Raw genomic sequence first — 56,931 nt, forward strand, 5'->3', positions numbered from 1 at the left:
TATTTTTCGTATGAAATTTCGGCGTTGCCAAGCTGCTCTGTTTGAGGTGCGCCCTCCTGATTTTTTTGTGCATAAGTTTTAGCTTGCCATGGCCAAGAGTGATATTTATCACCTCTCTGGCGGATGTGGGTATATCTGCGCGGAGAATTCCAGGTTCGGTGCCCTGAGATGCTGGCGACGTGTGGGATATTCCAGCTAAGCTCAAATAGGCGGCTTATTTCGTCGTATCGCAGGTCATGAAAATGCAGATCCTCGATGCCCAGCAGAGTGCAGGCGTCTGAAAAAAGCCGGCTGATCGTGCTGCTGTTGTAGGGGAAGATTCGGCCTGTTTGCTCGGGTGACTTGCGTCGATTCAAGACGATGGCCAGCGCCTCGGGCGTGAGGGCGCAGCGAACGTCGTTCCCGTCCTTCTCACCAGGATGCTTCATGTCACGAACCCACAGGTCAGGTTGCGCTTCGTCCAGATCCTCGAAGGTCTGTCTAGTGATCTCTTCTTGCCGGCGCGTGCTGAAGATCGCGTAGCAGATGATCTCCTGCATCGGTGTGGTGTGTTTGCGCTTGACGCGACCGAAGTAGGTCATCAGCTTGTCGAATTCCTCCAGGGTCGGACGCCTGTCGCGGCTTCTGGACCTCGACGTGAGGCCAAGAGATTTGCTGACCTTGCGAGCATCGGCAATAACCTGAGGGCCTAGCTGGTAGTTCCAAGCTGGCCGGGCCAGGCTATAGATCGAGGAGATGTGAGAGAAGTAGTTGCCTACCGTCTGAGGTTGGACGCCCAGGTCCTTGCCGAACTGCACCCAGTCGGCGCTAGTGATGGTCGATCCGCGGCGCTCGGCCAGGCTGCTTGCCGCCGCCTTCTTGAGCACCTGCGCCTTTGTCGTTCAGAGTTCCCTGCGTGATTCGTCGATGTACTTCTGAATGGTTTCCGCAAAGGTCGGGTCCGGCGCCCGGAGCTTTTCGAGCGTGCCGGGCTTGCCCAGTTCTGCCTCGCGGGTCTTCATCCAGCGCTTGGCCGTGGCCTCGCATCGAACGTCTCCGTTTCGCTATCGACGACCAGGCCGCCTTCCTTATTCGGATGCGGGCTATGTGCGCTACGCTTCCGTCTGCGCGCTTGCGTTTCATGATGGTACCCAAGGGTGCCTCTCCGGTGGCACATGAGTTTTTTGTGGCACGAAATGTGCCACCGAGAGCGAAAAATAGCGTTGAACGAGATCGAATGACACCAAACGAGAACCGCATAAACACTGGGCTGCAGCCCGATTCCCCTCTCAACGCCCGTGCCGTCGAGCCCATGCGCGTGTCCGTTGCCCCCATGATGGACTGGACTGACCGCCACTGCCGCTACTTCCACCGCCTGCTCACCCGCCACGCGCTGCTCTACACCGAGATGGTCACCACCGGCGCGTTGATCCACGGCGACGTGCCGCGGCACCTGCGTTTCAACGCCGAGGAGCATCCGGTGGCGCTGCAGCTGGGCGGCAGCGAGCCGGCCGACCTGGCGCATTGCGCGAAGCTGGGCCAGGACTGGGGCTACGACGAGATCAACATCAACTGCGGCTGCCCCAGCGAACGGGTGCAGCGCGGCGCCTTCGGGGCCTGCCTGATGAACGAGCCGCAGCTGGTGGCCGATTGCGTGAAGGCCATGGTCGACGTGGTCGACGTGCCGATCACGGTCAAGCACCGCATCGGCATCGACAAGATCGAAAGCTACGACTTCGTGCGCGATTTCGTGGGCAAGGTCAGCGAGGCGGGCTGCCAGACTTTCATCGTGCATGCGCGCAATGCCTGGCTCAAGGGGCTGTCGCCCAAGCAGAACCGCGAGATCCCGCCGCTGCGCTACGAGCTCGTGCACCGGCTCAAGCACGACTTCCCGGCACTGCGCTTCTCGATCAATGGCGGCATCTCGCAGACCGCGCAGGTGCACGAGCAGCTGCGCCTGCTCGACGGCGTGATGGTGGGTCGCGAGGCCTACCACAACCCCTGGTGGCTGGCCGAATGGGACGCGGCCTTCTTCGGCGCCGCGCCGCGCGAGATCGACCGTGAAGAGATCGAGCGGCAGATGTGCGACTACATGGTGCGCGAAGCGGCCGAGCACGGCACGCCGTGGTCGAACATCGCGCGCCACATGCTGGGCCTGCGCAACGGCCTGCCCGGTGCGCGGCGCTGGCGCCAGGTGTGGAGCGACCACAAGCAGAAGGGCCGGCCTCCGCACGCGGTGATGGCGCTGGCGCACGAGGCGGCCACACAAGCCGCGTAGGCGCCCGGGAGCCCGGGAGCCCGGGAGCCCGGGAGCCCGGGAGCCCGGGAGCCCGCACATTCGCTGCTGCAGTGCGCCAGGGCCGAGGCTCGGTGTACGGCGACCGGCCCGCCGCAGCAAGCGCAGGCCCTGGCGCCGGATCAGGCCGCTGTCTGCGGGTAGGTCTCCTTCGGTGAGAACGTGACGTCGAAGGACGGGTAGTTCTGTGAGAAGCTGAACCCGTCCACGAAGGTGCCGCCCGTGTTGTTGACGAGGTGGATTACTGCATCGAGCGCCGTGCGCAGGGCCGGTTCGGTCCAGCCTCCTTCGGTGCCATACGATTCGCCTGCGAAATACAAGCCCGACTGCTTCGAGTGCTGCTGGTTGTATGTCATCAGCTCGTAGCACTGCTGCCAGTTCCGTTGGCGGTACAGCTTGGCGCAGCCACGGTAGCTGAGCTGCTGGGTCCACTGGAAGACCACGCCCTCGCCACTCACATACTTGCTGACCTTGTCTCCGACCGTTTCTTCTGTGATCTGATCGAGCCTGTCCAGCACTTTTGCTGCGAGCGTTGTCGGATCGGTGGCCAGCAATTTCACGGCGTCATCCTCCCAGGTATAGCTGGCCAGCAGGGCCGGTGTGTTGGAGGTGCCCCAACGGACACCGTAAGCATCCTGGAGGAAGGTGTCCGTCACCAGGACCTGCGGGATCTTCGAGGAAGGGAGATCCCAGTAGGCGCTCTGGAGAGGGAAGAAGACCTTGCAGCTCGCGATCAGATGCTGCTCGGCCAACGCGGTCGGCACGGACCAAGGCAGTTGCGCTGTGCTGAAACCCGTGAAGCGGATCGACAGTTGTGCCGCCCAGATGGGGGCGGCGACGATCACGTGGTCCACGGCGAAAGGGTTGTCCTCCAGCTGATCCATGATCAAACTGAATCCCCCATTGTCGAGCTTCCGGATCTCAACGATCGGGGTCTTGAGGAACAACAACGAAGAATTGGAATCGGGATTGTTCGGGGCGCAAACCTCCTCATAGAGCGAGGTGGTGCGATCAGGTGGCGGCAGGTAGAACAGCAGTTCCGACAGCGACTGGATGCCACGATAGAGTGGCGGCGTCAACGGGCGGTTGTCCGAGTCGCGGAGATTCGGGTCGTTGTAGTACGGCAAGGTGCTGGCATTGCGCAAACCCGAAACGCTCTGAAGGTTCGAGTTGTAGCCGAACATCACGCAGCGCAGGAACCACATCGCCCCCACGCTGTAGAACGCGCCCCAGCTTCCGTCGCCCGAGCCGATGGTGTAGAACAGCTTGGACTCCTCTTCGTTCATGCCCAGGCCACCGAACCAGCCATCGTTGTTGTAGGTGGGAATGGCCGGCGTGAAGACCAGGTCGCTGAAGGACATCTTGTCGTAGTGGGTAGCGATCTTTCTCCAGAGGTCGGGCCATTTCTCCGTGACGTACAGGGTGCTCACCGCGTTGGTGAAGAGCGTGACGAAAGTGTTGACCATGTTGGAGATCTTCTGCAGATCGGTGTTCGCCGGCGCCTTGCCCGCCGGCCACATCGTCAGGGTCGGATTCTGATAGGCGCCATTGGGGCCATAGCCGCCGTCCATGTAGATGCCGGTATTGCCGGGCGCCACGCCGGGGTTCGGGAAGTCCGACATCTCAGCCTGTGTTGACATGAGGCCGCCTGTTCTTCGCTGGTCCCAGTTCAGGAAGTAGGACAGCAGGCAGTTCGTCGATTCCCTCGCGTCGCGTCCGTTGTTGAAGAAGGGCATGCGCATGGCTCCCATCTCGAACGAGGTCGTCGCGCCAGGCAGGGATTGGGTGTACAGGCGCCCACTGATGCGGTCGCTGGCCTCGAAGATCACCACCCGATAGCCGGCTCGCCACAGTTCGCGGGCGGCCGTAAGTCCCGCCACACCGGCGCCGACGATGCCCACCGTGACTTTTGCGTTTTTCGTCGTCGGCGCCTTGGCGATCGGCGTGCCGGCCTCGCGCGCGAGGTTCATGAGCCGGAAATAGTTGAACCGCAAGTCCGGCGGGTTGGGATAGTCGGGCATCCAGGGCTGTTGGGGTGAGCTGGCGACATGCGGGAGATCGTTTTGGTAGCCATTGCGCATGAGGACTCCTTTTTCTTGATGACAGTGAAACGGAATTGCCACGACGGCATGCCGCGGCGGCCAAGGCCTTCGGGGCTTGCGTGCCGCTAGGCGGTCCTTGCTTCGTGCAGGCGCAATTCCCTGGCCATTTCCTGGCGCATCGCGAACTTCTGCGCCTTGCCCGTGACGGTCATGGGCAAGGCCTCGACGAAACGGATGTACCTCGGAACCTTGTAGTGCGCGATCTGCCCGCGGCAGAAGCTGCGGATCGCCTCCTCGTCGGGGCGGGTGCCCTGGCGCGGCACGATCCATGCGCAGATCTCTTCGCCGTAACGAGGATCCGGCACGCCGAACACCTGGGCTTCGGCCACGGACGGATGGCGGTAGAGAAACTCCTCGATCTCGCGCGGATAGATGTTCTCGCCGCCGCGAATCAGCATGTCCTTGAGCCGGCCGACGATGTTGCAGTAGCCGTCGGCGTCGAGGGTGGCCAGGTCGCCCGTGCGCATCCAGCCGTCGACCACGGCTTCACGGGTCCGCGCCTCGTCTTCCCAGTAACCGCGCATGACCGAGTAGCCACGCACCCAGAGTTCGCCGGTCCGGCCCGGCGCCACGGCTTCCCCGTCTTCGTCGACCACCTTGGCCTCGAGGTGGGGCTGGATGCGGCCCACCGTCGCCACACGCTGTGCCAGCGAATCGGTGATGGCACTCTGGAACGAGACCGGCGAGGTCTCCGTCATGCCGTATGCGATCGTGACCTCATGCATGTGCATGTCCGAGATCACGCGCTTCATGGTCTCGATGGGGCAGGGCGCGCCGGCCATGATGCCGGTGCGCAGCCGCCGCAGGTCGAACTGGGCGAAGGTGGGAAGCGCGAGCATCGCGACGAACATCGTGGGCACCCCGTGCAGCGCGGTGCAGCGCTCGTTGGCGGCCGCGGCCAGCGTGGCGGCGGGGTCGAAGGATTCGCCGGGGAACACCAGGCAACTGCCGACCGAACAGCAGGCCAGCACGGCCAGGACCATGCCGAAGCAGTGGTAGAGCGGGACCGGTACGCACAGGCGGTCGTCCACGCCCAGCCGCATGGCTTCGGCGACGAAGCGGGCGTTGTTCACCACGTTGTGGTGCGTGAGCAGCGCACCCTTGGGCTGCCCCGTGGTGCCGCTGGTGAACTGGATGTTGATGGGGTCGTGCGCCGAGAGCGTCGTGCCGAGCTGGGCCACGAACCGGAACCGGGCGGGCCCACCCATCTCGAGGACCTCGTTGAAGCCGAACATGCCGGCGCGCGGGCGCGCGCCGAACTGGACGATGGATCGCAATGCCGGCAGGCGTGCCGCCTGCAGCCGCCCAGGGGCCGAGTGGGCGAGTTCCGGGGCCAGCGTTTCCAGCATGCCAAGGTAATCGCTCGACTTCAGGCCCGTCGCGGTGAAGAGGGCTTTCACACCGACCTTGTGGAGCGCGTACTCCAGCTCGGCGACGCGATAGGCAGGATTGATGTTGACCAGCACCGCGCCGATGTGCGCGGTGGCGAACTGGACCAGCACCCACTCGGGACGGTTGGGCGACCAGATGCCCACGCGGTCGCCGCGCCCGATGCCCAGGCTCGACAGGCCCGCTGCGAGGCGCTGCACCTCCTGCGCGAAGCGTCCCCAGCTCCAGCGCACGCCATGCTCGAGAAAGACGAAGGCGTCCCGTTCGGCATGCAGCGAAGCGGTGCGCTCGAGCAGTGCGCCGATGGTCCAGCCGACCAGGGGCGGCGAGGCCTGCCCGCGCACCTGCGACCTGCCGCCTTCCGGCCGCTGCGCACCGGCGAAGGCCGAGGCGCCGAAGCTGGAAAACGGATTCGGCCTCACATCGTCCTCCAGTCGCCGCTGCGCTCGAAGGCGGCCGCGGCGCGGTAGATCGTGCTTTCGTCCCAGTATTTGCCCACCAGCATCATCCCCACGGGCAAGCCGTCGACCAGGCCGCAGGGCACGCTCATCGCCGGATGCCCCGAGGCATCGAAGGGCGCGGTGTTGCCCACCATCTCGAAGGCGCGCGCGATGATCTCCGAGATCGGTGCGCCGGGTTGGGGAATGGGCTGCGCCGTCATCGGCACGGTCGGCATGAGCAGCAGGTCGCATTGCGCGAGGGCGTGGTCGTAGGCCTGGCGCAGCTGGCGGGCCAGGTTCTGCGCCTTGGCGTAGAAGCGGCCGCGGTGGTTGCGCAGCGCCCATTCGCCCACGAACATCGAGATCTTCAGCGAGGGCGAGAGTTCGTCCGCCCGCGCGCGCCAGCCCGCATGCTTCTCCATCAGGCTCGAGAGGTACATGCCGCGCCAATTGAAGCCCATGCCGTTGCCATGCATCATCTGCATCTGCAGTCCCTCGAGCGCGATCGGCGTCCAGATGGCGGTGCCGTCCAGGTGCATGGGCACGCTCAGTTCGGTCACATGGGCGCCCGCGGCGGTGAGCCGAGCGGCCGCGGCCCGCACCTTGGCATCGACCGCCGGATCGCTGCCGGCCGTTCCGAAGCCTTCGCGCAGGATGCCGATGCGCAGGCCTTCGATGCCCTGGCGCAGCGCATCGGTGTAGCGCGCGGTGCGGGTGCCGCATTGCCGGGGATCGAGTCCGTCCTCGCCGGCGATCACTTCGAGCAGCAGTGCGTTGCCGGCGACGGTGGAAGTGATCGGGCCCAGGTGGTCGATGGTCGCTTCGATCGGCATCGCACCGGTGTAGGGGACCAGCCCGAAGGTGGGCTTCATGCCGTAGCAGCCCGAGAAGGCCGAGGGAATCCGGATCGAGCCGCCCTGGTCGCCGCCGATGGCCAGATCGATTTCGCCGGCGCCGACCAGCGCGCCGCACCCAGACGACGAGCCGCCGGCGATGTAGCCCCTGCGCCAGGGGTTGTGCACCGGGCCGGTGGCGTTGGTATGGCTGCCGCCCGACAGGCAGAAGTACTCGCAGTGCGCTTTGCCCACGATCGTCGCGCCCGCGTCCAGGACGCGGGTCGCGACGGTCGCATCGGCCTCGGGCACATAGCCTTCGAGGGTCGAGGCACCGTTCATCATCTGCACGCCGGCCAGCGCGATGTTGTCCTTGAGCGCCACGCGTTGTCCCGCCAGCGGGCCCGAGGCCGCACCCCGGATGTCCGTCTGGACGTACCAGGCGTTCATCGCGTTGTCCTCGGCCGGCGGCCGATGGCCCGGGGTGCGCGGGTACTTCACGGGCGGCAGGAAGTCCGGCATCTGGTCGATGCGGTCGTAGGAGGCGAAGTTGGCTTCCATCAGGCCGAGGTACTCCGCGAGCTCCGCGTCGGAGGGCCGCATGTGCAGGGCGCCGGCAATGGCACGGAGTTGTTCGAGATCGGGGCGGCGCAGGGTCATGACGGGTCTTTCGGAAGGAAGGTGACGGGGCGGATGCCGGTCGGGATCCGCAGCGCGGCGCGCGGCGGGCTGTGGGTGTTCCTGTGAAGGGCGAGGGCGGGCCGGCGCCTGCGGTTCGCGCGCCGCACCGAAGCCGAGCAGCGCGGACAGCGCCCCCGGATCACGCAACTGCGGGCCGGAGAGCGCCTGCGTGATGGCACCTTTCTCGAGCAGCAGCACGCGGTCGGAGCAGTCGAGGATGAAGTCGAGGTTCTGCTCGGCCACCAGCATGGAGAGGCCCTCGCGCTCGCGCAGCGCCTTCAGCGTGGCGGCGATCTCGTCGATGATGTTGGGCTGGATGCCCTCGGTCGGTTCGTCGAGCAGCAGCAGCCAAGGCGAGGGCACCAGGGCGCGCGCGAGCGCGAGCAGCTGCTGCTCGCCGCCCGAGAGCGCGCCGCCGGGTCGCTCCAGCAGGCGTTCCAGCCGCGGAAACAGCGCCAGCACGCGCGCGACGGCGTCCGCCTCGGGCTCGGCCTGGCGCTGCCAGGCGATGCGCAGGTTCTCCCGCACGCTCAGGGCCAGCAGGATGCCCCGGCCCTGCGGCACGTAGCCGATGCCCGAGCGCGCGCGTTGGTGCGTGGCCAGGCGCGCCAGGTCCTGGCCATGGGCCTCGAGCGCGCCGGCGCGCACGGGGAGCAGGCCGGCGAGGGTCTTCATCAGCGTCGTCTTGCCCATGCCGTTGGCGCCGAGCACGCCGACGATCTCGCCCGCATGCACGCTCAGGCTCAGGTCGCGCAGCACGGTCATGGCGCCGTAGCCGGCCTCCAGGTGCCGGGCCTCGAGCACCGGCGGCTCGGGGGATGTCGGGATGTCCGGGATCGGGTGGCTCATCTGCGTTTGCCCAGGTAGACGTCGCGTACTCTGTCGTCGGCCAGCACCTGCGCCGCGGGCCCCTCGGTCAGGATGCGTCCCTGGTGAAAGACCGTCACGGCGTGGGCGATGCGCCGCACGAAGTTCATGTCGTGCTCGACCACCACCACGGTCGCGCGGGCCGCGAGCGCGGTCACCAGCTCGGCCATCCGCTCGACCTCGCTGCGCGTCAGCCCTCCCGCGGGTTCGTCGAGCAGCACCAGCCAGGGGTCCGGCGCGAGCACCACGCCGAGTTCGACGACCTGGCGCTGCCCATGCGCGAGCAGGCCGGTCGGCCGGTGCACGATCGGGCCCAGGTCCAGCGCGTCGATCAGCTCGCCGACCCTGGCCTTCACCGCCGCGGCGCTGCGCGAGCGCACGGCGCGCGCGGCGAGCCACAGGTTCTCGTGGACCGTGAGCGCGTTCATCAGGCTGGGCACCTGCGTCTTGACGCCGACGCCGCGCTGCGCGATGTCGTGCTTCTCCAGCCCGACGATCGATTCGCCCGCCAGCTGGATGTCGCCTTCGGTCGGGCGGTACTGGCCGCTCAGGCATTTGAAGAAGGTCGACTTGCCGGCGCCGTTGGGCCCGATCAGGCAGCGCAGCTCGTGGCGCGCGAGCCGCATCGAGACGCCGTCGACGGCGTTCACGCCGCCGAAGCGCATGGCGACACCGGTGGCCTCCACGACGGTTTCAGCGGCCATCGTCGGACCGCGCTTCAGTGGCGGATGGCGTGCCGCGTCGGCGCAGCCGCTCGACGCCGCGCTGGAGCGCAGGCAGCACGCCCTGCGGCAGGAACAGCACGACCAGCACCAGCAGCGCGCCCATGACCACGGCGTTGTCCACGGTCTGCTGCGATCCCAGCACGCCCTTGAGCGCACCCAGCATCGCGGCCCCGAGCATCGGACCGGCCAGCGTGCCCAGTCCGCCCACCAGCACCCAGATGATGATCTCGGCCGACACGCCCAGCGAGAACACTTCGGGCGTCACGATCTCGGCCCAACAGGCATACAGCACGCCGGCCAGGCCGGCCAGCGCGCCTCCGATGCCGAAGGCCAGGGTCTTGGCCGCGCGCGTGTCGTAACCGCAGAGTTCGGCCCGGAGTTCGTTCTCGCGGATGCCGGCCAGCAGGCGACCGAAGGATGTGGTCGTGAGCCAGCGGCAGAGCAGCCAGGCACCGAGCAACACGGCAGAGGCGACGCCGTACAGGGCCGTGCCGGTGATGGCGGTCTCCGGCTGGCCCGGGACGTTCAGCGTCGGGAAGCCGGGGATGCCGTTGAAGCCGCCGAGCTTGGCGTCGCCTATCGCATAGGCCGAACCGGCCGTGCTGTTGGCGTACTTGAAGAGCACCAGCGTCGCGACCAGCGTGATCACGCCCAGGTAGACGTCGCCAATCCGGCCGTAGAACATCATGGCGCCGAGCGCCAGCGCGAAGGCGCCGCTCAGGGCCACGGCCAGCAAAACGGCGCCGGTCGACTCGCCGAAGTTGATGGCGGCGACCGCATAGGCATAGGCGCCCAGGCCGTAGAACGCCGCCTGGCCGAAGCACAGAATGCCGCTGATCCCCCAGACGAAGGCCAGCGACAGGGCCAGCAGTGCATAGACCACCAGCAGGGTCAGCGCGTACGCGCTGAACACCCAGGGCGCGAGCAGCAGTCCAAGCGCGGCCAGCGCGAACGCGGCCCACCAGGCGGCCGGGATGCCGTGGCGGGAGGGGCCGGCCGGATGCGGTTGGGGGCGTGCCGGATGCGGGCGGCGGATCGATGGCGTCATGCGGCGCCCTTGAACCAGCGCGAGGTGATGCCCAGCGGCATCCAGCGCAGCAGCACCATCGCTGCCAGCAGCAAGGCGATTTCGCCGACCACCGGTGTGGCAAGCGCTTCGAAGACCTTGGCCACGCTGCCCAGCAGAACGCTGCCCGCCACCGTGCCGGTGACCACCGACGCACCGCCCGTGATCACCGTGATGAAGGCCTTCGCGATGAACTGCCCGCCTGCATTCGGCGTGAGGCCGACCAGCGGCGACAGCACGCCGCCTGCCAGCCCCGACAGCATGCTGCCTGCCACGAAGGTGCCCATGTAGATGGTCCTCGGTGCGTGGCCCAGGGCCGCGGCGATGTCGGCCGATTGCATGGCGCCGCGCACCACCAGCCCGACGCGGGTGTAGCGCAGCACGACGAAGAGGGTGGTGAGCAGCGCCACCGTCACCCCGATCACGAACAGGCCGTAGCCACCGACGCGGTAGGCGCCGATCTCGATCGGGCCGAGCGGGTTGGGCACGCCGGTGGTGGTGGCGCCGAACACCATCGAGAACATCCCGCTGGTGGCCAGCGACAGGCCCCAGGTGGCCAGCATGGTGTCCACCGTGCGGCCGTACAGCCACTGGATCACGAGGCGCTCCACCAGCAGCCCGTACAGGCCCACGGCGAGCGGCGCCACCAGCAGCATGGCGATCCAGATGTTGCAACCCCACTGCAGCGCGACGATGGTGGCGTAGCCGCCCAGCACGATGAACTCGCCGTGCGCGAGGTTGATCACGCGCATCAGGCCGAACACCAAAGCCAGGCCTGCGGCCGTCAGGGCCAGCGTGGCGATGGTGTAGAGCAGGTCGAACAGTCCGACGAGTGCGAGGTCCATGGGGAGAGCTTCGTGGTGCTGCAGGAAAGAGCGCGGTGCCCTGGCGTCAGAGCTTGATCTCGTGCTGCACGCTGGCGTTGGGTGTCTTGCGCAGGTCGCACACGGCCTGTGTCTCGCGGGGCGGGCGCTGCGCGAAGGACTGCTTCACGTTGAGCTTCTGGTCCTGGATCTCGATCACGTGCACATCCAGCGTCACGTGATGGGTCTGGCCGTCGACCTGCACCTTGCCCGACGGGCCGTCGATCGAGACGCCGCCGGCCATGGCCTTGGCCACGTCGTCATGACGCACGTTGCCCGCGCGCCTCACGCCTTCGGCCCAGAGCTGGATGCCCTGGTAGTGAAAGACCGCGAGCTCGTGGATCACCTTGGTGTTGCCTGCGAACTTCTTGCTCCAGGCGTCGAGGAAGGCCGCGTTGGCAGGCGTCTTCAGTTCCGGCGAGTAGTTGTAGGCGACCAGGATGCCGTTGCCTTCGGCCGCTGTCAGTGCCCGGTGCTCGTTGCCGACGCCCAGCGTGGTCGACGCCATCGGGATGCGCGACTTCATCCCTGCCGCCGCCCATTGCCGGTAGAAAGACAGATGGGCGCCACCCACCAGCGCGCTGATCACGAAGTCCGGCTTGGCCTGCTGGATCTTGGCGATGCTCGAATTGAAGTCCGCCACATCGAGTGGAAAGAACTCCACGCCCACGGCACTCCCCCCGTTGTCCTTGAGAAACTTCTGGAACCACGTGGCCATGTACTGGCCGTAGTTGTAGTCGGCCGCGAGGATGTAGGCCTTCTTGCCCCATTGCTTCATCGCATACGGCACCAGCACCTCGGCCTGCTGGGCCGGCGTCGTGCCGGTGAGAAAGGTGTTGGCATCGCACACGCCGCCTTCGTACAGCGGCGTGTACACATACAGCAGCTTCTGCCGGTTGAGCAGCGGGCGGATGGCTTCGCGCGAGGCCGAGAGGATGCCGCCGATGACGACGTCCACTTTGTCCTGGCGTGCAAGCTGCTGCGCGAACTTGGTGTAGAGCGCCATGTTCGATTGCGTGTCGTAGCCGACCTTGGTCACCGGCCGCCCCGCGAGCCCGCCGGCCGCGTTGATCTGGTCGATGGCGAGGTCGGTCGCCATGTCCATGGCCTTGCCATAGGCGTCGAAGTTGCCCGAGGTGTCGAGCAGGCTGCCGAGCTTGATAGGGTCGGCCGCCAGCGCGGACGACAGGGGCAGCAGGCTGCCGGCCAGCAAGGCCGAGCCGTGGAGAAGCACTTTTCTGCGATGGGCTTGCATGGGCGTCTTTCGTGGTGTCAGGAGGAAGAGGCGGGCGCGGGGATGGGGGTGGGAGCGGGGCGGGCCTTGGCATGGTCTGCGGCGGCACGGCTGTGGTCGGCTTCGGCGCGTGCAATCTGCGGCAGGCTGAGGTCCAGGTCCGCGCCGACGGCCTCGCCCAGCCGTTTGAGCACTGGCAGGCGCAAGGCCATGTCGTAGATCGCATCGATCGGGCCGGCGCTGCCCGCACCCTCCGCATGTGCGGATGCACCGGCGCCGAAGCCCGAGACGTGGTTGATCCGTATCGATTCGATCTTCTCGAGCGGTTTGGCCATCTTTTCGGCCAGGGTCGGCAGCACCTCGAGGCGCGCGAGCTCCAGCTTCATACGCACCAGGTCCGGGCTTTGCGTGTTGTCGGCTGCGATCCGGCGCGTCAGTGCGTGCGCTTCGGCCTCGCCGCGTGTCTGCAGCGCACCCGCGCGCAGGGCGTCGGCTTGGACCTCGGCCTGCGCCTGGGCCAACAGGCGCGTGGTCTCGGTCTGCGTCTTGAGCGCATCGACCTCGGCCTCCTGTGCCGAACGGGCGAGGGCCAGTTCTCGCTGCCTGCGCTGCGTGGCCAGGTCGCGTTCCGCCAGGCCGCTTTCCTGGGCCAACGCCAGCAGCGTGCGGGCGCGGTCATTTGCCACGGCGGCCTGGGCCTCGCCTTCCTGCTGCCTCGACAGTTCGATGGCGTGCGCGACGCGCTGCAGCTCGGTGGCCAGTTGGCCGGCCATGCGCGCCTGCTCGAGCGCATGTTCGCGCGCGATCTCCGCGGCCGCGAATTCGCGCTCTCGCGCCAGCCGCGCCTGCTCGGCGATCTGCTGGGCTTCTTCCCGCGCGCGGGCCCGGCCGGCTTCGCCATGCGAGCGGCTGCGCTCGAGCGCCAGCTGCTGCGCGATCTGGGCCTGTTGTTCCTCGGCGGAGATCTCGAGGCGGCGCTTGGTGGCGATCAGTTGCGTCTCGGCCACCACCACTTCGGCGTCGGCCTCCGTGGCCGCCCTGCGCTTCTTGTTGTCTGCCACGATCTCGGCCAGCTTGCGCATGCCCACGGCGTTGAAGACGTTGTTCTCGTTCAGGGCCGACAGCGGCGTCTGGTCGAAATGCAGCAAGGACACCGTCTCGAGCTTCAGCCCGCCCTGCGCCAGGTCCGCCGCCACAGCGTCGCGTACGGCCGCCACGAAGTCGGTGCGTCGCACATGGAGTTCGTCCAGCGTGTGCGCGGCGACGTAGCTTTGCATCGCATCGATGAAGCGGCCTTCGAGCAGGTGGCCCAACTCGTTGGAGCGCAGCAGGCGTGCGCCGTAGGTCTGCACGGCCAGCGCGACGCTGGCGGCGTCGGGCATCACGCGGACGCGGAACTCGACCGTCGTGTCCACGCGCAGACGGTCTTCGGTCAGCAGTCCGCTGCCGGCCGCGCGCTCCACCACGATGCGCTGTGCGCGCATGCTGACTTCGTCGACGCGGTGCAGCATTGGCAGGGCGAAAAACCCGCCCTGTAGCGCAACCCGGTGCCCGCCCGCGCCCGTGCGCAGCAGGGCCACGTCATGCGTGGACTTGCGGTAGAAGCGCTGGAGAAAGGCGATGACCGCGATGACGGCGACGGTCACCAGGATGATCCATGCGATCAGTGCCACGTCGACCTCCGGGCGCTTGATGAGCCAGTCAATTTATTTTCCATGGAAAGCATATTACTTTCCATGGAAATTAATCGGACGCGTGAAAACCCTGAGCGTTTACCGCCCTCAGAAGCTGCGGATGACTTCGAAGAAGTGGCCGTCGGCCTGTGCGAGGTGCACCGGGTACTGCATGCTGTCGTTGCCTTGCCAGTTGATGCCGCGCACGCCGCCGAAGACGCCGCGTCGAGGGCCTGGAACAAGCAGCGAACGAGCGGCCAGGGCCGCCGCGAAATGGATACCCTCGTAGGTCGATTGGCCCAGCGCGTTGAGCGTCGGCGCACGCGCGCCGAAGCGCTGCTGGTAGCGCTCTTTGAAGGCTGCATTGGCTTCGCCGCCCAGCGCGCCGAAGTAACCCGAGCTCACATAGAGACCGCGCGTGTTGGCCGCACCGATGGCGAGCAGCATGTTCTCCTCGACGGCGCAGGACAGTCGCAATGTCTTCGTGTCCAGACCCGACTGGCCGAAGGCGCGATTGAAGTCCACTGCGTCCTGGCCCACGAGCGACAGCAGCAGGGCGTCCGGCCGCGCGTCCTCCACCGCCTGCAGGACGGCGTCGAGGTCGGTGGTGCCGAAGGGCACGTAGTGCTCGCAGAGCACTTGGCCGCCCGCTTGCGCCACGTAGTGCCGCGCGAGCTGGTGCGAAACCCGCGGCCACTCGTAGTCGTTGCCGATGAACATCCAGCGCCGTGCGCTGCGCTCACGCACGAACATGTCGATTGCGGGGCGAAGCTGTCGCTCCGGCGTTTCGCCGATCGCGTAGAGACCCGGCGCCTGTGCACGGCCTTCGTGCAGTGCTGTGTACACATAGGGCACGCGGCCTTGCGAGCCTTCGAGGATCGCCTTGCGGACCGAACTGGTGTGCATCCCGACGATCGCGTCGACGCCCGCCTCGCACACCGCAGAGCGTGCCTGTGCGACCAGGCCGTCGCACTCGTCGGAGGCATCGAAGACGCGCAGTGCCAATGTCCGGCCCTGCAGCGCATCGGTGCGGTTGATCTCCTCGGCGGCGAGCGTCGCGCAGGCGATGGCGGACGGCCCCCAGATGCCCGCCACCCCGAGGGTCGGCACGAACAGGCCGATCGAATAGACATCGCGGTCCTTGACCGGCGCGGTCTCGTCCCAGTCCTGAATGTGAAAGGGCGTGGCGGACCGGCGCATCTTGCGATGGTTGAACATGCTCAAGCGGGATTGCACGCGCATCGGCTCGGTCCAGTGGTCGAGGGAACTGTGAGTCAGTGTAAGAGCGAATACTTTCCGCGGCAACTAAATATAGAATCCGGATAAATGTCACGCATCGCTCCATGCAACGCACATATCTGACCCACTTGCTCGAACAGGCCCAGCGCCGCGTGTCGCGCGATCTCGACCGGGAGCTCGCGCAGGTGGGCGCCTCCGGCGAGCAGTGGCGGGTGTTGGACAGCCTGTCGGACGAGGCCGGGCGGCCGATCGGTGAGCTGGCCACGCTGCTGTCGATGAATCCGCCGACCATGACCAAGCTCATCGACCGCATGGTCGGCACCGGCCTGGTCCAGCGGATCGCGGACGTCACGGACAACCGGCGGGTGCTGGTGTTCATCACCGATGCCGGCCTTGAACTGGTCGCCAAGCTCTCGTCGCGCGCCGACGCCTTTCACGCCAACCTTTCGGCCGCGCTCAGCCCCGCCGAGCAGGCGCAGCTGTCGAAGCTGCTGAGTTGCCTGGTTTCTCGCTGACAGGACCACGCCGATGCGCCGTCTGACGGCGCCATGAAACACCGCGTGACGGTGCTTCACATGCCCGAGGCATAGGGCGCGAAACCGCGCTGGTTCTCGTCGATCTGCAGCGTGCGGCCCAGCGGCGGAAAGGCGCGCTGGGCGCAGTCGGCGCGGTCGCAGACCTTGCAGCCGGCGCCGATCAGCGTGGCGGCGTCGGGGTCGATCAGGTTGACGCCCTTGCCGTAGACCAGCCGATCGGCATAGCGCGCGTCGCAGCCCAGCGCCACCGCGAACATGCGCTTGGGCGTGCCGTAGCCGCTGCGCCGGTGCTCGACGGTGCGGGCGATCCAGAGGTAGGTGCGGCCGTCGGGCATGCGCGAGAGCTGCGTGAGGATCGCGCCGGGCTGCGAGAAGGCCTCGTAGACGTTCCACAGCGGACAGGTGCCGCCGTGGCGCGAGAAATGGAAGTCGGCCGTCGACTGCCGCTTCGACACGTTGCCCGCACGGTCGACCCGCACGAAGAAGAAGGGGATGCCCTGGCCCGGCGCGTGCCGCATGGTCGACAACCGATGCTCGATGGTCTCGAAGCCGACGCCGAAACGGTCGCTCAGCAGTTCGAGGTCGTAGCGCAGCGCGTGGGCCGCCTCCTGGAACAGGCGGTTCGGCAGCACCAGTGCGCCCGCGAAATGGTTGGCGAAACCGAGCCGGGCCAGGCTTCGGGCTTGCGAACTGGTGAAGGATTCCGCCGTCGTGAAGGCATCGATGCGGTCGCCCATCTCGAGAAAGGCCAGCTGCACGCCGAGCTGGAAGGCCTGCTGGCCGGCGTCCATGTCGGTCGCCAGCGACAGCGTGCCGGTGGCCGCGTCGTAGCTGCGCAGCGCATGGTCAGAGCTGCGGCCGGCCGTGTCCTGGCGCTCCTGGATGCGCACCTGCACGCCGTGGCGCTTGCGCAGCCGCTCCAGCAGGCGGGCGCGCAGCTCGACGGCGCTGACGGTGCCGGCGGGCAGTCCGGCCATCAGCGTGGCATGCAACTGCTCCGCGAGCTCGTCCAGCACGGCCATGTGGTGGTGGCGGGCATAGAAGAACTCGCGCACTTCTTCATAGGGCTGCAGCCGGGCAGCGGGGTCGCCGGCCAGCCGGTCGCCGTCGGCGCCGGCGGCCAGCGAGGACAGCTGTTCCTCGACCGCGCGCGAGCGCTTGTGAAGATTGAGCAGCACCCGGGTGACCGCGGGCAGCTGCGAGGCCACGACCTTGGCTTCGGCCAGCGGCACCGCGTTGGCCTCCGAGCCGTCGGCGAACACGGGTTGCAGTTCGCTCAGCCGCCGGGCGTTCTCGTCATCCGAGAACAACTGCAGGTCGATACCATGGGCTGCCTGCAGGCGCAGCAGCACGGGCACGGTCAGGGGGCGCTGGTCGTTCTCGATCTGGTTGAGGTAGCTTGGCGAGATCTTGAGCGAAGCGGCCAGCGCGGCCTGGGTCAGGCCCTGCTGTTCCCGCAATGTCTTGAGGCGGACCCCCATGTAGGCTTTGGTCATCTTCGCAAACCTTGCAAATTTACAGGGGCGATTGTCCACATTACTTGCCCTCTGCCGTTGTTGATCGTCCCTATTTTTGCGAAGATTGCAACGTTATGACAGATTCGATTGAGAAAAACATGAGCAATGCCGCGGATTTGGAATCTTGGAACAAGGCTGCCGCCAAGTCCGCCCCCGGCGGCGACGTGAGCGCGCTGAACTGGCGCACGCCCGACGGCATCACGGTCAAGGCGCTGTACACCGCGGCCGACCTGGTGGGCCTGAAGTACACCGACACGCTGCCCGGCTTCGAGCCCTACCTGCGCGGCCCGCAGGCCACCATGTACGCGGTGCGCCCCTGGACCATCCGCCAGTACGCCGGCTTCTCGACCGCCGAGGAATCGAACGCCTTCTACCGCAAGGCGCTGGCCGCGGGCGGGCAGGGCGTGAGCGTGGCCTTCGACCTGGCCACCCACCGCGGCTACGACAGCGACCATCCGCGCGTGACCGGCGACGTGGGCAAGGCCGGCGTGGCGATCGACTCGGTCGAGGACATGAAGATCCTGTTCGACCAGATTCCGCTGGACAAGGTGAGCGTGTCCATGACCATGAACGGCGCCGTGCTGCCGGTGCTGGCAGGCTACGTGGTCGCGGCCGAAGAGCAGGGCGTGGCGCAGGACCAGCTGAGCGGAACCATCCAGAACGACATCCTCAAGGAGTTCATGGTCCGCAACACCTACATCTTCCCGCCCGCGCCGAGCATGCGGATCATCGGTGACATCATCGAGTACACGGCGCAGAAGATGCCCAAGTTCAACTCGATCTCGATCAGCGGCTACCACATGCAGGAAGCCGGCGCCAACCAGGCGCTGGAGCTGGCCTTCACGCTGGCCGACGGCAAGGAGTACGTGAAGACCGCCCTGGCCAAGGGCCTGGACGTCGACGGCTTCGCCGGGCGCCTGAGCTTCTTCTGGGCCATCGGCATGAACTTCTACCTCGAAGTCGCCAAGATGCGCGCCGCACGCCTGCTGTGGTGCAAGATCATGAAGGAGTTCAACCCCAAGAACCCCAAGAGCCTGATGCTGCGCACCCACTGCCAGACCTCGGGCTGGTCGCTGACCGAGCAGGACCCGTACAACAACGTGGTGCGCACCACCATCGAGGCCATGGCCGCGGTGTTCGGCGGCACGCAGTCGCTGCACACCAACGCGCTCGACGAAGCCATCGCGCTGCCCACCGAATTCAGCTCGCGCATCGCGCGCAACACGCAGCTCATCATCCAGGAAGAGACCCACATCACCAGCGTGATCGACCCCTGGGCCGGCAGCTACATGATGGAGAAGCTCACGCAGGACATGGCCGATGCGGCCTGGACCATCATCGAGGAGGTCGAGGCCATGGGCGGCATGACCAAGGCGGTCGACAGCGGCTGGGCCAAGCTCAAGATCGAAGCCGCCGCGGCCGACAAGCAGGCGCGCATCGACTCCGGCCGCGACGTGATCGTGGGCGTGAACAAGTACAAGCTCAAGACGGAGGACGCGATCGACAGCCTGTCGATCGACAACGTCAAGGTGCGCGACGGACAGATCGCCAAGCTGCAGGCCATCCGCGCCACGCGCGACACTGTCAAGACCCAGGCCGCGCTCGATGCACTCACGGCCGCCGCCGAGAGCGGCGAAGGCAACCTGCTGGCGCTGAGCATCGACGCGGTGCGGCTGCGCGCCACGGTCGGCGAGATCAGCGACGCGCTGGAAAAGGTCTACGGCCGGCATCGCGCCGACACGCAGAAGGTCACGGGCGTCTACGCCGCGGCCTACGACTCGGCCGAAGGCTGGGAGGCGCTGCAGAACGAGATCGCGGCCTTCGCCGAGGAGCAGGGCCGCCGCCCGCGCGTGATGATCTCCAAGCTGGGCCAGGACGGCCACGACCGCGGCGCCAAGGTGGTGGCCACGGCCTTCGCCGACCTGGGCTTCGACGTCGACATGGGGCCGCTGTTCCAGACGCCCGAGGAATGCGCGCGCCAGGCCATCGAGAACGACGTGCATGCGGTGGGCGTGAGCACGCTCGCGGCCGGCCACAAGACGCTGGTGCCCGCGATCATCGCGGAGCTCAAGAAGCAGGGCGCCGACGACATCATCGTGTTCGTCGGCGGCGTGATCCCGCGCGGCGACTACGAGATGCTCTACGAGGCCGGCGTGAAGGGCATCTACGGCCCGGGCACGCCGATTCCGGCGAGCGCCAAGGACGTGCTCGAACAGATCCGCGCGGCCGTCGCCGCCTGACGATGGCGGTGGTTCAACCTCCCGTCACGGCCCAGGGGCTGCTGGCGGCCCAGGGCCCGTTGCAGCGGCGCGCGATCGCCAAGGCCATCACGCTGCTCGAGTCGACCCGTGCCGACCATCGCCTGCGGGCCGACGACCTGCTGACCGCGCTGCTGCCGCACACGGGCCGGTCCTTCCGGCTCGGCATCTCCGGCGTGCCCGGCGTGGGCAAGTCGACCTTCATCGAGACGCTGGGCCTGTTCCTGATCGAACAGGGCCACCGCGTCGCGGTGCTGACCATCGACCCTTCTTCCACCGTCTCCGGCGGCTCGATCCTCGGCGACAAGACGCGCATGGAGCGGCTGTCGGTCCACGAGCAAGCCTACATCCGGCCCAGTCCGTCCAGCGGCACGCTGGGCGGCGTGGCCGAGAAGACGCGCGAGGCCATGCTGGTCTGCGAGGCCGCAGGCTACGACGTCGTGATCGTCGAGACCGTCGGCGTGGGCCAGAGCGAGACCGCGGTGGCCGGCATGACCGACATGTTCGTGCTGATGCAACTGCCCAACGCCGGCGACGACCTGCAGGCCATCAAGAAGGGCGTGATGGAGATCGCCGACCTGGTGGTCATCAACAAGGCCGACCTCGACCGCGACGCCGCCACGCGCGCCCAGGCACAGATCACCTCGGCGCTGCGCCTGTTCGGCCACCATGGCAACCCGGCGCATGCCGAGGCCATGAAGGCCGCCCATGCCGTGCCCGGTTCGCCCGAGGCCGAGATCCGCTTCTGGCAGCCGCAGGTGATGCAGCTGAGTGCGCTGCTCGGCACCGGCGTCGATGCCTTCTGGGCCGCGGTCACGCGCTTCCGGCAACTGCAGTCCGCCAACGGCAAGCTCGAGACGCGGCGCGAGAAGCAGGCGCTGTCGTGGATGTGGGAACGCATCGACGCCGGCCTCAAGCAGGCCTTCCGCCAGCATCCCCAGGTGCGCGAACTGCTGCCCGACACCCTGGCCCAGGTCGCCGCGGGCCAGCTGCCCGCATCGACCGCCGCCCGCAACCTGCTCGCCGCGCAAGCGACGCGGGCCTCCTGAACCCCATCGCTCTTCCGATTCATCTTCACGATCGAACGCCATGAAAGAAATCCTCGAACAACTCGAAAAACGACGCGCCCAGGCGCGCCTCGGCGGTGGCCAGAAACGCATCGACGCCCAGCACAAGAAGGGCAAGCTCACGGCGCGCGAACGCATCGAGCTGCTGCTCGACGACAACACCTTCGAGGAATGGGACATGTTCGTCGAGCACCGCTCGACCGACTTCGGCATGGCCGACAATAAGATCCCAGGCGACGGCGTGGTCACCGGCTACGGCATGATCAACGGCCGCCTGGTCTTCATCTTCAGCCAGGACTTCACGGTCTTCGGCGGTGCGCTCAGCGAAGCGCATGCCGAGAAGATCTGCAAGGTGATGGACCAGGCCATGAAGGTCGGCGCACCGGTCATCGGCCTCAACGATTCGGGCGGCGCCCGCATCCAGGAGGGCGTGGCCTCGCTGGGCGGCTATGCCGACGTGTTCCAGCGCAACGTGATGGCCTCGGGCGTGGTGCCGCAGATCAGCATGATCATGGGTCCCTGCGCGGGCGGCGCGGTGTACTCGCCGGCCATGACCGACTTCATCTTCATGGTGCGCGACAGCTCGTACATGTTCGTGACCGGCCCCGAGGTGGTGAAGACCGTGACGCACGAAGACGTGACGGCCGAGGAACTGGGTGGCGCGATCACGCACACCACCAAGAGCGGCGTGGCCGACATGGCCTTCGAGAACGACGTCGAGGCGCTGATGATGCTGCGCCGGCTCTACAACTACCTGCCGCTCAACAACCGCGAGAAGCCGCCCGTGCGCCCCAGCGGCGACCCGGCCGACCGCGCCGACCTGTCGCTCGACACGCTGGTGCCCGACAACGCCAACAAGCCCTACGACATGAAGGAGCTGATCGGCAAGGTGGTCGACGACGGCGACTTCTTCGAGCTGCAGCCCGACTACGCCAAGAACATCGTGATCGGCTTCGCGCGCATGGAAGGCCAGAGCATCGGCATCGTGGCCAACCAGCCGCTGGTGCTGGCCGGCTGCCTGGACATCAAGAGCTCGATCAAGGCCGCGCGCTTCGTGCGCTTCTGCGACGCCTTCAACATCCCGGTCGTGACCTTCGTCGATGTGCCCGGCTTCATGCCCGGCACCAGCCAGGAGTACGGCGGCATCATCAAGCACGGCGCCAAGCTGCTCTACGCGTATGCCGAGTGCACCGTGCCGAAGATCACCGTCATCACGCGCAAGGCCTACGGCGGCGCCTACGACGTGATGGCCTCGAAGCACCTGCGCGGCGACGTCAACCTCGCCTGGCCGCGCGCCGAGATCGCGGTGATGGGCGCCAAGGGTGCGGTCGAGATCATCTTCCGCGAAGACAAGAACGACCCCGAGAAGCTCGCGGCCCGCGAAGCCGAATACAAGGCCCGCTTCGCCAACCCCTACGTGGCCAGCACGCGCGGCTACATCGACGACGTGATCCTGCCGAGCGAGACGCGCAAGCGCATCTGCCGCTCGCTGGTCATGCTGCGCGAGAAGAAGCTCGAGAACCCGTGGCGCAAGCACGGGAACATCCCACTCTGAGAACGGGAGATACGAACATGTTCAAGAAAATACTGATTGCGAACCGCGGCGACCAGCCGCGCAGCGGCGCAGCGACGAAGTCAAATTGCATGGCACGCGAAGCGTGCGCAGGCGAGTTCTCCGCGGAGACCCTCTATGTTTAAGAAGATCCTCATTGCCAACCGCGGAGAAATCGCCTGCCGGGTGATCAAGACCGCCAAGAAGATGGGCATCCTCACGGTGGCCGTCTATTCCGATGCCGACAAGGACGCGCGCCATGTCGAGCTGGCCGACGAGGCGGTGCACATCGGCGGCTCGGCCAGCCGCGACAGCTACCTGCAGGCCGATCGCATCATCGCTGCCTGCAAGAAGACCGGCGCCGAGGCCGTGCATCCAGGCTACGGCTTCCTGTCGGAGAACGAGGCCTTCGCGCGCAAGGTCGAGGAAGAGGGCATCGTCTTCATCGGGCCCAAGCACTACTCGATCGCCGCGATGGGCGACAAGATCGCTTCCAAGAAGCTCGCGAACGAGGCGAAGGTCAACACCATTCCGGGCTGGAACGAGGCCATCGAGACGGCCGAGCGCGCGGTCGAGATCGCGCGCGACATCGGCTACCCGGTGATGATCAAGGCCTCGGCCGGCGGTGGCGGCAAGGGCCTGCGCGTGGCGCACGACGACAAGGAAGCGCTCGAGGGCTTCACCGCCTGCCGCAACGAGGCGCGCAACTCCTTCGGCGACGACCGCGTCTTCATCGAGAAGTTCGTGGTCGAGCCGCGCCACATCGAGATTCAGGTGCTGGGCGATTCGCAAGGCAACGTGATCTACCTCAACGAGCGCGAATGCTCGATCCAGCGCCGCCACCAGAAGGTGATCGAGGAGGCGCCGTCGCCCTTCATCTCCGAGGCCACGCGCAAGGCGATGGGCGAGCAGGCCGTGGCGCTGGCCAAGGCCGTGAAGTACCAGAGCGCGGGCACGGTGGAGTTCGTGGTCGGCAAGGACCAGAGCTTCTACTTCCTCGAGATGAACACGCGGCTGCAGGTAGAGCATCCGGTGACCGAGTGCATCACCGGCCTCGACCTGGTCGAGCTGATGATCCGCGTGGCGGCCGGCGAGGCGCTGCCGCTGACGCAGGCCCAGGTCAAGCGCGAAGGCTGGGCCATCGAGTGCCGGATCAACGCCGAAGACCCGTTCCGCAATTTCCTGCCCTCGACCGGCCGGCTGGTGAAGTTCCAGCCGCCCAAGGAGACCATGTTCTCGGCCGACACCGAGCACCTGTACGGCGTGCGGGTCGACACCGGCGTGTATGACGGCGGCGAGATCCCGATGTTCTACGACTCGATGATCGCCAAGCTGATCGTGCACGGCAAGGACCGCCAGCATGCGATCGCGCTGATGCGCGAAGCGCTCAACGGCTTCGTGATCCGCGGCGTCAGCAGCAACATCCCGTTCCAGGCGGCGCTGCTCGCGCATCCGAAGTTCGTCTCGGGCGACTTCAACACCGGTTTCATCGCCGAGCACTACAGCCAGGGCTTCCATGCAGAAGACGTGCCGCATGCCGATCCGTCCTTCCTGGTGGCGCTGGCGGCCTATGTGCACCGCCGCTATCGCGCGCGTGCCTCGGGCATCAGCGGCCAGCTCGAAGGCCATGGCGTGAAGGTGGGCGAGAAGTTCGTGGTGGTGGAACTGGGCGCGGACGGCCAGAACGTGCAGCACCCGGTCTCGGTGACCGACTTCCAGGGCAAGACCGGCGCGAGCGCGGTGGCCGTGGGCGACAAGCACTACAAGATCGACAGCGGCTTCGCGCTGGGCGCGATCCGCGTCGAGGGCATCGTCAACGACAAGCCCTTCGTGGCCCAGGTCGAGCGCGGTGCGGGCAAGAACCCGCTGGCGCTGCGCATCTCGCACAACGGCACGCAGATCGAGGCCATGGTGCTGTCGCCGCTGGGCGCGCGCCTGCAGCAGCTGATGCCCTACAAGGCGCCGCCGGATCTGAGCAAGTTCCTGATGTCGCCGATGCCGGGGCTGCTGGTCGAGGTGTCGGTGCAGCCGGGCCAGCACGTGCAGGCCGGCGAGAAGCTCGCGGTGATCGAGGCGATGAAGATGGAGAACGTGCTGTTCGCCACGCAGGACGGCGTGGTCGGCAAGGTCTCCGCGGCCAAGGGCGAATCGCTGGCGGTCGACCAGGTCATCATGGATTTCGTCTGATGGGGGCGAACGACATGAACCACGCCGTCACGCTGCACCGTCCCGTGGCGCCCGTCGCTGCGTCGAGCGCGGCGCGGTGGTCGGTCGATGCGGTGCAGGCCCTGCTCGACAAGCCCTTCATGGAACTGCTGTTCGAGGCGCAGGCCGTGCACCGACGGCATTTCCCCGAAGGCGACATCGAGCTGGCGACCTTGCTGTCGGTCAAGACCGGCGGCTGCCCCGAGAACTGCGGCTACTGCCCGCAGGCCGCCGAGTTCGACACCGGCGTCAAGGCGCAGAAGCTGATGGAGGTCGACGAGGTGGTGCGCGCCGCGCAGGCCGCCAAGGACGCGGGCGCCACGCGCTTCTGCATGGGCGCGGCCTGGCGCGCGCCCAAGGACCGCGACGTGGAGAAGGTCGCGGTGCTGGTCGAGGCGGTCAAGGGCCTGGGCCTGCAGACCTGCGCCACGCTGGGCATGCTCGAGCCGCACCACGCTGCGCAGCTCAAGAACGCCGGCCTCGACTACTACAACCACAACCTCGACACCGCGCCCGAGTACTACGCCGACGTGGTGGGCACGCGCACCTACCAGGACCGGCTCAACACGCTGGCCCATGTGCGCGCGGCCGGCATCAGCGTGTGCTGCGGCGGCATCATCGGCATGGGCGAGACGCCGGTGCATCGCGCGGGCCTGATCGCGCAGCTGGCCAACATGGCGCCGTACCCCGAGTCGGTGCCGATCAATAGCCTGGTGCGCGTGCCCGGCACGCCGCTGGCCGACGCCGAGCCGGTCGACCCGCTGGACTTCGTGCGCGTGATCGCGGTCGCGCGCATCACCATGCCGACCGCGCGCGTGCGGCTGTCGGCCGGCCGCCAGCAGCTGGGCGATGCGGTGCAGGCGCTGTGCTTCATGGCCGGCGCGAATTCGATCTTCTACGGCGACAAGCTGCTGGTCACCGGCAACCCCGATGTCGAGGCCGACGTGCAGCTGCTGCGCAAGCTGGGCCTGAAGGCGCGCCAGGTGGCGGCCACCCAGGGAGAGCACGCATGAGCCCCCGTCCCTTCAAGGTGCTGGGCATCCAGCAGATCGCCATCGGCGGCCCCGACAAGCTGCGGCTGCAGAAGCTCTGGGTCGAGATGCTGGGCCTCGAGGTCACGGGCACCTTCCGCAGCGAGCGCGAGAACGTCGACGAGGACATCTGCGCGATGGGCGTGGGCCCGTTCAAGGTCGAGGTCGACCTGATGCAGCCGCTCGACCCCGACAAGAAGCCCGCGGTGCACACCACGCCGCTCAACCACGTGGGCCTGTGGATCGACGACCTGCCCAAAGCCGTCGAATGGCTCACGGCGCAGGGCGTGCGCTTTGCGCCGGGTGGCATCCGCAAGGGCGCGGCCGGCTTCGACATCTGCTTCCTGCACCCGAAGGCCAACGACGAATTCCCGATCGCGGGGGAGGGCGTGCTGATCGAGATGGTGCAGGCGCCGCCCGAGGTGGTGACGGCCTTCGCGGCGCTGGCCGCCGCGCACTGAAGTGCAGCGCGGCGCGCTGGCCTGTTCAGGGCCAGCGGCCGCGCAGTCCGAAGGCCACGGCCACGGGCACGAGGAACAGCACGAGGAAGATCGGCAGTTCCTCCATGAAGCCGTAGCCGGCGCGAGCCACGCCCACGCACATGTTGACCGCGGCCACGACGAACCAGAGTGGCACGAACACGATCAACGGGTTGAGGCGCATCGCGCGGGCCGCCAGCGCGACGACCGCCTAGAGCACGAGTCCGCCGACGATGAAGTACAGGGTGCGCATGGGCGGGTCCTCGAGGCGGCCGGGAGCGGCCGTCGGATCTTAGGGGCGCCCGTGGCCCTTGTCAGCGTCGCCCTTGTCAGCGCGGCGTGCCGCCCGCGCGCGCGGCCTTGGCCTCGCGCGCGCGTGCCAGGGCGGCCTCGACGATGGCGCGCTTGCGGTCCACCGGCGCCGCCGCCGCGTCCGGTGTCGGCTCGGCCTCGGCCTCGGTCTTGGGCTTCTGAAGGCGCGCCTGATGCAGCGTGTAGCGCCCGAGCGCCGCGTCGGCCTGGGTCTTCGACCAGGCGGCCCATCCGGTGTGGCCGGGCGTCGCATCCTCGAGCGCGATGCAATCCACCGGGCAGACCGGAATGCACAGCTCGCAGCCCGTGCAATGGGCCTCGATCACGGTGTGCATGCGCTTGTTCATGCCGACGATGGCGTCGGTCGGGCAGGCATCGAGGCACAGCGTGCAGCCGATGCACCAGGCCTCGTCGATGATCGCCATGACGCGCGGGCCTTCGGTGCCGAACTGTGCATCGAGCGGCAACGGCGGCCGGCCCGTGAGTTGCGCCAGCCGCGCGACGCCTTCGGCACCGCCGGGCGGGCATTGGTTGATGGCGGCCGCGCCTTCGGCCACGGCCTGGGCATAGCCCGCGCAATCCGGATAGCCGCACCGCGTGCACTGCGTCTGGGGCAGTGCGTCGTGGATGCGTGCGGCGAGTCCGTTCACGGGGGAAATGCGCGGCTCAGCGCGCGACGCCGGCGGCGGCCTTCTTGCGTGCCGCGGGCTTCTTTTTCGCAGCAGCGACGGGCGCTGCGACTGGGGTCGCCACGGCCGCCTTGGCCGCGGTTTTCCTGGCCACGGCCTTCGGGGGCGCCACTTTCTTGGCAGCGGCAGGCGCCGCGGCACGGGTCCGGGTCACGGGCTTTGCCACGTCTTCGGCTGCGAGCAGCGTCTCGTCGGCCGGCAGCGCGTCGCCGGCGCGGCTCTGGGGCTCGTCGTTGGCCGCGATGAACTTCTGCACCTTCGGGTACACCAGTTCGCGCCAGCGGCGACCGCTGAAGATGCCGTAGTGGCCGGCGCCCTTGACTTCGTAGTGCTCGCGCTTGTCGTCGTCGATGCCGGTGCACAGGTCGTGCGCGGCCTGGGTCTGGCCCGAGCCCGAGATGTCGTCGAGCTCGCCTTCGACGGTGAGCATGGCGGTGCCGCGGATGTCCTGCGGTTTCACGCGCTCGACCGTGCCGTCGGCGGCCTTGACGTCCCATGTGCCTTCGACCAGCAGGAAGTCCTGGAATACCGTGCGGATCGTCTCGAGGTAGTAGTCGGCGTCCATGTCGAGCACGGCGTTGTACTCGTCGTAGAACTTGCGGTGCGCCTCGACGCTGGCGTCGTCACCCTTGATCAGGTCCTTGAAGTAGTCGTAGTGGCTGGTCGCATGCCGGTCGGGGTTCATCGCGACGAAGCCGGTGTGCTGCAGGAAGCCCGGGTACACGCGGCGGCCGGCGCCGGGGAAGTTCTGCGGCACGCGGTAGATCACGTTGTTCTCGAACCACTCGAAGCTCTTGTTCGTCGCCAGGTTGTTGACCGAGGTCGGCGACTTGCGCGCGTCGATCGGGCCGCCCATCATGGTCATCGACAGCGGCGTCTGTTCGCCGCGGCTGGCCATGAGCGAGATCGCGGCGAGCACCGGCACGGTGGGCTGGCACACGCTGATCACGTGGCAGTTGCCGTACTGGGCCTGCAGGTGGCGCACGAACTCCTCCACGTAGTGGATGTAGTCGTCGAGGTGGAATTCGCCGTCGGAAGTGGGCACCGTGCGGGCGTTCTTCCAGTCGGTGATGTAGACCTTGTGGTCCTGCAGCATGGTGCGCACGGTGTCGCGCAGCAGCGTGGCGTAGTGACCGGACAGCGGCGCGACGATCAGCACCACCGGCTGCTTCTTGAGCTTCTGCAGCGTCTCGGGCTTGTCGGTGAAGCGCTTGAAGCGCCGCAGCTGGCAGAAGGGCTTGTCGAGCTCGATCGCCTCCTGGATTACCACGTCGGTGCCGTCGACCTTGACCGAGGTGATGCCGAACTCCGGCTTCTCGTAGTCCTTGCCCAGGCGGTAGAGCAGGTCGTAGCCCGCGGCCATGCGTTGCGCGATGGGCGTGTGCGACAGCGGCGAGCCGTTGCCGTACAGCTTGGCCGCAGCCTGGGCGAAGTCGGTCAGCGGTTCCATCAGGGACCGCTGGGCTTCATAGAGGTGGTAGAGCATCGTGATCCCTGTCGTTGATTGCTGCAGTGCAATATATCAACTTGGGACGACGCGCGTGTAGGGGCCTGCCCCTACACGTACGTTTCCCTGGCGCCGGCCGCTGCCGGCACCGTCAGATCACCTTGGCGATGCTCTGGCAGACGTAGTCGATGTTCTTGCTGTTCAAGGCGGCCACGCACATGCGGCCGGTGTCGGTGCCGTACACGCCGAATTCGCTGCGCAGGCGGACCATCTGGTCCTTGCTCAGGCCCGAATAGCTGAACATGCCGATCTGGGTGGTGATGAAGCTCATGTCCTGCTGCACGCCGGCCGCCTTGAGGCCGTCGACCAGGGTCTGGCGCATCGCCTTGATGCGGGTGCGCATCTCGGCCAGTTCCTTTTCCCAGACCGCGCGGCGGGCCGGGTCGTTGAGCACGGCCGCCACCACGGCGCCGCCATGGATCGGCGGGTTGCTGTAGTTGGTGCGGATCGTGATCTTGAGCTGCGACAGCACGCGGGCGGCCTGGTCCTTGTCCTCGCACAGCACCGACAGCGCGCCGACGCGCTCGCCGTAGAGGCTGAAGCTCTTGGAGAACGAGGTCGAGACGAAGAAGCTCAGGCCGGCGGCGACGAACTTGCCGATCACGGCGCCGTCTTCCTCGATGCCGTTGCCGAAGCCCTGGTAGGCCATGTCGAGGAAGGTGACGAGGTTCTTCGCCTTGACCGCCGCGACCACCTGGTCCCATTGGGCCGATGTGATGTCGTAGCCGGTCGGGTTGTGGCAGCAGGCGTGCAGCACGACCACCGTGCCGGCCGGGGCTGCGTTGAGCGCGGCCAGCATGCCCTCGAAGTTCACGCCGCGCTTGGCCGCGTCGTAGTAGGGGTAGCTTTCGACCACGAAGCCGGCGTTGGTGAACAGCGCGCGGTGGTTTTCCCAGCTCGGGTCGCTGATCAGCACCTTGGCGTCGGGGTTGAGCTTCTTGAGGAAGTCGGCGCCGACCTTGAGGCCGCCCGTGCCGCCGATGGCCTGGATGGTCGCCACGCGGCCGGACTTGACCGGTTCGCTGTCGGCGCCGAAGACCAGGCCCTTGACCGCGCTGTCGTAGGCGGCGATGCCGTCGATGGGCAGGTAGCCGCGCGCGCTGGGCGCCTTCATCATGTCCTGCTCGACCGCCTGCACGCAGGCCAGGAGCGGCAGCTTGCCGTTGTCGTCGTAGTACACGCCGACGCCGAGATTGACCTTGTTGGGGTTGCTGTCGGCGGCATATTGCTCGTTGAGACCCAGGATCGGGTCGCGTGGCGCCATCTCGACAGCGGTGAACATAGACATGAAGAAGTCCTCTGAATGAATCGGATCGCCGGCGGTTCGGAAAGCGAACCGCCTCTGGCTGTGGGCCCGAAGGTGTATTAGGCTTTCAGGTTGCCTTGAATTTTACCGACCGCACGCCACCTGGTACGGACCCGCCATGCCTGAAATTTCCGAAGTCACCTCCAAATCCCCCCACGCCGACCCCGTGGGACCCGCCAAAGAGGGGACTTTCATCTCCTATCCGGGCTCGCCCTTCGAGCTGTTCCAGCCCTATCCGCCGGCGGGCGACCAGCCCGCAGCCATCGAGCAACTGGTCGAAGGCGTGGAAAACGGCGAGGTGTTCCAGACGCTGCTGGGCGTGACCGGCTCCGGCAAGACCTTCACCATGGCCAACGTGATCGCGCGCATGGGCCGCCCGGCGATCGTGTTCGCGCCCAACAAGACGCTGGCCGCGCAGCTCTACAGCGAGTTCCGCGAGTTCTTCCCGAAGAACGCGGTCGAGTATTTCGTCAGCTACTACGACTACTACCAGCCCGAGGCCTATGTGCCCCAGCGCGACCTGTTCATCGAGAAGGACAGCTCGATCAACGAGCACATCGAGCAGATGCGGCTGTCGGCCACCAAGAGCGTGCTCGAGCGGCGCGACACGGTGATCGTGGCCACGGTGAGCGCGATCTACGGCATCGGCACGCCCGAGGACTACATGGAGATGCGGCTGATCGCGCGCGTGGGCGACAAGATCGGCCAGCGCGACCTGATCGCCCGGCTGATCCGCATGCAGTACACCCGCAACGAGCAGGATTTCGCGCGCGGCACCTTCCGCGTGCGCGGCGACACCATCGACGTGTTCCCGGCCGAGCACAGCGAGCTGGCGATCCGTTTCGAGCTGTTCGACGACGAGATCGAGTCGTTGCAGCTCTTCGACCCGCTGACCGGGCGCATCCGGCAGAAGGTGCCGCGCTTCACGGTCTACCCGTCGAGCCACTACGTCACGCCGCGCGACAAGGTCATGGCGGCGGTGGAGACGATCAAGCTCGAGCTGAGCGACCGGCTCAAGGAGCTGGTGAGCAGCGGCAAGCTCGTCGAGGCCCAGCGGCTCGAGCAGCGCACGCGCTTCGACCTCGAGATGCTGGCCGAGATCGGCCACTGCAAGGGCATCGAGAACTACTCGCGGCATCTGTCTGGCGCGGCACCCGGCGACCCGCCTGCGACGCTGACCGACTACCTGCCCAAGGACGCGCTGATGTTCCTCGACGAGAGCCATCAGATGATCGGCCAGCTCGGCGGCATGTACAACGGCGACCGGGCGCGCAAGACCACGCTGGTCGAGTATGGCTTCCGGCTGCCCTCGGCCATGGACAACCGGCCGCTCAAGTTCGAGGAGTTCGAGAAGCGGATGCGCCAGTGCATCTTCGTCTCGGCCACGCCGGCGCAGTACGAGAAGGACCATTCGGGCAACGTCGTGGAGCAGCTGGTGCGCCCGACCGGCCTGATCGACCCCCTGGTCGAGGTCCGCCCCGCCACGCACCAGGTCGACGACGTGCTGGGCGAGATCCGCATCCGCGTCGACAAGAACGAGCGCGTGCTCATCACCACGCTGACCAAGCGCATGGCCGAGCAGCTGACCGACTACCTGGGCGACAACGGCGTGAAGGTGCGCTACCTGCACAGCGACGTCGACACCGTCGAGCGCGTCGAGATCCTGCGCGACCTGCGGCTGGGCACCTTCGACGTGCTGGTGGGCATCAACCTGCTGCGCGAAGGACTGGACATCCCGGAGGTGTCGCTGGTGGCGATCCTGGATGCCGACAAGGAAGGCTTCCTGCGCGCCGAGCGCTCGCTGATCCAGACCATCGGCCGCGCGGCCCGCAACCTGAACGGCAAGGCCATTCTTTATGCCGACCGGATGACCGAGTCGATGAAGAAGGCGATCGGCGAGACCGAACGCCGGCGCACCAAGCAGATCGCCCACAACGAGGCCCACGGCATCACGCCGCGCAGCATCGTCAAGAAGGTGCGCGACCTGATCGACGGCGTCTACAGCGAGAAGACCGGCAAGGAAATGGCCAAGCTCGAGCTGGAGCGCGCCAAGGTCGAGGACATGAGCGAGAAGGACGTCGCGCGCGAGATCAAGCGGCTGGAAAAGCTCATGCTGGAGCACGCCCGCAACCTCGAATTCGAGAAGGCGGCGCGGGTGCGCGATCAGCTGTCGGCGCTGCGCGAACAGGCCTTCGGCGCCTCGGGCGGCGACCACATCCCGCCGGTCTGAGTCCGCGCGGGTTTACCCGAGCGCGACAGAGGGCTTTCTGCTATACTTGAGCGAAACAGTCAACAACAAGAAAAACTTCGCGATGAAGGACCGGTTCGCACCTCGCGGTGACGGGCCGGTAAGGGCGGAGACCACGCCACCGGGCCTCGGCTTCGGTGTCTATGTTACGAGCACACAAGGAGCTTGCGATGCGTCTCACTACCAAAGGTCGTTTTGCGGTCACCGCCATGATCGATCTGGCCCTGCGCCAGAACACCGGGCCGGTCACGCTGGCGGCCATCAGCCAGCGCCAGCAGATCTCGCTGTCCTACCTGGAACAGCTGTTCGGCAAGCTGCGCCGGCATGAGCTGGTCGAGTCCACCCGCGGCCCCGGCGGCGGTTACAGCCTCGGTCGCAAGGCGGCCGACATCACGGTGGCCGACATCATCGTCTCGGTCGACGAGCCGATCGACGCCACGCATTGCGGTGGCAAGGAAAACTGTCTGGGTGAAGCCGGCCGCTGCATGACGCACGAGCTCTGGGCTTCGCTCAACCAGCGCATGGTCGAGTTCCTCGATTCGGTCACGCTGCAGAAACTGGTCGACGACCAGATCGCCAAGGGCGTGCAGATCGAGAACAAGCCCGCCATCAAGCGCGCCATCTCGAGCCAGCCGGTCGTCAAGCCCATCCGCGTGAACGCGCCGAATTCGGTGTTCGCGCTGGGCAACGTGTTTGCCAAGTCGTGATGACGGGCGGCGCCTCCGGGCGCCGCGACCCTGCATCGCCTGAAATCAACAACATTCCCCACGCAGTCTGAGTGAGCCATGGACGTCACACCGCATTTCCCCATCTACCTTGATTACGGCGCGACCACGCCGGTCGACCCGCGCGTCGTCGACGCCATGATCCCGTGGCTGCGCGAGCACTTCGGTAATCCCGCTTCGCGCAGCCATGCGTGGGGCTGGGAAGCCGAAGAGGCCGTCGAGAGGGCCCGCGACCAGGTCGCCGAGCTGATCGGTGCGGATCCGCGCGAGATCGTCTGGACCAGCGGCGCAACCGAGTCGATCAACCTGGCCCTGAAGGGTGCCGCCCAGTTCTACAAGGGCAAGGGCAAGCACCTCATCACGCTCAAGACCGAACACAAGGCCGTGCTGGACACCATGCGCGAGCTGGAGCGCGTCGGCTTCGAAGTGACCTACCTCGACGTGAAGGAAGACGGCCTGGTCGACATGGAGGCCCTGAAGGCCGCCATCCGCCCGGACACCGTGCTGATCAGCATCCTGTTCGTCAACAACGAGATCGGTGTCATCCAGGACATCCCCGGCATCGGCGCGCTGTGCCGCGAGAAGGGCATCCTGTTCCACGTCGACGCCGCGCAGGCCACCGGCCGTGTCGAGATCGACGTCAAGACCCTGCCCATCGACCTGATGAGCATGACCGCGCACAAGACCTACGGCCCCAAGGGCGTCGGTGCCCTGTACGTGCGCCGCAAGCCGCGCGTGCGCCTGGAAGCGCAGATCCACGGTGGCGGCCACGAGCGCGGCATGCGTTCGGGCACCCTGCCTACGCACCAGATCGTCGGCATGGGCGAAGCCTTCCGCATCATCAAGCTCGAGATGAACGAGGTGAATGCCAAGGCCGCGGTCCTGCAGAAGCGTCTGCTGGACGGCCTCAAGGACATCGAGCAGGTCTTCATCAACGGCAGCGTGGAGCACCGGGTGCCGCAGAACCTGAACATCAGCTTCAACTACGTCGAAGGCGAGTCGCTGATCATGGGCATCAAGGGTCTGGCGGTGTCGTCGGGCTCGGCCTGCACCTCGGCCAGCCTCGAACCCAGCTACGTGCTGCGCGCTTTGGGCCGCAGCGACGAGCTGGCGCACAGCAGCCTGCGCATGACGATCGGCCGTTTCACGACCGAGGAAGAGATCGACTACGCGATCTCCACGATCAAGCACAACGTCGCCAAGCTCCGCGAACTCAGCCCCCTGTGGGAAATGTTCAAGGACGGCGTCGACATCAGCACGATCCAGTGGTCGGCCCACTGAACGTTCTTCACAACATTCCGAAAAGAGGTACCCCATGGCTTACTCTCCCAAGGTCATCGACCACTATGAAAATCCCCGCAACGTCGGCTCCTTCGAAAAGGGCGACGATTCGGTGGGCACCGGCATGGTCGGCGCACCGGCCTGCGGTGACGTGATGAAGCTGCAGATCAAGGTCAACCCCGAAACCGGCGTGATCGAAGACGCGCGCTTCAAGACCTACGGCTGCGGCTCGGCGATCGCCTCGTCCTCGCTCGTGACCGAATGGGTCAAGGGCAAGACGCTCGACGAAGCGGCTGCGCTCAAGAACGCGCAGATCGCCGAAGAGCTGGCGCTGCCGCCGGTGAAGATCCATTGCTCGATCCTGGCGGAAGACGCCATCAAGGCCGCGGTCAACGACTACAAGCAGAAGCACGCCGTCGGCGCCGCCACTGCTGCTGCCGAAGCGGTTCACTGACATGGCCGTGACGCTCACCGAAGCCGCCGCGCGCCATGTCAACCGATACCTCGGCAAACGGGGCAAGGGCGTGGGCGTGCGGCTGGGCGTCAAGACCACGGGTTGCTCGGGTCTGGCGTACAAGCTCGAGTACGTGGACGAGTTCACGCCCGACGACGTGGTCTTCGAGGACCAGGGCGTGAAGGTGCTGATCGACCCGAAGAGCCTGGCCTACATCGACGGCACGCAGCTCGACTTCGTGCGTGAAGGCCTCAACGAGGGCTTCAAGTTCAACAACCCCAATGAGCGTGATCGTTGCGGTTGTGGAGAAAGTTTCAGGATCTAGTCCACCCCCGAAGCGGCTCACTTCGTGTAGCCGCCTCCCCCTCAAGGGGGCAACACCAGCGGCCCGGCAAAGCCGGTTCCGCGGTGTTTCTGGAATGAACAACGCCGCCGCCTCATTTGGCGGCGGCATTTTTTTGCAATGAACCTCAACGACACCGACTTCGAACTGTTCGCCGTCCCGGCGACCTTTGCGCAGGACCGCGGTGCGCTCGATGCGCGCTGGAAGGAACTGCAGCGCGAAGCCCATCCGGACCGCTTCGCCGCCCAGGGCGCCGCGGCGCAACGCGTGGCCATGCAGTGGTCGGTGCGCATCAACGAGGCCTACCAGCGGCTCAAGGACCCGATCCGCCGGGCCAGCTACATCTGCGAGCTTCACGACGCCCCGCTGAACGCCGAGAACAACACGGCCATGCCGGCCGCCTTCCTGATGCAGCAGATGGAATGGCGCGAGGCCCTCGACGAGATCGGCGGTGCGGCCGCGCTCGAGGCGCTGCAGGCCGAGGTCGAGGAGGCCCGCGCGTTGGCGCTGTCCTCGCTCGACTGGTTGATCGACGAGAAGGGCGACTACCCGGCGGCCGCGCAGCAGGTGAGAGCCCTCATGTTCATTGAGCGCTTCGGGCAGGACGTCGAAGCCAAGTTCGATCAGTTGGGACAATAGACAGTTATGAATTCCCACGCTTTCCGCTTCGTGCATTTGTTTCCCTCCGAGGAGGCCTGATGGCTCTTCTTCAGATTTCAGAACCCGGCCAGGCGCCCGATCCGCATCAGCGCCGCATCGCCGTGGGCATCGACCTGGGCACCACGCATTCGCTGGTGGCCTCGGTGCGCAATGGCGTGGCCGAGTGCCTGCCCGACGACCAGGGCCGCGTGCTGCTGCCATCGGCCGTGCGTTACCTCGAGAACGACCGCCGCCAGATCGGCTTCGATGCCCTGGCCGCGCGCGCCCAGGACCCGGCCAACACCATCACCTCGGTGAAGCGGCTCATGGGCCGCGGCCTGGCCGACATCGCGAACCGCGACGACATGTCCTACCGCATCGGCGGCAGCGACGCCGGCATGGTGACGGTGCAGACCCTGGCGGGCGAGAAATCGCCGGTCGAGATCAGCGCCGAGATCCTGGCCACGCTGCGCTACCGCGCCCAGGACACCTTCGACGACGACGCGCTCTACGGCGCCGTCATTACCGTGCCCGCCTACTTCGACGAAGGCCAGCGCCAGGCGACCAAGGACGCCGCGCAACTGGCCGGTCTCAATGTGCTGCGCCTGATCAGCGAACCCACGGCCGCAGCCATCGCCTACGGCCTCGACAACGCGAGCGAAGGCGTCTACGCGGTCTACGACCTGGGTGGCGGCACCTTCGACATCTCGATCCTGCGGCTCACGCAGGGCGTCTTCGAAGTGATCGCGACCGGCGGCGACTCCGCGCTGGGTGGCGACGACTATGACCACGCACTGGCCGACTTCGTGCGCGCGCAGACTGGCGTGCAGGTCGGCAGCGATGCCGACAAGGCCTCCCTGCTGGTGGCGGCGCGTGCGGCCAAGGAAGCGCTGACCGATTCGACCTCGACGTCCTTCAGTGCGAGCGTGGCGGGCCGGCCGCTCGTGTTCGAGCTGAGCCGCACGCAGTTCTACGCGGCCACGCAAGCGCTCACCGACCGCACCATCGCGGCCGTGCGCAAGGCGCTGCGCGATGCGAAGCTCAAGCCCGACGCACTGCAGGGCATCGTGCTGGTCGGCGGTTCCACGCGCATGCCGCAGGTGCGCAGCGCGGTCGCCGAATTCTTCGGCCGCGAGCCGCTGGTCAACCTGAATCCCGACGAGGTCGTGGCCCTGGGCGCTGCGATCCAGGCCAACCAGCTGGCCGGCAACGGCGGTGCCGACGGCCTGCTGCTGCTCGACGTGATCCCGCTGTCGCTGGGCATCGAGACCATGGGCGGACTGGTCGAGCGCATCGTGCCGCGCAACCAGACCATCCCGACCGCGATGGCGCAGGACTTCACCACCTACCAGGACGGCCAGACCGCGCTGGCACTGCACGTGGTGCAGGGCGAACGCGACCTGGTCGCCGACTGCCGCAGCCTGGCGCGCTTCACGCTGCGCGGCATCCCGCCGATGGCCGCGGGCGCGGCACGCATCCGCGTGACCTTCACCGTCGATGCCGACGGCCTGCTGAGCGTGAGCGCGAAGGAGCAGGGCAGCGGTGTCGAGGCCAGCGTGGCCGTCAAGCCGTCTTATGGCCTGTCCGATGACCAGGTCGCCACCATGCTGCGCGAGAGCTTCTCGACCGCGCAGCAGGACATGCAGGCGCGCGCGCTGGTCGAGGCACGGGTCGATGCCGACCGCATGCTGCTCGCCACGCAGAGTGCGCTGAACGCCGACGGCGACCTGCTGGCCGAGGTCGAGCGCGCAGCCATCGATGCGCTGATGGCGTCGCTGCGCGCCACGCTCGCTGCCGCCACCGAAGCAGCCGTCGTCGAGGCCGCCACCAAGGCGCTGGCCGACGGCACCGAGGCCTTCGCGGCACAGCGCATGAACCAGGGCATCGCGCGCGCGCTGTCCGGACGCAAGCTCGAATCTCTCTAAGAATATGCCCACGATCAAGATCTTTCCCCACCCCGAGTACTGCCCGAACGGCGCCGAACTGAGCGCGCCCGCCGGCACCTCGATCTGCGAGGCGTTGCTGGACAATCACATCAACATCGAGCACGCCTGCGAGATGAGTGCAGCCTGCACGACCTGCCATGTGGTGGTGCGCCAGGGCTTCAACTCGCTCAACGCGTCCGAGGAGATCGAAGATGACCTGCTCGACCGCGCCTGGGGCCTGGAGCCGCAGTCGCGGCTCAGCTGCCAGGCCATCCTGGCGCAGGAGGACGTGACGATCGAGATTCCCAAGTACTCGATCAATCACGCCAAAGAGAACCACTGAGAGAGAAAGAAAGAGTCGCCGCATGTCACGTCAGATCGTCCTTGACACCGAAACCACGGGCCTGTCCGCCGAGAACGGCGACCGCGTGATCGAACTCGGCTGCGTCGAGCTGCTCAACCGCAAGCTCACCGGCAACGACCTGCACATCTACTTCAACCCGGAGCGCGAGAGCCACGAAGAGGCGTTGAAGGTGCACGGCCTCACGACCGACTTCCTGCGTGACAAGCCCAAGTTCGCGACGCTGGCCAACGACGTGGTCGAGTACCTGCGGGGTGCCGAACTGATCATCCACAACGCGGCCTTCGACGTGGGCTTCCTCAACAAGGAATTCGAGCTTGTCGGCCTGCCGCCGCTGCGCACCTTCGTCGACGAGGTGACCGACACGCTGGCCATGGCCAAGCTGGTCTATCCCGGCAAGCGCAATTCGCTCGACGCGCTGTGCGACCGCTTCGGCGTCGACCGCTCGAACCGCACCTTCCACGGCGCGAAGCTCGACGCGCAGTTGCTGGCCGACGTCTACATCAACCTCACGCGCGGCCAGGACGCGCTGCTGATCGACGAGGCATCGAACGAGCCGACCACCGGCGCCGTGGTGGCGGTGGACCTGAGCAGCTTCGTGCTGCCGGTGCTGATGGCCGCAGACCACGAGCTGACGGCGCACGAGGACCTGCTCGCGCAGCTCGATAAATCGAGCAAGGGAAAAACGATTTTTCGTCAAATTGACGTGACGTCGCAAAACTCTGTGGCATAATCAGAGGCTTCGCAGGACGCGAAACACTGAGTGGCACGAAAGTGCCGCAAGGGCGGTTAGCTCAGGGGTAGAGCACAGCATTCACACTGCTGGGGTCGGAGGTTCGAAACCTCCACCGCCCACCAATACATTCAACGACTTACGGCACCTTCTGGTGCCGTTTTCGTTTGTCCTGTGTCAAGCCTGTGCAATTTCAGCCAAAGGCTTTTCCCGAGGACTGGGCCCCGGAGTTCTTGCGCTGCTGCGCGGTGCGAGCACTCGAGCCATCGGGGCGCGGCCAGCCCTCGCATCGACCGTTTCTGCCGACTCTCCAGCGAACGCATGTCGCGCGTGTCGAACGCCGGAAACGGCGCTGCTTTGCGCCGTCGTGGTTCGGTTTCAAGTGGGTGTGCGATGCCTCGAGCATTCAGATCGCCGCGAAGCGCCCGGCTGCGCCATGGTGTGGCCAGCCGATTCACCTCCAACGTCGGGGAGGTCGGCCGCCTCGATCAGGAGGCGCTTCTGCACTCGTGCTGACAGGTCGCCGCACGAGGTCGTCGAGGTCCTGCGAACAAACGGGCCAATGGGCTGGAAGCCGTGACCCTGAGCCTCAGGGCGTTCGACGCGTTTCCCATCCTCACTGATCTCGCCACGAACTGCCACCGACCGGCTTGACGACTTGTGGAAGGCGGAGCTGATCCGAACGCCGCGCTTAGCTGCATCCGCGCGCCGCGCACTGCCGGCGCGCCTCTTCGACCTCCGCCTGGAGTTCGCGGCCGCGGGTCTCGCACCGTGTCGCCGCTGCGGCTGCTTCCGTCGCGACCGACTGCTCAAACACGGCGCCGGCGAGATTGTTGTTGGCGCGCGCGCGATGGGCCAGGATCTCGCGCTGCTGACGGTCACAGAAGTTGCGATAACGGGAAAGGTCTTCGGTCCTGTCGCGCAGCACATCAGTGGCGTCGGTCCGAAGCCTCTCAGCTTCTGCTTCCTTGAGTTGCTGCTGCAGGGTCGGGCGTCCGAGTGCGGCTGCAGGGTCGCCGGCTGGGCCTGGCGCGCCCTCGCCGGGCTTGCGCGCCTCGACCAGGGGCTGGATGGCGGTCTGGGCCCGCGAGCGTTCGCAAGGCGTTTCCTGAAAGCTGGTCGATCCCCCGGCGCTGACGCATTTGTAGAGTGCCCATGAGGGCTGGGTGGCGAGCATGAACAGGGTGGCGATCAAGTAGCGCATGGAATCTCCTCGTCTTTTGGCCTGCATGGTAGTGGAGGGGAGGCCTGCACCCGGTTCCTCCGACCTCGAGGCTGCTGACGTAGCGTCTGTGTCGGCCGGTGCACGCGGGCACAGTGAGGCCGTGAAGCAGGCACAAACGATTCCTTGGATCGCCGACAGGGCGGAGGCTGGCGGCGCCATGCCGCGGGATGAGGCCGTGGCAGCCCGGGCCGCTGCCATGGACCACCTCGACATGTGCAGCGACACCTGCGAGGCAGACCGGGCGACGCTATCGAGCGTGGGCGCGGCCATCTGGCGGCCTCCCGAGTGAAGGCATGACAAGCCGCACCTGGCAGGTTGGATGGCATCGCGATAGGGCGCCAGCCGATGAAGCGTCTTACGAACCCCTGTCCTTGGCGTCGCCGGGCGAAAGCGCAGCGGTGACCTTCCGCTCCTTCATCAGGGCGAGAACGCCCGCAGGAATCGGCCGACAGCCACAATTCCTTGCATGGTCCATGTGCCACGAAATTCGTTGCTCAGGTGTTGCAGATCTGGGCATTGGATGGGCCTCGTGCCAAACGCGATTCATCTTCCCTCCGGTGCGATGGGGCAAGCGGCAGTGTAGGGTGGCTTGGCCGAGACCTGCTTGAAGAGCATCGGCTCGGCAGAGGGCGCTCAGGGGGCCATCGTGGCGCCGGGCGTTGTCCGACGCGGCTTGCCTTCTTTCTCTTGCCTGACGCGTGTGGGCGCTGCCGCAAGGTCTGCAGACTTCACCGGAGAGAACGCCATGGCAGACGACAAGAGCATTCGCAGCCCCGCCGATGCGACGCGGATCAACGTCAACGAAGATCACGAACTGCGCTACTGGACGAAGACCTTCGCGGTGTCGGAGGCGAAGCTCCGATCGGCGGTCGCTTCCGCGGGGGTGATGACCAAGGACGTCCGCACCTACCTCGGGCTGCCGGAGCAATGACATGGCAGGCGCGCTGCGTGCCATCGCCGTGACGGTGGAAGAGCCGAAGCCAGGCGCCTTCGTCTGGGTGCTGGTGGAGCAGGGTGTGGGATGGGCAACGCTGTCGCAGGCCGACCGCCCGACCAGGAGCTACGCCAAGGCCATGGCGAATGGCCTGCTGGCCCTGCAGGACCTGATCGAGGACCTGGAGATCGGGCCACGCGAGCCCGAGCCTCAGGACACGCACAGCGCGGTGGAGCGCGCGTCCTTCGGTTTCGGGTTCGGTGAACTCAAGTAGGGTGGGTTGAAGGGGCTGCCCGTGGTGGCCCGGAAGCTCAGGCGCCGCCGTGTCCAGGCGTTGGCGCCTGCGGCCTGCCGTCCGCCGATTCGGACAAGGCCTGCGTGAGTCGGTCCAGCAGCGCCGCGATCCGCGTCGTATCGCCTTGCACCCCGGTCGCGCGCGCGATGGATTCCAGGGCCTCGGCCGCAGCCGACACGGCAGCCAATTCGCTCATCAAGGCTGCGCCCCTGAGGCGGTGCGCATGGTGCGCGGCGAGGGCTGGATCGTCGGCGGCCAGGGCCCGGCGCAGCGCCACAAGATCGTTCTGCATTTCGCCGTGCATCGAAGGCAAGGGCGGATGCGGCGCCGGGTGTTGGCGGCCCGCCGCGGGGCCCGTCGCTGCGTCGGTGGGGCCGACCCAGAGCTGCAGCATGCTCGACAGATCGTCCAGCCTCAGCGGCTTCTTGAGGACGCCGTCCATCCCGCTTTCCATGCACCGTTCGAGATGCGCGGCATCGGTGGCTGCCGAGACGGCGATCACCGGCGTATGGCGCGCATCGCCCTCGCGTTCCCGGATGCGAAGGGTGGTGTCGTAGCCGCTCAGGCCCGGCATGTGGCAGTCCATGAGGACCAGGTCGAAGGCACGCTGCGCCAGCGCGCGCAGCGCGGCGTCACCGTCGCCCACGATCTGCGCCTCGTAGCCGAGGGTTCTCAGCTGCTCGGCGATGATGAACTGATTGGCCGGGTGGTCTTCCACCAGCAGCACCGTGGCGCGAGTGTGGGCGGCCGGTGTTCCTGTCGCCTCGGGCGTGTCCTCGGCGCTTGCCGTCGCAGGCGGGGCCAGCCGCACCGGCAGCGTGAAATCCACCGAAGTGCCCACCCCCGATCGGCTCCTTAGCCGGATCGTGCCGCCCATCAGCTCGACCAGTTCCCTGCAGATGGTCAGGCCCAGGCCGGTGCCGCCGTAACGCCGGGTGGTGGACTTGTCGGCCTGCGCGTAGGCGTCGAAGATCGTGGCCTGCTGCGCGGGCGCTATGCCCACCTCGGTGTCGCCGACGCTGACCGCCAGCGTGCCTTGCGCCTCGCTCGTGGCCAGCACCTCCAGGCGCACGTCGATGCGGCCCCGATCGGTGAACTTCACCGCATTGCCCAGCAGGTTCAGCAGGATCTGCCGCAGGCGCGTCGGATCGATCACGATGCGCCGGCCCGAGGGGTTGTCCGTGACCACCTCGATGACCAGCGCCTTGGCCTGGGCGTTCACGCGCGCGACATGCGCCACCTTTTGTGCGAGCGCATCGACGTCGGTCGGCACCAGTTCGAGCTCCAGGCGCCTGGCATCGGGCTTGGACAGGTCGAGCACGTCGTCGAGCAGGGTCAGCAGGGATTCGGCCGCCACGGCGGCGGTCTGGGTGAAGCGCTGCTGGCGGGCGTCCATGGGCTCGCGCTGCAGCATCTCGATCGAGGCGAGCACCGCGTTCATGGGCGTGCGGATCTCGTGGCTCATGACCGCCAGGAAGCGCGACTTGGTGCGCTCGCTTTCCTGCGCCGCACGCTGCGCCACGCGCGCGCGGTAGGCGAACCAGCCCAGCAGCGCCATGCCGGCGAGCACCAGCAGCAGTTGCGGCAGGCGGTAGCGGACGATCGACAGCAGCGAGGGCTCGCCGAAGTTGGTCTGTTCCAGCCAACGCTCGTTCATTTGGTCGGTCTCTTCGGCCGACAGGCTGCGCAGCGACTTCTCGATCACGGCGTACAGCAGCGGCCGGTCGGCCCGCACGCCCATGTGGGCGCTGTAGAGCAGTTCGCCCACGGTCCCGGAGATGCTCAGCAAGCCGGCATAGCGGCGCCGCATCATGGGCAGGAACACGGCGTCGGTGCCGATGGCGGCGTAGGCCATGCCGTCGACCACCGCATCGAGGCCGTCGCCCGGCTCATCGACCGGGAGCGCGCGAACCTTGGGATAACGCGTGCCGAACACCTGCGCATAGGAGCCGCCGCCGCGGATGGCCGCCACCTTGCCATCGAGGTCCTTCATGTTCAGGACGATCGGCGCGTCGGTGCGGGTGACGATGATGGTGGGCGCGAGGAAGTAGGGGTCGGTCAACCGGAGCTGCGCGCCCACGTCGCTGCGGGTGCGTTGCGCATTGACGTTGGGAAAGAGGTCGGCCCTGCCGTCGAGGAAGGCCTGCTGCGCGTCCTCCCAGTTCTGCGTGGGCACCCGCTCGAAGCGCAGGCCCGATTTGCGCGCGACGGCCTCGAGGTACTCGGCGATCAGGCCCTTGTAGAGGCCGTTCTCGGTGTACTCCAGGGGCGCCAGCCGCGTGTCCGCGACATAGCGCACGACGGGGTGCTGCGCGATCCAGCGTTGCTCTTCGGCGCTGAAGACCGGTGGCGTCTGCGCAAAGGCGAATCCTGCGGGGAGAAGGCACACGCTCCACAAAGCCGTCCGCTTGGAAGCGCGGCGCCAGTTCATGTCTTGTCGAGCTGGTGCCGAATCTTGAACAGCTCGTTGTCTGTCCGGATGCCCAGCTTGCGGAAGGCGGCCTGCTTCTGCGTGCTGATCGTGTTGACGTTGCGCGAGAACTTCGTGGCGATCTGCGTGACCGACATGCCTTCCAGGCAGCAGCGCAGCACCTCGCGCTCGCGCGGCGACAGGCCGGTGCTCTGCGTGAGCGCCTGCGCATCGGTGTGCTCCAGAGCGGACTCGGCGCGCGTCGCGATCTCCGCGGCCATCTCGGGATGCAAGTGGATGCGCCCCTTGGCGAGCGTGCGGACCGCGGTGATCATTTCGCTCAGGTCCTGGTTCTTGCCCACATAGCCGCGGGCGCCGGCCTTCAGTGCCAGGGCCACGGTGGCCGCGCTGTAGTGCGCCGAAATGACCAGCGTCTTGCTGTTCGGGTGCCGAACCTTCAACGCCCGGATCAGGTTCAGCCCGTCGATGTCGGTGGGGCCCAGCGAGAAGTCCATGAGGATGATCTCGGCGGGCTGCGTGCCCAGCGCATCGAGCAGTTCGCGGCTGGTCGCGTAACTGCCCACCACCGCCAGGTCGTGCTCGTCAGCCAGCCTGGAGACCAGGCCGTGCCGTACGACGGCATGGTCGTCGAGAACCATCAGTCGAAGAGGCGTCGGTGCGGTCGGATGGAGCATGTGCGTGCCGGAAGGTCGGCCGGTTACCGAGGTTGGCAAAGATTCTAGTGTCAGCAATGTGGCGGACGCCGGCCCGGTGTCGGGGGTGTCCCATGGAGGACGGGACGCTTCACCGCGACCTTCGACGAGGCCGTCACGGTGCCGTGCCGCTCGATGCCAGGCGCGATTCCGGCAGGCGAGCAACCCGCTGTTTTCGAACGATCCCTAAGCCGGCCCCCCGATTTCTCGTTGGATCCCTATATACGGGAAAACCCTTAAAAAGAACAATGGCCATCAGTCCCAGCCCCGGCCGATGGAATCGACGACCACGCACATGAACAAGAGCGATCGGACGGTCTGGAACGCGGCGCACCCCGCCATCGCGAAGGTCTGGGATCGGGCGACGGCGGGACCGGCCGGGGCCAACGGGGCGAACGCAGCCATGGGTCAGGCCAGGACGGCGATTGCGGCGCGTGAGCCGGGTCGCCCGGATGGACCTCGGGCGCCGAAGCGATGTTTCAACGATGCACAGAAGGACGAATGGACAAGATGCCGACGAACGCGAGTGAATTCAGTTGCCTGGTGGACCTGCCGATCCTCATCGGTGTCGAGCGCCGGCGCGTGCCGGTCATTGCCGTGTTCCGGGGCCTGCCGAAGCCCGATCTCGAGGAATGGGTGATGCCCGGCGGCGTGCCGCGCAGCGACCACGAACTGGCCACGGAAATCCTCGGCGAGCTGCGATGCGCGGGCGGGAACAACGGGCGTTCGTGGCCGCGCAGCTTCTGCATTGCCACGGTGCTGGACCTGGACAGTGCCTCGGCGCTGCTGGTCGCCACCTTTCTGTCGGAGTCTGCGCGATCTGCCGGGGTCGTGCCCCTGGCGTCGCCTGCGAGCTGGTCGCATGCCGCCAGCGCCCATGCCCCACGCCGCACCAGCGAGCTGGCGCGCCGCAGGGACGGACGCGGCGCGGCGTGCCATTCCCTGCAATGAGCGCACGCAGCCGCCGCCGCGCGGCTGCGTGAAGAGGCCGTCGGCTCAGGCGGCGGCGCGTGCCGTCAGCCACTGCGAGGGCAGCAGCGGCTTCGCGACGATGCGGATCTCGCCCATGGCGCCCAGGAAGCCGCCGCCAGGGCCGTTGCCCTGGTAGTAGCCCGCGCCCACTACCCATGGCAGGTTCTGCGATGCCAGCCCCACGGTGTTGACCGTGTTGCGCAGGATCGGCGCGCCTTCCACGTACATCGTGGTCTCCTTCGCCACCGGGTCGTTGACCACCGCGACGTGCAGCCAGCTGTCGAGCAGGATCTCGCCCGACCAGTTGGCGCGCGAGGAGGTCGGCGCGGGCTTCTGCGGGATCACCTCGAACTGCACCTCCTTGAGGTTCGAGATCGCGAACTGCACCGGCGGCGAGGCGTCCCAGCCCTGGAAGCCGGGGAAGTTCCGGTTCCAGCCGCCGCGCGTCATGATGTTCATCCAGGCGTTCTTGTCGGTCCAGTTCTTGTCGAGCTTGACGAAGGCCTCGATGGTGTAGCCCGTGGACTCGAAGGTCTCGCTGTTCAGCGCGGTGGCGGCGTCGGTCATGAAGTAGCTCAGGCGCGCGCTCTCGGCATTGCTGAACTGCACGCTGCCCGGTGCCGACGACAGGCGATGGCGGTCGCTGCTCCAGCGCAGGTCGGCCAGTTGCGCGGTGTTGCCCGCCGGCACATTCAGCGCGCCGCGGGTGAGCTTGGCGTTCTTGCCCGAGGCGTCGGCGATGACTTCGCGGTCGTTGAGTGCCGCACCCACGGTGCCACCGAAGAAGCGCCAGTGGGCCAGGGTCTCGGCGATGTGCGGATAGTCCTCCGCATTCGCGGCCGGCTTGGCCGGCGGGGTCTCGATGGCATTGAAGCCATCGAGCATCAGCGCCGTCGCGGCCAGCGTGCGCGGCGTGGCGCTCGGTGCGGCGGGCTTGAAGTTGGACGCGAAGCGGGCGAAGCGCTTGGCGAAGTCCATCTGGAGGGTGAACTCGTTGTTGGCGTCGCGCAGCATCACATGGTCGAACTCGTTGAGCGTGGCCGCCGGCTTCTGCCGCACCCAGGGCGAGAAGGACAGCGCGCGGATCTCCTTGGCCGTGAGGTCGAATTCGTAGAAGCGCATCAGGCCGTTGCCGCCCTGGTAGGCCATCTGGTAGTCGACCACCATCTCCTCGACCGCGTTGCCGAAGTCGTTGGTCTTGGTCAGGTGCGCCGAGCCGTGGTGGTGGCCATTGACCGTCATGAAGATCTGGTCGTTGTCGCGGATCAGCTTTTCCCACAGCATCAGGCCGTAGTCCACTTCGAGCGGCTTCACGCCGTCGGGCGCGATCGCGATCAGCTGGTGGTTGACCAGGATCGCGGGCAGCGTCGGGTTGTCCTTGAGCACGCGGCGGGCCCAGACGATGCCGTTGTCCGACACGCGCCACGAGAGCGAGAGCACCAGGAACTGCTGGCCTTCGGCCGTGAAGACGTGGTACTCGTGGAAGCCGCTCGGGTCGCGGCCGCCGAAGGTGCTCTGCTTCTTCGCGCGCTCGGTGCCGAACCATTGCAGGTAGGGCTCCTTCGCGAGGTCGCGCTGCGCATCGGTGCCCACCGACTGGCCGTTCTCGAAGCCGATGTCCTGCAGCACATCGTGGTTGCCCGCGAGGATCGAGTAGGGCAGCTTCTTCGTCTCCAGCGCCTGCATGGCCTTGTCGGCGATCTCCCATTGCTGTGGCTTGCCGACCTGGTCGACGATGTCGCCCACGTGGATCACGAACGGAATCTTCAGCGCGGCCGCGTTGTCGGCCAGCCACTGGGTCTGCGCGAGGAAGGGCGTGCTGCCGAAGCGCTTGTCGAACTGGTTGCCCGTTTCCGCGCTTGCATAGCGCGCGTAGAACTGCGTGTCGGGCAGCACCGCCAGGCCGAAGCTCGAGACCCGCGTGTCGACCACCGGTTCACCGGGATTCGGTGGCGGGTTGGACGGATTGCCGCCGCCGGGCGGCGGCGTGCCCGCCCCCGAGTCGCTGCCACCGCCGCAGGCGGCGAGCAGCGAAGCCGCGCCGAGCGTGGGCACCAGGGAGCCTGCCTTCAACAGGCTGCGGCGATGGAGGAGGGGGCTGCGGGACGAGGAATCGGAAGACAAGGATGCTGCTCCAGTGAATGCATGAAGAGGAGCAGCCAAGCCTAGGGAGGCTGGATGACAGCGCGGCGATGACCTTGCGCGCGCTGCGCATAGCGAGACGATGTGACACACGGACCTGCTAGCGCCGGCCGCGCGGGCCGGCGCCTGGTTCAGTTCGCGTCCGCTGCGTTCGCGGCCAGCGCCGCCGCGTCGCGATGCCACCAGCCGCCGCCCAGCGCCTGGAACAGCAAGGCGCTGTCGGCCAGCCGCGCGGCCCGCGCCTGCAGCAGGCCCAGCTGGCCCTGCCGGTGGTTCTGCTCGGCCGCGATCAGCGCGAGCCGGTCGAGGTAGCCGAGGCCGTGCTGGCGCCGCGTCATGTCGAGCGCGGTCTTCGCGGTGTCGCTGACCGCGGCGGCGGCGCTGAGTGCCGCGGCATCGGCCTCGATTGCATGCAGCGTGTCGGCCACGTTCTGGAAGGCCACGATGACCGTCGCGCGGTACTGGGCCGCGGCCTGGCGCTGCTGCTCGATGGCCGCGCGCTCCTTGTGCCGCAGCGTGCCGCCGTCGAACAGCGGCTGGGTGATGCCCAGCGCCAGGTCGAAGAAGCGGCCGCTGTTCCAGAACATCTGGTTGAAGCGGCTGGCGGCACCGCCGACGGTGGCGTTGATCGAGAACTGCGGCAGCCGCGCGGCCCGCGCCACGCCGATCTCCGCATTGGCCGCGCGCAGCTGCTCCTCGGCCGCGCGCACGTCGGGCCGCTGCTCGACCAGGCGCGAGGGCAGGGTCAGCGGCAGTTCGCCGGGCAGCCGCAGCGCATCGAGCTTGAAGATCGGGGCCTCGTCGTCCTGGGCCTGGCCCGCGAGCGCGCGCAGCAGGTCGCGGTTCTGCTCGAACTGCTTGCGCAGCGGCGGCAGGGCCTGCTTCGACTGGGCCAGCGCGTTGTCCTGCAGCGCGAGCTCGAGCCGCGAGACCTGGCCGGCCTTGAGCTGCCGCTGCACCAGCGCCAGCGAGGCCGTGTTCGCCTCGACGATCTGCTCGGTCAGCGCGATCTGCTCGCGCAGCAGCGCATCCTGGATCGCGGCCGCGACGATGTTCGAGGCCAGCGTGATGTAGGTCGCCTGCAGCTGGTGCAGCTGCACCTGGGCCTGCGATGCCATCGACTCCATCTGGCGCCGGTTGCCGCCGAAGACGTCGGGCACATAGCTGACCGTGAGCTGCGCGGTGTGGAAGTTGTAGATCACCGGCGTGGTGAAGGGCGCGCTGCCGCCTTCGCTGGCGGGCGTGCCCTGGCCGGTGCTGATGTCCCGGCCGTTGCCCTGCAGGCCCGGCGAGTTGCCGCCCAGGTTGCCGGCGATCTTGGTGCGGGTCGGCGTGTAGCCGGCCTGCACCGTGGGGAAGAAGAAGCCGCGCTGCGCCGCCACGTTCTCCTGCGCCTCGCGCAGGGCCGCCTGCGCGGCCTCGATGCCCGGGTGGGCCGCGAAGGCGCGTTCGATCAGCGCGTCGAGCGCCGGCGACTCGAACACCTTCCACCAGTCGGCCTGGATGTCGCGTTCCAGCGAGAAGCGCTGGGCCTGCGGATCGGCGACCGCAGGAGCCGATGACCCGGGTGCGTAGCCCGCGGACGCTGGCAGTGCGGGACGTACATAGTCCGGGCCGACGGCGCAGCCGGCGGCCAATGCGATGGCGCTCAAGGCCAGGGCGGTCCGGCCGGCGTGCCGCGCCCGAAGAAGAGAGGATGTCATCGCGCGCCTTCCAGGATAGGGTCTGCAAGGGATGCCGTGTCGTCGCCCGGCTCGGAGAAGTTGCCGAACAGCCGCATCGCGACCGGCAGCACCAGCAGGGTGAAGACCGTGCCGGTCACGATGCCGCCCACGATCACGCAGGCGAAGGGCCGTTGCGTCTCGCTGCCGATGCCGCGCGACAGCGCCGCGGGCAGCAGGCCCAGGCCGGCCATCAGCGCGGTCATGAGGATCGGGCGCAGCCGCATCGCCGCGCCCTGGACGATGGCCTGCGTCACCTCGGCGCCTTCGCGCACCCGCTGCATGACTTCCTCCACCATGATCACGCCGTTCTGCACCGAGATGCCGGCCACCGCGATGAAGCCCACCGCGGCCGAGACCGAGAGGTGCAGCCCGGCGATGCCCAGCGCGGCCAGGCCGCCGATCAGCGTGAAGGGCACCATGCCCAGCACCAGGCTGGCCAGCCGCACCGAGCGGAAGGCCCAGAACAGCAGCGAGAAGATCAGCAGCACGGTGAGTGGGATGATCACCATCAGCCGCTTGGTGGCGCGCTGCGAGTTCTCGAACTGGCCGCCCCAGGTGAGGTCGTAGCCCGGCGGCAGCTTGACCTCTTGCGCGACCACGCGTTGCGCCTCCTCGACGAAGCTGCCCTGGTCGCGGCCCAGCAGGTTGACCTTGACGATCACGCTGCGCGAACCGGCCTCGCGCAGGATGCGCGAGGCGCCCTGGCGCACCTCGACCGTGGCGACTTCGCTCAGCGCGATGGTGCCGGGGCCATTGCCGACCTGCGTGCCGGGCAGCGCCAGCTGCAGGTTGCCCAGCGCGTCGACGCTGTTGCGGTTCTTCTCGTCCACGCGCACCACCACGTCGAAGCGTTTGTCCTGCTGGAAGAAGCTGGTCACGGCCACGCCGGACATGGCCTGGTTCACCAGCGTGTCGACGTCGTTGATGCTCAGGCCGTAGCGCGCGAGCCGCGAGCGGTCGGGGGTGATCACCACCTCGGTCTGGCCGCCGATGCGCGTGGCCTCGACGTCGGTGGCGCCGCGGATGCCCTGGATCACGCTGGCCACCTGCGCGCCCTTGTCCTCGAGGATGTCGAGGTTGTCGCCGCTGATCTTGGCCACGATCTCGCCGCGGAAGCCCGAGAGCGACTCCTCGACGTTGTCCTGGATCACCTGCGAGAAGTTGGTGCTGATGCCCGGAATCGCGTTCAGCCGGGCCGACATGTCGGCGACCAGCGCCTCCTTGTTGGCGAACTTCCATTCGCCGCGCGGCTTGAGGTCGACCAGGATCTCCAGGTTGTTCGGCCCCTTGGGGTCCGAGCCGTCGTCGGGCCGGCCGGCCTGAGCGATCACGTGGGCCACCTCGGTGTAGTCGAACAGCTTGCCGCGCACCAGGCGCTCGACCTGCTTGGTGGTGTCCAGCGAGGCCGAGGTGGGCAGCGTGACCGTGAGCCAGATGTTGCCTTCGTCGAGCTTGGGCAGGAACTCGCTGCCCAGCCGGGGCGCCAGCAGCAGCGCCAGCACCACAGGCACCGCCGACACGCACAGCACCGTGCGGCCGCGGCGCATCGTCAGGCCGACCAGCCACTGGTAGCGCTGCTGCAGCTTCTCGAGCCAGGGCTTGTGCCGCTCGGCCAGCGTGTTCTTCTGCAGCACGTACGACAGCAGCGTGGGCAGCAAGGTGAAGGTCAGCAGCACCGCGCCCAGCAGCGCGAAGCTCAGCGTCAGCGCCACCGGCGTGAAGATCTTTCCCTCGACCCGCTGGAAGGTGAAGATCGGCACGAAGGCCAGGATGATGATGGCCTTGGAGAACAGCACCGGGTGCGACAGGTCCGACATGGTCCGGTGCAGCACGTGCAGCCGGTGCTTGCGCGCGGCCAGCGGGTGGGCGTCGTGCGTGGAGCGCACCGCCAGCCGCACCATCAGCGCCTCGACGATGACCACCGCGCTGTCGATGATGATGCCGAAGTCGACCGCGCCCAGCGAGATCAGGTTGGCCGAGACACCGCGCGCGTTCATCAGGATGAAGGCGAACAGCAGCGCCAGCGGAATGACCGTGGCCACCACCAGCGCCGCGCGCCAGCTCGACAGGAACACCACCAGCACCGCGATCACCAGCAGCGCGCCGATCACCAGGTTCTCGGCCACGGTCGTCACGGTGTGGCGCACGAGCTCGGTGCGGTCGTAGATCGGCACGATCTTCACGCCCGCCGGCAGCCGGGTCTGCAGCTGCGCGATACGCGCCTTGAGCTCGGCGTTGATCTTGGCCGGGTTGCCGCCCTTGGTCATCGAGACGATGCCCTCGACGATGCTGTCGCGCTGGTCGGCCGCCACGATGCCGAAGCGCGGGCGTTCGCCCTCGCGCACCTCGGCCACGTCGCCGATGGTCACGGCGCGCCCCTGGCGGGCCGCGATCACCACCTTGCGGATGTCGTCCAGGCTCGCGTAGAGGCCGGCCGAGCGCACCACCAGCGAGGCGTCGCCCTGGCGCAGCAGGCCGCCGCCCGCGCTGCCGTTGCCGTTGGACGCGGCCTGGCTCAGCTGGTCGAGCGTGACCTGGTACTTGCGCAGCGCCAGCGGGTCGGCCTCGATGCGGTACTCCTTGATCGCGCCGCCGAAGCTCACCACGTCGGCCACGCCAGGGGTCATGCGCAGCACCGGGCGGATGGTCCAGTCCTGCAGCGTGCGGACTTCGGTGTCGGACAGGCCGGGCGCCTCGACCGTGTAGCGGTAGATCTCGCCCACGGCGGTCGACAGCGGCGCCAGCTGCGGCTGCACGCCCGCGGGCAGCGTGACGGTCGAGAGCTTCTCCGTCACCTGCTGGCGCGCGAAGTAGTTGTCGGTGCCGTCGGCGAAGGTCAGCGTGAGGATCGACAGGCCGGTCATGGTGACCGAGCGCACGTTGAGCAGCTGCGGCGTGCCCGAGAGCTCGCGCTCGATGGGCAGCGTGACCGCGCGCTCCATGTCCTCGGGCGCCTGGCCCGGCAGCTGCGAGATGACCCGCACCTGCACGTCCTGCACATCGGGGAAGGCCTCGATCGGCAGGTTCGACAGCGCATAGCCGCCGAAGCCGATCAGCGCGGCCACCAGCACGAGCACGAACACGCGCTGCGTCAGCGCGAAGACGATGAGCCGGTCGATCATGGCTTGTCGCCCGCGCGTGCGCTCAGTTCGGCGTCGAGCAGCAGCGCGCCGCCCACCACGATGCTTTCGCCGCCCGCGAGGCCTTCGCCGACGTAGCTGGCATCGCTGCCCCGGGTCAGCAGCCGGACCTGGCGGCGCTGGAATTCGCCGGGCGCGGATTGCACGAAGACGAAGGTGTAGACGCCGCGGTTCACCAGCGCGCCGTTGGGCACCTGCACGCCGCTGCCGCTGTCGGCCAGCACCGAGGCGCGCACGAACATCTCGGGCAGCAGCCGGCCGCCGGCGTTGTCGAGCTTGGCCCGCACGGTCACGCGGCGGGTGTTGGTGTCGATCGTCTGGCCGAGCTGCACCACCTTGGCCTTGAACTGCTCGCCCGGATAGGCGTCGCTCTCGACGGTCACTGCGCTGCCGACCTTGATGCGGCCGAGCAGCTTCTCGGGCAGGTCGATCATCAGCCAAAGCCGGCGCGGGTCGGTGACCACGAACAGCGGCGAGCCGGTCGAGGGGCTGACCTCGAGCGCGGGGCTCGCGGTGCGCTCCGACACCACGCCGTCGAGCGGGCTGGTCAGGCTGATGCGCTGGCCCTGCATCGGCAGGCCGTGCGGGTTGAGGTTCTTCAGCCGCAGCATCGCGCGCGCGGTCTCGGCATGCGCCTGGGCCGCGTCGGCCTGGGCCGCCTCGAGGTCCTTGGCCGCGATGGCCTCGTCGGTCGCCAGGTCCTTGGCGCGGGCCAGCACCAGCTGCTTGCGCGCCTCGTCGGCATGGGCCTTGTTCAGGTCGGCCTGGGCCGTGCCCACATCGGGCGAGTCGATCTCGGCCAGCACCTGACCGGCCTTGACCACGTCGCCGGGCGCGGCCTTGAGCGTGAGGATGCGGCCCGAGATCGCGACGCCGAGGCGCGCGGTCGCGTCCTCGTCATACACTACGCGCGCACTGAGCGCGTCGGCCAGCGGCACCGGCGTGGCCGGGATCGTGCGCGATTCGATCATCGTCAGTTGCGCGGCGCCGGCAGGGTAGCGCAGGCTGTTGCGGCCTTCGCCGACTGAGGGCTCCGGCGCGTTCTCGGTGCTGCCGGCCACGGCCGGTGCGGCGCGGTGATCGGCCAGCAGCCATGTGCCCGCCAACGCCGCCGCGGCCACCGCCACGGTCCCCCAGAAAGCCTGCTTCCGTTTCATGTTCGCTGTTCTTTCAGAAATGTCGAGTGCCCGCGCAGAGGGGCGCGCCACCTCACCGGGACGGTGCGTTGGCCTGGCGGACGAGGCTAAAGAGGCAAGCTTGCAAATACCTATCACGCAGCCGGTCTTTTCGAGGGGGCCGTCGGCCCCGCGCGACGGCCGCCGCTTCACGGCGCCGCCATGCAGCTGCTGCTGATCGAGGACGACACCACCATCGCGCGCGAGCTGCAGCTGCGCTGGCGCGCGCGCGGCTGGGTGGTGCGCGCCTGCGGCACGCTCGCGCAGGCGGACCAGGCCGTGGGCGACACCGGCCCCGACCTGGTGGTGCTCGACCTGCAACTGCCCGACGGCGACGGGCTCGACTGGCTGCAGCGCTTCCGCCGCCGCGATGCGCAGACGCCGGTGCTGGTGCTGACCGCGCGCGACCAGGTCGCCCATCGCGTCGACGGCCTCAGGCGCGGTGCCGACGACTACCTGGTCAAGCCCTTCGCGCCCGAGGAACTCGATGCGCGCATGGAGGCGCTGCAGCGCCGCACGCGGGTCGCGCGCCAGGCCGGCGCGCAGTTCGGGCCGCTGGTGGCGCTGCCGGAGGAGGGCCGCGCCTTCCTCGACGGCCGGCCGCTCGACCTGCTGCCGCGCGAGTTCGAGGTGCTGGGCCTGCTGATGCGGCGCTCGCCGCGGCTGGTGTCCAAACGGGTGCTGATCGAGGCGCTGACCGAGCGCAACCTCGAGGTCGGCGACAGCGCGATCGAGGTCTATGTCTCGCGGCTGCGGCGCAAGCTGCAGGGCTCGGGCGTGAGCATCCTCACGGCGCGCGGCTTCGGCTACCGGCTCGCGATGGCCGATGCGGGCGAGCCGGCCGAGGGCCCGTCGCCATGAGCAAGCCCTCGCGCGTGCGCCGCCTGCAGAACGAGCTCAACTTCCGGCTCATGCTGCCGGTGCTCGCGATCGTGGCGCTGACCGGGCTGCTGGGCGCCTTCGCGGCGCAGAAGCTGGTCGACCGCGTGTTCGACCGCTGGCTGCTCGACACCGCGCGCGCGCTGGCCGACCAGGTGCGGGTGGTCGACGGCAAGCCGGTGATCGAACTCTCGCGCCAGGCCGAGGCGCTGCTCACCTACGACATGGTGGACCGCAGCTACTTCGAGGTCCGGCAGGACGATCGCCACCTGCTGGGCCAGGTCGGCCTGCCGCTGCACGGCGACCGCGAATCGACCTACAGCATGGGCGCACGCGCCTACGACGCGCGCTTCCACGGCACCGACGTGCGCGTGGCCTGGGTGCCGGTGCAGCGGCCCGGTGCCGCGGGCTTGGTGGTGCTGAGCGCCGAGACGCTGGTCAAGCGGCACCGCGCGCAGGGCGACCTGTTCTGGACCATGGCGCCGATCGGCGTGCTCTTTCTGGTGGCCGTGCTGGTCATCGGCCTGACGGTGCGCCGCACCATCGGGCCGCTCGAGCGCATCGCGGCGCGCTGGAACGAGCGCTCGCATGCCTCGCTCGACCCGATCCCGGTCGACGACGTGCCGCGCGAACTGATGCCCTTCGCCTCGGCGCTCAACGACCTGCTGCTGCGCATCCGGACCATGCTGGCGCGCGAGCGCCAGTTCGCCAGCACGGTGGCGCACCAGCTGCGCACGCCGCTCACCGGCCTGCGCCTCGGGCTCGCGCGGGCGGCCGAGGCGCCGGACACGGCCTCGATGCGCGCGGTGGTGCACGAACTGGGCGCCACCACGCAGCGCACCGCGCGGCTGGTGCAGCAGCTGCTGTCGATGGGGCGGCTGGACCTTGAGGGCCGCAGCGACCTGGCGCTGGTGCCGGTCGACCTGGGCGCGCTGGCACGCGAGGTCGGCGAGACCTACCTCGATGCGGCGCTGGAGAAGCAGATCGAACTCGAGCTGGTGGCGGGCGATGCACCTGTGCTTGTGCGCGGCGAGCCCGACCTGCTGGGCGAGGCGTTGGGCAACCTGATCGACAACGCGATCCGTTGCACGCCGGCCGGCGGCAGCGTGCTGATCGCGATCGGGCGCTCGCCGCCCTCGCTCGGCGTGGCCGACTCGGGGCCGGGCGTGCCGGCGGAACAGCGCGCGGCGATGTTCGAGCGCTTCGTGCGCGGCCCGGAGCCGAGCGGGGAGGGCACGGGCCTGGGGCTGGCCATCGTGCGCGAGATCGCCGTGCTGCACGGGGCCGAGGTGCAGCTGGGCGACAGCGAGGCGGGCGGGGCGAGCGTGACGATCAGCTTCCCGGCGATCGATGCGGTGGACCCGCTGTGCGTTCCATGACCGGCTGAGGCGGCGGGCGGATCGCGTCAGGCCATGTCGGTCCCCACCGACGGCGACTGCGGTCATGGGCTGGCGCGCGGCCCCGGTCAGCCTCGTAGAACGAAGGCATGAATAAGGAACCCACCATGGCCACCAGTCCTGACCTCCCGCCGCCCATCACGCCCGATGTGCCCGACACGCCCGAACCTGCGGACCTGCCGGTCGAGCCCGATCAAGGCAGCGTCACCCGCTTCCCGTTCCGCCTGTCGCTGCACCTGCAGGCGCACCGCCAGTTCATGAGCGCAGCCTGCTTCCGCTGGACGCTGGGCCGCACGCGCGCCTGGATCCTCTGAGGCGCCGCTCAACCGTCGATTGCCGCGCTAAGCTTGCGGCATGGACGAATTCGATTGCGCCGTGATCGGCGCGGGTGTGGTGGGGCTGGCCGTCGCGCGGGCCTTGGCGTTGGCGGGCCGCGAGGTCATCGTGCTGGAGGCCGAGGGCGCCATCGGCACCGGCACCAGTTCGCGCAACAGCGAGGTGATCCACGCCGGCATCTACTATCCCCAAGGCTCGTTGAAGGCCCGGCTCTGCGTCGAGGGCAAAGAGGCGCTGTATGCCTACGCGGCCGAACGCGGCGTGCCGCACCGGCGTTGCGGCAAGCTGATCGTGGCGACCTCGCAAGCGCAGGTCGGAGCGCTCGAGACCATCATCGCCAAGGGCCGCGCCAACGGCGTCGACGATCTGGTCATGCTCACACGCGACGAAGCGCGCGCGCTCGAACCGGCGCTCGAATGCCTGGCGGCGGTGCATTCGCCCAGCACCGGCATCGTCGACAGCCATGCGCTGATGCTGAGCCTGCAGGGCGACCTGGAGAACGCCGGCGGCGTGGTGGCGCTCAAGTCGGCCGTGCGCCATGCGGACTGCACGCCGGACGGCATCGTGCTGCGCACCGATGACGGCACTGTGCTGCGCTGCGCCAGCGTGGTCAATGCCGCGGGCCTGTCCGCACCCGGCCTGGCGCGCGGCTTTGCCGGCCTGCCGGCCGAGACCGTGCCGGGCGCCTGGTTCGCCAAGGGCAACTACTTCACGCTGGCCGGTCGGGCACCGTTCGGCCGGCTGATCTATCCCGTGCCCGAGGCCGCGGGGCTGGGCGTGCACCTGACGCTGGATCTGGGTGGCCAGGCCAAGTTCGGTCCCGACGTGCAATGGGTGGATTCGGCCGAGGACCTGGTGGTCGACGCGCGGCGCGGCGATGCCTTCTATGCCGAGGTGCGGCGCTACTGGCCGGCCTTACCCGACGGCGCGCTGATCCCCGGCTATGCGGGCATCCGGCCCAAGATCTCGGGCCCGGGCGAGGCCGCACGCGACTTCGTGATCGACGGGCCGCAGCGGCACGGCGTGCCCGGCCT

Annotated in this window: 47 protein-coding genes, 1 tRNA gene and 1 pseudogene (2 of these 49 running past the window's edge); 25 read left to right on the forward strand and 24 right to left on the reverse strand. The window is 67.7% G+C overall.

Annotated elements, in window-relative coordinates; translation table 11 throughout:
- A protein-coding gene (locus K0H49_RS30715; RefSeq protein WP_374122394.1) for a tyrosine-type recombinase/integrase crosses the window boundary here: on the reverse strand, window positions 1-866 show its 5' portion. The gene continues 1 nt to the left of window position 1, outside the view; the window shows 866 of its 867 coding nt (coding positions 1-866); its start codon is at window positions 864-866; the stop codon is cut by the window's left edge — 2 of its three bases fall inside, at window positions 1-2.
- A 350-nt stretch (window positions 867-1,216) separates the two neighbouring features.
- On the opposite strand from K0H49_RS30715, the gene dusA reads away from it, so the two are divergent.
- Entirely contained in the window at window positions 1,217-2,257 is a 1,041-nt protein-coding gene (gene dusA / locus K0H49_RS20725) for a tRNA dihydrouridine(20/20a) synthase DusA (protein ID WP_219216489.1), read from the forward strand.
- A gap of 140 nt (window positions 2,258-2,397) precedes the next feature.
- Here the strand turns inward: dusA and K0H49_RS30910 are convergent, their stop codons facing one another.
- From K0H49_RS30910 to K0H49_RS20770, 10 genes and pseudogenes are all read right to left on the reverse strand, one after another.
- Window positions 2,398-4,356 (reverse strand): flavin monoamine oxidase family protein, encoded by a 1,959-nt coding sequence (locus tag K0H49_RS30910; protein ID WP_219216490.1) that lies wholly within the window; start codon window positions 4,354-4,356, stop codon window positions 2,398-2,400.
- Window positions 4,357-4,442: 86 nt separating this feature from the next.
- A complete protein-coding gene (locus K0H49_RS20735; protein ID WP_374122395.1) occupies window positions 4,443-6,188 on the reverse strand; it encodes an AMP-binding protein in 1,746 nt (581 codons plus the stop codon).
- Window positions 6,185-7,699: an amidase gene (locus tag K0H49_RS20740; protein WP_257625154.1), complete on the reverse strand. Its 1,515-nt coding sequence runs from the start codon at window positions 7,697-7,699 to the stop codon at window positions 6,185-6,187. Before K0H49_RS20740 ends, K0H49_RS20735 begins: the two co-directional genes overlap by 4 nt.
- A gap of 357 nt (window positions 7,700-8,056) precedes the next feature.
- Window positions 8,057-8,569 (reverse strand): annotated as a pseudogene (locus tag K0H49_RS30730) (ABC transporter ATP-binding protein); the annotation flags it as partial.
- Window positions 8,566-9,291: an ATP-binding cassette domain-containing protein gene (locus K0H49_RS20745; protein WP_219216493.1), complete on the reverse strand. Its 726-nt coding sequence runs from the start codon at window positions 9,289-9,291 to the stop codon at window positions 8,566-8,568. The gene K0H49_RS20745 and the pseudogene K0H49_RS30730, both read right to left, overlap by 4 nt.
- Window positions 9,281-10,360, reverse strand: a complete 1,080-nt coding sequence (locus K0H49_RS20750; RefSeq protein WP_219216495.1) for a branched-chain amino acid ABC transporter permease — start codon at window positions 10,358-10,360, stop codon at window positions 9,281-9,283. The genes K0H49_RS20745 and K0H49_RS20750 overlap by 11 nt, the downstream gene beginning before the upstream one ends.
- Entirely contained in the window at window positions 10,357-11,223 is an 867-nt protein-coding gene (locus K0H49_RS20755; RefSeq protein WP_219216497.1) for a branched-chain amino acid ABC transporter permease, read from the reverse strand. The genes K0H49_RS20750 and K0H49_RS20755 overlap by 4 nt, the downstream gene beginning before the upstream one ends.
- Window positions 11,224-11,269: 46 nt before the next feature.
- Window positions 11,270-12,496: an urea ABC transporter substrate-binding protein gene (locus K0H49_RS20760; RefSeq protein WP_219216499.1), complete on the reverse strand. Its 1,227-nt coding sequence runs from the start codon at window positions 12,494-12,496 to the stop codon at window positions 11,270-11,272.
- A gap of 17 nt (window positions 12,497-12,513) precedes the next feature.
- Window positions 12,514-14,148: a flotillin family protein gene (locus tag K0H49_RS20765; protein WP_219216501.1), complete on the reverse strand. Its 1,635-nt coding sequence runs from the start codon at window positions 14,146-14,148 to the stop codon at window positions 12,514-12,516.
- Between the two features lie 108 nt (window positions 14,149-14,256).
- A complete protein-coding gene (locus K0H49_RS20770) occupies window positions 14,257-15,390 on the reverse strand; it encodes a substrate-binding domain-containing protein (protein WP_257625048.1) in 1,134 nt (377 codons plus the stop codon).
- A gap of 125 nt (window positions 15,391-15,515) precedes the next feature.
- Here K0H49_RS20770 and K0H49_RS20775 point away from each other — a divergent pair, with 125 nt between their 5' ends.
- Window positions 15,516-15,902 carry a MarR family winged helix-turn-helix transcriptional regulator gene (locus tag K0H49_RS20775; RefSeq protein WP_219216503.1) on the forward strand — a complete coding sequence of 129 codons (387 nt, stop codon included), beginning with the start codon at window positions 15,516-15,518 and terminating at the stop codon, window positions 15,900-15,902.
- A 56-nt stretch (window positions 15,903-15,958) separates the two neighbouring features.
- On the opposite strand, the gene K0H49_RS20780 is transcribed toward K0H49_RS20775, so the two are convergent.
- Window positions 15,959-17,419, reverse strand: coding sequence for a short-chain fatty acyl-CoA regulator family protein (locus tag K0H49_RS20780; RefSeq protein WP_219216506.1), 1,461 nt, complete (start codon window positions 17,417-17,419; stop codon window positions 15,959-15,961).
- Between the two features lie 119 nt (window positions 17,420-17,538).
- On the opposite strand from K0H49_RS20780, the gene scpA reads away from it, so the two are divergent.
- The 6 genes from scpA to K0H49_RS20810 all read left to right on the forward strand — a co-directional run bounded on the left by scpA (window position 17,539) and on the right by K0H49_RS20810 (window position 26,014).
- Complete coding sequence (gene scpA / locus K0H49_RS20785; protein ID WP_257625049.1) at window positions 17,539-19,680, forward strand: methylmalonyl-CoA mutase; 2,142 nt, start codon at window positions 17,539-17,541, stop codon at window positions 19,678-19,680.
- 2 nt (window positions 19,681-19,682) lie between these two features.
- Window positions 19,683-20,747: a methylmalonyl Co-A mutase-associated GTPase MeaB gene (gene meaB / locus K0H49_RS20790; protein WP_219216510.1), complete on the forward strand. Its 1,065-nt coding sequence runs from the start codon at window positions 19,683-19,685 to the stop codon at window positions 20,745-20,747.
- Between the two features lie 40 nt (window positions 20,748-20,787).
- The gene (locus tag K0H49_RS20795; RefSeq protein WP_219216512.1) at window positions 20,788-22,320 is read left to right on the forward strand and encodes an acyl-CoA carboxylase subunit beta; all 1,533 of its coding nucleotides are present in this window, start codon (window positions 20,788-20,790) and stop codon (window positions 22,318-22,320) included.
- 135 nt (window positions 22,321-22,455) lie between these two features.
- Entirely contained in the window at window positions 22,456-24,504 is a 2,049-nt protein-coding gene (locus K0H49_RS20800) for an acetyl-CoA carboxylase biotin carboxylase subunit (protein WP_219216514.1), read from the forward strand.
- Window positions 24,504-25,535, forward strand: coding sequence for a biotin synthase BioB (gene bioB, locus K0H49_RS20805; RefSeq protein ID WP_219216516.1), 1,032 nt, complete (start codon window positions 24,504-24,506; stop codon window positions 25,533-25,535). The genes K0H49_RS20800 and bioB overlap by 1 nt, the downstream gene beginning before the upstream one ends.
- Window positions 25,532-26,014: a VOC family protein gene (locus tag K0H49_RS20810; protein ID WP_219216518.1), complete on the forward strand. Its 483-nt coding sequence runs from the start codon at window positions 25,532-25,534 to the stop codon at window positions 26,012-26,014. The genes bioB and K0H49_RS20810 overlap by 4 nt, the downstream gene beginning before the upstream one ends.
- Before the next feature lie 25 nt (window positions 26,015-26,039).
- On the opposite strand, the gene K0H49_RS20815 is transcribed toward K0H49_RS20810, so the two are convergent.
- From K0H49_RS20815 to K0H49_RS20830, 4 genes are all read right to left on the reverse strand, one after another.
- A complete protein-coding gene (locus K0H49_RS20815) occupies window positions 26,040-26,216 on the reverse strand; it encodes a hypothetical protein (RefSeq protein ID WP_219216520.1) in 177 nt (58 codons plus the stop codon).
- A gap of 145 nt (window positions 26,217-26,361) precedes the next feature.
- On the reverse strand, window positions 26,362-26,994 hold the full coding sequence (locus tag K0H49_RS20820) for an RnfABCDGE type electron transport complex subunit B (RefSeq protein ID WP_219216521.1): 633 nt from the start codon (window positions 26,992-26,994) through the stop codon (window positions 26,362-26,364).
- Between the two features lie 16 nt (window positions 26,995-27,010).
- Entirely contained in the window at window positions 27,011-28,519 is a 1,509-nt protein-coding gene (locus K0H49_RS20825; protein ID WP_219216524.1) for a polyhydroxyalkanoate depolymerase, read from the reverse strand.
- Window positions 28,520-28,631: 112 nt separating this feature from the next.
- Window positions 28,632-29,828 (reverse strand): amino acid aminotransferase, encoded by a 1,197-nt coding sequence (locus tag K0H49_RS20830; protein ID WP_219216526.1) that lies wholly within the window; start codon window positions 29,826-29,828, stop codon window positions 28,632-28,634.
- Window positions 29,829-29,964: 136 nt separating this feature from the next.
- Here K0H49_RS20830 and uvrB point away from each other — a divergent pair, with 136 nt between their 5' ends.
- The 10 genes from uvrB (at window position 29,965) to K0H49_RS20880 (ending at window position 38,680) form a co-directional block, all read left to right on the forward strand.
- On the forward strand, window positions 29,965-32,076 hold the full coding sequence (gene uvrB, locus K0H49_RS20835) for an excinuclease ABC subunit UvrB (protein WP_257625050.1): 2,112 nt from the start codon (window positions 29,965-29,967) through the stop codon (window positions 32,074-32,076).
- A gap of 188 nt (window positions 32,077-32,264) precedes the next feature.
- On the forward strand, window positions 32,265-32,801 hold the full coding sequence (gene iscR, locus K0H49_RS20840) for a Fe-S cluster assembly transcriptional regulator IscR (RefSeq protein ID WP_140842281.1): 537 nt from the start codon (window positions 32,265-32,267) through the stop codon (window positions 32,799-32,801).
- Window positions 32,802-32,879: 78 nt separating this feature from the next.
- Complete coding sequence (locus tag K0H49_RS20845) at window positions 32,880-34,100, forward strand: IscS subfamily cysteine desulfurase (RefSeq protein WP_219216527.1); 1,221 nt, start codon at window positions 32,880-32,882, stop codon at window positions 34,098-34,100.
- A 34-nt stretch (window positions 34,101-34,134) separates the two neighbouring features.
- Window positions 34,135-34,554 (forward strand): Fe-S cluster assembly scaffold IscU, encoded by a 420-nt coding sequence (gene iscU, locus K0H49_RS20850; protein WP_219216529.1) that lies wholly within the window; start codon window positions 34,135-34,137, stop codon window positions 34,552-34,554.
- 1 nt (window position 34,555) lies between these two features.
- Window positions 34,556-34,879 carry an iron-sulfur cluster assembly protein IscA gene (gene iscA / locus K0H49_RS20855; RefSeq protein WP_219216532.1) on the forward strand — a complete coding sequence of 108 codons (324 nt, stop codon included), beginning with the start codon at window positions 34,556-34,558 and terminating at the stop codon, window positions 34,877-34,879.
- A 138-nt stretch (window positions 34,880-35,017) separates the two neighbouring features.
- The gene (hscB, locus tag K0H49_RS20860) at window positions 35,018-35,536 is read left to right on the forward strand and encodes a Fe-S protein assembly co-chaperone HscB (RefSeq protein ID WP_219216535.1); all 519 of its coding nucleotides are present in this window, start codon (window positions 35,018-35,020) and stop codon (window positions 35,534-35,536) included.
- Between the two features lie 59 nt (window positions 35,537-35,595).
- Window positions 35,596-37,461, forward strand: a complete 1,866-nt coding sequence (gene hscA / locus K0H49_RS20865) for a Fe-S protein assembly chaperone HscA (protein WP_219216537.1) — start codon at window positions 35,596-35,598, stop codon at window positions 37,459-37,461.
- A 4-nt stretch (window positions 37,462-37,465) separates the two neighbouring features.
- Entirely contained in the window at window positions 37,466-37,804 is a 339-nt protein-coding gene (fdx, locus tag K0H49_RS20870; RefSeq protein WP_219216539.1) for an ISC system 2Fe-2S type ferredoxin, read from the forward strand.
- A 22-nt stretch (window positions 37,805-37,826) separates the two neighbouring features.
- Complete coding sequence (gene dnaQ, locus K0H49_RS20875) at window positions 37,827-38,555, forward strand: DNA polymerase III subunit epsilon (RefSeq protein WP_219216541.1); 729 nt, start codon at window positions 37,827-37,829, stop codon at window positions 38,553-38,555.
- Window positions 38,556-38,605: 50 nt separating this feature from the next.
- Window positions 38,606-38,680: transfer RNA gene (locus K0H49_RS20880), tRNA-Val, on the forward strand.
- 566 nt (window positions 38,681-39,246) lie between these two features.
- Here the strand turns inward: K0H49_RS20880 and K0H49_RS20885 are convergent.
- The gene (locus tag K0H49_RS20885; RefSeq protein ID WP_219216543.1) at window positions 39,247-39,759 is read right to left on the reverse strand and encodes a DUF4124 domain-containing protein; all 513 of its coding nucleotides are present in this window, start codon (window positions 39,757-39,759) and stop codon (window positions 39,247-39,249) included.
- A gap of 766 nt (window positions 39,760-40,525) precedes the next feature.
- Between K0H49_RS20885 and K0H49_RS20890 the strand changes: the two genes are divergently transcribed.
- Complete coding sequence (locus K0H49_RS20890; RefSeq protein WP_219216545.1) at window positions 40,526-40,711, forward strand: DUF3606 domain-containing protein; 186 nt, start codon at window positions 40,526-40,528, stop codon at window positions 40,709-40,711.
- A gap of 1 nt (window position 40,712) precedes the next feature.
- Complete coding sequence (locus K0H49_RS20895; protein ID WP_219216547.1) at window positions 40,713-40,988, forward strand: hypothetical protein; 276 nt, start codon at window positions 40,713-40,715, stop codon at window positions 40,986-40,988.
- A gap of 37 nt (window positions 40,989-41,025) precedes the next feature.
- On the opposite strand, the gene K0H49_RS20900 is transcribed toward K0H49_RS20895, so the two are convergent.
- From K0H49_RS20900 to K0H49_RS20910, 3 genes are all read right to left on the reverse strand, one after another.
- Window positions 41,026-43,398 carry an ATP-binding protein gene (locus K0H49_RS20900; RefSeq protein WP_219216556.1) on the reverse strand — a complete coding sequence of 791 codons (2,373 nt, stop codon included), beginning with the start codon at window positions 43,396-43,398 and terminating at the stop codon, window positions 41,026-41,028.
- Between the two features lie 38 nt (window positions 43,399-43,436).
- Window positions 43,437-44,078 (reverse strand): response regulator transcription factor, encoded by a 642-nt coding sequence (locus K0H49_RS20905; RefSeq protein WP_257625052.1) that lies wholly within the window; start codon window positions 44,076-44,078, stop codon window positions 43,437-43,439.
- A 309-nt stretch (window positions 44,079-44,387) separates the two neighbouring features.
- On the reverse strand, window positions 44,388-44,537 hold the full coding sequence (locus tag K0H49_RS20910) for a hypothetical protein (protein ID WP_219216568.1): 150 nt from the start codon (window positions 44,535-44,537) through the stop codon (window positions 44,388-44,390).
- A gap of 96 nt (window positions 44,538-44,633) precedes the next feature.
- On the opposite strand from K0H49_RS20910, the gene K0H49_RS20915 reads away from it, so the two are divergent.
- Entirely contained in the window at window positions 44,634-45,083 is a 450-nt protein-coding gene (locus tag K0H49_RS20915) for a hypothetical protein (protein WP_219216570.1), read from the forward strand.
- A gap of 45 nt (window positions 45,084-45,128) precedes the next feature.
- Here the strand turns inward: K0H49_RS20915 and K0H49_RS20920 are convergent, their stop codons facing one another.
- The 4 genes from K0H49_RS20920 to K0H49_RS20935 form a co-directional block, all read right to left on the reverse strand.
- On the reverse strand, window positions 45,129-47,177 hold the full coding sequence (locus K0H49_RS20920) for a LamG-like jellyroll fold domain-containing protein (protein ID WP_307886080.1): 2,049 nt from the start codon (window positions 47,175-47,177) through the stop codon (window positions 45,129-45,131).
- Window positions 47,178-47,377: 200 nt separating this feature from the next.
- Window positions 47,378-48,949, reverse strand: coding sequence for an efflux transporter outer membrane subunit (locus tag K0H49_RS20925; protein ID WP_219216575.1), 1,572 nt, complete (start codon window positions 48,947-48,949; stop codon window positions 47,378-47,380).
- Window positions 48,946-52,092 carry an efflux RND transporter permease subunit gene (locus K0H49_RS20930; protein ID WP_219216576.1) on the reverse strand — a complete coding sequence of 1,049 codons (3,147 nt, stop codon included), beginning with the start codon at window positions 52,090-52,092 and terminating at the stop codon, window positions 48,946-48,948. Before K0H49_RS20930 ends, K0H49_RS20925 begins: the two co-directional genes overlap by 4 nt.
- Window positions 52,089-53,267: an efflux RND transporter periplasmic adaptor subunit gene (locus K0H49_RS20935; RefSeq protein WP_219216578.1), complete on the reverse strand. Its 1,179-nt coding sequence runs from the start codon at window positions 53,265-53,267 to the stop codon at window positions 52,089-52,091. Before K0H49_RS20935 ends, K0H49_RS20930 begins: the two co-directional genes overlap by 4 nt.
- A gap of 180 nt (window positions 53,268-53,447) precedes the next feature.
- On the opposite strand from K0H49_RS20935, the gene K0H49_RS20940 reads away from it, so the two are divergent.
- From K0H49_RS20940 to K0H49_RS20955, 4 genes are all read left to right on the forward strand, one after another.
- Complete coding sequence (locus K0H49_RS20940) at window positions 53,448-54,146, forward strand: response regulator transcription factor (protein WP_219216579.1); 699 nt, start codon at window positions 53,448-53,450, stop codon at window positions 54,144-54,146.
- Entirely contained in the window at window positions 54,143-55,543 is a 1,401-nt protein-coding gene (locus tag K0H49_RS20945; protein WP_219216581.1) for a sensor histidine kinase, read from the forward strand. The genes K0H49_RS20940 and K0H49_RS20945 overlap by 4 nt, the downstream gene beginning before the upstream one ends.
- Before the next feature lie 125 nt (window positions 55,544-55,668).
- Window positions 55,669-55,875, forward strand: coding sequence for a hypothetical protein (locus K0H49_RS20950; RefSeq protein WP_219216583.1), 207 nt, complete (start codon window positions 55,669-55,671; stop codon window positions 55,873-55,875).
- 40 nt (window positions 55,876-55,915) lie between these two features.
- Window positions 55,916-56,931 carry the 5' portion of an NAD(P)/FAD-dependent oxidoreductase gene (locus K0H49_RS20955; RefSeq protein WP_219216585.1) on the forward strand. It continues 85 nt past the right edge of the window, so the window shows 1,016 of its 1,101 coding nt (coding positions 1-1,016); its start codon is at window positions 55,916-55,918; its stop codon lies beyond the right edge, outside the window.

The sequence above is a fragment of the Variovorax boronicumulans genome (genome assembly GCF_019352895.1).
Lineage (GTDB): Bacteria > Pseudomonadota > Gammaproteobacteria > Burkholderiales > Burkholderiaceae_C > Variovorax > Variovorax boronicumulans_A.

What these genes read in the sequence shown, in the direction of transcription:
- dusA (WP_219216489.1), top strand. Translation starts at nt 1,217, where the DNA reads ATGACACCAAACGAGAACCGCATAAACACTGGGCTGCAGCCCGATTCC.
- K0H49_RS30910 (WP_219216490.1), bottom strand. Translation starts at nt 4,356, where the DNA reads ATGCGCAATGGCTACCAAAACGATCTCCCGCATGTCGCCAGCTCACCC.
- K0H49_RS20740 (WP_257625154.1), bottom strand. Translation starts at nt 7,699, where the DNA reads ATGACCCTGCGCCGCCCCGATCTCGAACAACTCCGTGCCATTGCCGGC.
- K0H49_RS20745 (WP_219216493.1), bottom strand. Translation starts at nt 9,291, where the DNA reads ATGGCCGCTGAAACCGTCGTGGAGGCCACCGGTGTCGCCATGCGCTTC.
- K0H49_RS20750 (WP_219216495.1), bottom strand. Translation starts at nt 10,360, where the DNA reads ATGACGCCATCGATCCGCCGCCCGCATCCGGCACGCCCCCAACCGCAT.
- K0H49_RS20755 (WP_219216497.1), bottom strand. Translation starts at nt 11,223, where the DNA reads ATGGACCTCGCACTCGTCGGACTGTTCGACCTGCTCTACACCATCGCC.
- K0H49_RS20760 (WP_219216499.1), bottom strand. Translation starts at nt 12,496, where the DNA reads ATGCAAGCCCATCGCAGAAAAGTGCTTCTCCACGGCTCGGCCTTGCTG.
- K0H49_RS20770 (WP_257625048.1), bottom strand. Translation starts at nt 15,390, where the DNA reads ATGCGCGTGCAATCCCGCTTGAGCATGTTCAACCATCGCAAGATGCGC.
- K0H49_RS20780 (WP_219216506.1), bottom strand. Translation starts at nt 17,419, where the DNA reads ATGACCAAAGCCTACATGGGGGTCCGCCTCAAGACATTGCGGGAACAG.
- scpA (WP_257625049.1), top strand. Translation starts at nt 17,539, where the DNA reads ATGAGCAATGCCGCGGATTTGGAATCTTGGAACAAGGCTGCCGCCAAG.
- meaB (WP_219216510.1), top strand. Translation starts at nt 19,683, where the DNA reads ATGGCGGTGGTTCAACCTCCCGTCACGGCCCAGGGGCTGCTGGCGGCC.
- K0H49_RS20795 (WP_219216512.1), top strand. Translation starts at nt 20,788, where the DNA reads ATGAAAGAAATCCTCGAACAACTCGAAAAACGACGCGCCCAGGCGCGC.
- K0H49_RS20800 (WP_219216514.1), top strand. Translation starts at nt 22,456, where the DNA reads ATGTTTAAGAAGATCCTCATTGCCAACCGCGGAGAAATCGCCTGCCGG.
- bioB (WP_219216516.1), top strand. Translation starts at nt 24,504, where the DNA reads ATGGGGGCGAACGACATGAACCACGCCGTCACGCTGCACCGTCCCGTG.
- K0H49_RS20810 (WP_219216518.1), top strand. Translation starts at nt 25,532, where the DNA reads ATGAGCCCCCGTCCCTTCAAGGTGCTGGGCATCCAGCAGATCGCCATC.
- K0H49_RS20815 (WP_219216520.1), bottom strand. Translation starts at nt 26,216, where the DNA reads ATGCGCCTCAACCCGTTGATCGTGTTCGTGCCACTCTGGTTCGTCGTG.
- K0H49_RS20825 (WP_219216524.1), bottom strand. Translation starts at nt 28,519, where the DNA reads ATGCTCTACCACCTCTATGAAGCCCAGCGGTCCCTGATGGAACCGCTG.
- K0H49_RS20830 (WP_219216526.1), bottom strand. Translation starts at nt 29,828, where the DNA reads ATGTCTATGTTCACCGCTGTCGAGATGGCGCCACGCGACCCGATCCTG.
- uvrB (WP_257625050.1), top strand. Translation starts at nt 29,965, where the DNA reads ATGCCTGAAATTTCCGAAGTCACCTCCAAATCCCCCCACGCCGACCCC.
- iscR (WP_140842281.1), top strand. Translation starts at nt 32,265, where the DNA reads ATGCGTCTCACTACCAAAGGTCGTTTTGCGGTCACCGCCATGATCGAT.
- K0H49_RS20845 (WP_219216527.1), top strand. Translation starts at nt 32,880, where the DNA reads ATGGACGTCACACCGCATTTCCCCATCTACCTTGATTACGGCGCGACC.
- iscU (WP_219216529.1), top strand. Translation starts at nt 34,135, where the DNA reads ATGGCTTACTCTCCCAAGGTCATCGACCACTATGAAAATCCCCGCAAC.
- iscA (WP_219216532.1), top strand. Translation starts at nt 34,556, where the DNA reads ATGGCCGTGACGCTCACCGAAGCCGCCGCGCGCCATGTCAACCGATAC.
- hscB (WP_219216535.1), top strand. Translation starts at nt 35,018, where the DNA reads ATGAACCTCAACGACACCGACTTCGAACTGTTCGCCGTCCCGGCGACC.
- hscA (WP_219216537.1), top strand. Translation starts at nt 35,596, where the DNA reads ATGGCTCTTCTTCAGATTTCAGAACCCGGCCAGGCGCCCGATCCGCAT.
- fdx (WP_219216539.1), top strand. Translation starts at nt 37,466, where the DNA reads ATGCCCACGATCAAGATCTTTCCCCACCCCGAGTACTGCCCGAACGGC.
- dnaQ (WP_219216541.1), top strand. Translation starts at nt 37,827, where the DNA reads ATGTCACGTCAGATCGTCCTTGACACCGAAACCACGGGCCTGTCCGCC.
- K0H49_RS20885 (WP_219216543.1), bottom strand. Translation starts at nt 39,759, where the DNA reads ATGCGCTACTTGATCGCCACCCTGTTCATGCTCGCCACCCAGCCCTCA.
- K0H49_RS20890 (WP_219216545.1), top strand. Translation starts at nt 40,526, where the DNA reads ATGGCAGACGACAAGAGCATTCGCAGCCCCGCCGATGCGACGCGGATC.
- K0H49_RS20895 (WP_219216547.1), top strand. Translation starts at nt 40,713, where the DNA reads ATGGCAGGCGCGCTGCGTGCCATCGCCGTGACGGTGGAAGAGCCGAAG.
- K0H49_RS20905 (WP_257625052.1), bottom strand. Translation starts at nt 44,078, where the DNA reads ATGGTTCTCGACGACCATGCCGTCGTACGGCACGGCCTGGTCTCCAGG.
- K0H49_RS20910 (WP_219216568.1), bottom strand. Translation starts at nt 44,537, where the DNA reads ATGGCTGCGTTCGCCCCGTTGGCCCCGGCCGGTCCCGCCGTCGCCCGA.
- K0H49_RS20915 (WP_219216570.1), top strand. Translation starts at nt 44,634, where the DNA reads ATGGACAAGATGCCGACGAACGCGAGTGAATTCAGTTGCCTGGTGGAC.
- K0H49_RS20925 (WP_219216575.1), bottom strand. Translation starts at nt 48,949, where the DNA reads ATGACATCCTCTCTTCTTCGGGCGCGGCACGCCGGCCGGACCGCCCTG.
- K0H49_RS20930 (WP_219216576.1), bottom strand. Translation starts at nt 52,092, where the DNA reads ATGATCGACCGGCTCATCGTCTTCGCGCTGACGCAGCGCGTGTTCGTG.
- K0H49_RS20935 (WP_219216578.1), bottom strand. Translation starts at nt 53,267, where the DNA reads ATGAAACGGAAGCAGGCTTTCTGGGGGACCGTGGCGGTGGCCGCGGCG.
- K0H49_RS20940 (WP_219216579.1), top strand. Translation starts at nt 53,448, where the DNA reads ATGCAGCTGCTGCTGATCGAGGACGACACCACCATCGCGCGCGAGCTG.
- K0H49_RS20945 (WP_219216581.1), top strand. Translation starts at nt 54,143, where the DNA reads ATGAGCAAGCCCTCGCGCGTGCGCCGCCTGCAGAACGAGCTCAACTTC.
- K0H49_RS20950 (WP_219216583.1), top strand. Translation starts at nt 55,669, where the DNA reads ATGGCCACCAGTCCTGACCTCCCGCCGCCCATCACGCCCGATGTGCCC.